Source organism: Methylocystis sp. JR02 (assembly GCF_030063565.1).
GTDB lineage: Bacteria > Pseudomonadota > Alphaproteobacteria > Rhizobiales > Beijerinckiaceae > Methylocystis > Methylocystis iwaonis.
This window is the reverse complement of the sequence record NZ_JASIRC010000001.1, coordinates 3,713,854-3,769,628: the sequence shown is the minus strand read 5'-3', so window position 1 is coordinate 3,769,628 and position 55,775 is coordinate 3,713,854. Positions and strand designations below refer to the sequence as shown.

Here is a 55,775-nt window from a genome sequence, read left to right as displayed (position 1 = left end):
ACGAGCGCCGCCTCGTCGACCGCGTGCTGCAGACGCGACTTCAACATGGAGGCCGAGGCGAGATCCAAGGCGGCGCCGATCGACGCCATGACCGGCACGGCCGCGAGCGCGAAGATCATCGCTACGGAGCCCGAGCGTGAGCGCCGGAAGAGTCCAGCCAAGTGTGAGATGCAGCGTTTCGCGCGATTCATAACCCCCGCTCCCGATAGGCGTAAGCACAGCGACTAGCTTGACTGTGTAAATCCCTTTCCTTTGCAATGGCTTAACTGGATTGGACAGCCGACGGGAAATTGCTCGGGCCGCGCTCGGCCAAGGCGCCGGCTTCCTTGGGCGCCGACAGACGCATGTTCGCCTAACGAAGGGAGGGTGGTGCGGGCGGCCGGAATCATAAATATTCACTAAATAATTGATTCCAGTTGTATTTTATTTCCAACGACAAAGATTCCAACGTTTTCCAACGCGAACCAAAAATCGAACTGGAATTAGATTATTGTTTTTACAGCGAAAGGCGGGAGCCTGTCAGAGGTCCAGCATCCTTTTGAGCGCCTCAGTGCCTATCGCCGTCAGTATCCTGGTCGCTGCGTCGTAGGTGTCCCTCCCGACTTTCGAGAGATAGCCCTTCAACCGATTTGCGGCTTCTGGCGAAGCGTCCTCGGCGACTGCATCCTTGACGATTTCAGGAACTGCCTTGGCGTCCTCTTCGCCTAGATCGCCCTGAAGCAGTCGGATCAATTGCAGCATTTCTTTTTTCTGTGCGTCGCTCGCCTCGCCGATTGGCGGGGTGTCGTGAAACTTCATCACGGACGCCGCCAACCGCATCAATGCTGCTATCGCATCCGGGTTATCAGGCGTTGCGCGCGCCTTCAGGCAGGCTTGGCGAAGCGCGTCGATCTCGACTCCATACTCAATCGGATAATCAGGAGCGGAGAAGTAATGAACCTCTTCAGCGAGGGTCCGCGCCGCTTCCTCAACGGAATGAAGGAATTCAAAGCAAGAGTCGCTGAGAGCCATGGGCTGTCCCCTGTTACGCCTTAGGAGAGATATAGTAGCGCAGGAGGCTTGGCGCTCGTGGTCGTCCGGTCCACAAGCAATAGTTAAGATTTAGGTATAAGACAGCCGATGGCCCCTCCTTTGACGCGGAGGGGTGGCGGGCCTTGGGGCCCCCTCAGCGTTACCGAAAATGGTTTCCGGCAACGAAAGCGTCGGCGTAGAATCTGGTTTGCAGGATTTTGCCTTCTGGAGACGTATGTGGACAAGTTTCTGGTGCGGGCGGCCGGAATCGAACCGGCACAGGCCTTGCGGCCCTACGGATTTTCATACCCGCTACGGCTTTCGCCGCCCCGCATGCGCGGGTTTGGGGTCTGGACTATCCCTTCGCCGTAGCGCGTTTCGCGCCTTAGGCGCCGCCCGTCTAGTCTCTACACCTTCCCGCCCGAGGGGCGGGCTTGGCTCGGGATCGCCACTTTCGAGGGTTCCCCGACTTTGAGCGGTTCTACTCCGTCGGTTTCCCGGGTGGAGCACTCAAATTTCTTCAAGTCCGTTGCGTCTACCAGTTTCGCCACGCCCGCGATCTGGAACGTCAGGCGCGTTATAGGGCGGCTCCGGCGACGGCGCCAAGCCTCATTTTGGTCTCACCGCCCCCGCGCCGGCTTGTGGATCGGCGCCTGGAAGGAGAGCCCCGTGTCCCAGGGGAAATAAATCCAGGTGTCCTGCGAGACTTCGGTGACGAAAGTGTCCACCATCGGCAGGCCCTGCGGCTTGGCGTAGACGGTGGCGAAATGCGCTTTGGGGAGCATTTCGCGCACGGCCTTGGCGGTCGCCCCGGTGTCGACGAGATCGTCGATGACGAGAACCTCCTCACTCGGGCGCGACAGGATGGTTTCCGTGAGCGGCTTCAAGACCTCGAGCGCTTCGCGCTCGGTCTCCTCGTGATAGCTCGCGACGCAAATCGTCTCGATGACGCGAATCCCCAATTCGCGCGCGATGATGCCGGCCGGCACCAGCCCGCCGCGGGTCACCGCGACGATCGCCGAGAAGCCGCCGATCGACGCGAGGCGCCAGGCGAGCGCCCGGACATCCCGGTGGAACATGTCCCAGGAGACGGGAAAGATTTTTTCCGGCCCATCCTGCATCTGAATCATCTTTTCCGGGCTCATGGCGCGAGTTCTACGAGCATGGCGCGGACGGCGCGCGTGGCAAGGTCGAGGCTGGCGGCGTCGCGGCTGCGCAGCACGATCTGGTTTCTGATGCCGGCGCTGGAGAAACGGGGATAGGAGCCGATGCTCACCCCCTCATGCGCCAGCGCGATTGCCTCGAGCTTCAATGCGTAAGTCCCTTCCGGGATCGCGCCCGCTTCGATGGTTTCAACCTGGATGGGCGGGCCGGACCTGAGCAGCGGCCCGACCGTATCCATCATCGATTGCATGATAACCGGCACGCCCGCCATGACGATGACATTGTCGATCCAGAAGCCCGGCGCCTTCGAGGCGGCGTTGCGCACCAGCGCCGCTCCCTTAGGCACCCGCGCCATGCGGCGGCGGGCGGAGTTGAGCTCTTGCTCGGTGAAGCGCTCGCTCAGCAAGGCGATGGCGTCCGGGTCCTCCACAACTTCGACGCCAAAGGCTTTCGCCACGGCGTCGGCGGTGATGTCGTCGTGGGTTGGGCCGATGCCGCCCGTCGTGAAGACGTAACTATAGCGCGCGCGCAGGGCGTTGAGCGCCGCGACGATCTCCGCCTCGTCGTCCGGCACGACGCGCGCTTCGCGCAGATCGACGCCGATCTGCGCCAGATAATTGGCGATGTAGCGCGTGTTCACGTCCTGCGTGCGGCCGGACAGGATCTCGTCGCCAATGATGAGAACCGCCGCCGTCGCGGGCGCCTCGCCTGTTGCGGCTTCTGTCATTTTCTGCCGGCCTCCCTGGAGCCATTATGGCGATCACAGTCTGGAACGCCAAGCCTGGCGCCAGGGAAGCAGGCGTGATCTTCGCCGCTCGCTTCCGCGTCAGCCTTGGCGTGCGGGCGGCGGCGGCGTATCGCCGGCTCTGCGTGGAATGAGATGCAGATGGGCGTGGAAGATTTTCTGCCCCGCCGCCGCTCCGATATTCGAACCGAAATTGAAGCCCCCCACACTGGGATCGGCGCGCATGATGTCGCCACGCAGCGCCTCCGCCAGCCGATGCATGCATTCGCGCTCGTCCAGCGTCGTGTCGAAGACGTCGAAAGCGTGTCGCTTCGGCAGGATCAGACTGTGGAGCGGGCGGACTGGATGTTTGTCGTGCATGGCGAAAGCGAGATCGTTTTCGCAAAGGACAGACAATGAAGCTCGATTGCAGAAAGGGCAGGAAGCGCTCGTCATTTTTAATTCCCATTAGAAACAAAAAAGCGCGGAGCCAGGCGCCGCGCATAGTTTATCAACAAACCTCCGAGGCGGCCTCGTCCTTCGAGACGCGAGCTCCTCAGGATAAGGCCTAAGTGTTTTAAAGCAGATGAAGAAGCCCCTCATGCTGAGGAGCCTGCGCAGCAGGCGTCTCGAAGCACGAGGGGCGTCAACGTCACTCTCTCAGCACTCTGAGCGCGGAGCAACGCCTCGCGCGCTGTAAAGATGCAGCCCAAGTGATACTGGATCCGCTTGATTGGTTCCGTGTCATTCCCGACGCTCGCTTGAGCGAGCGATCGGGAATCCAGAGCAACCAGCGCTTTTGTCGCTCTGGATTCCCGGTCGGGCTTTCAGCCCGCCGGAAATGACATCTCCCGATGCGAGCCATTCAAACGGAAAGGGTATGAGCGTTGTCTCGTTACGCGCGACGCGCCAGCGATCTCAAAAACCCTTGCATATCGTCGCTCAAATCCTGCTCGATCGCCGGCGCCATTTTCAGCAGCATGTTGGCGATAAAGGCCTGATCGTTGCGCGTCTCGGCGAGCGCTTCCTGCAGTACGGGAACGCTGTCTTCGATATGCGCGAGGAAGGAGACGCCCTTCTCCAGCGTCTCGCTCCATTTGGCGCGCGTCCACACGGCGAGCGGGAACATGATTTCCTGGACAAAATTGGATTGCCGCGCCTTTTCGAAAAAGCGCAGACCCGCGTTCCAATTTTCCCGCGCGCGCATCGGCGGCGGCGGAATATCGCCGCCGAGCATCTTATACGCCGCGGCGCCGACGTGATCTTCGAGGCTCATCGGAGAGTCGTTCGCGGAGCGGAAGCCCCAAAACGCCACCGAACCCGGAAAATCCTTGCCCAGGCTTTCAGCCAGCGCGGTCTCGACCTTGTCCACCGCGGCCTTGTCGCCTTTCAGCGCGGCGGTCATGCAAAAGGCGAAGACGGCGTCGTTGCCATAGTTGGCCGCGACGCCGCCCTTCATCTGCTGCGGCGTGAGGGTCGGCGTCACGCCATCGGCCGGGGCTTGAACGTCGCCCGCGCGCACCGCCGTGATGAAGGTCGTGATCTCCAGCCAGGGGACATAATTGGCGATGAAAGCGTCGGGATCGACATAGACGATCGCAAGATTGATGAGCTTCTTGCGCCTTTGCAGCTCGGCCATATCCGTCATGAAAGCGTCCCCTTTCTCATTCGTCTGCAAGCATCACGCCGGTCACGCAGACGTCGCCGTCGTCGATGACGAGCTTGACGGGAGCGAGACGCCGCCCCTGGCAGGGACCGATGAAACATTCGCCCGTGTCGATATCGAATTGCGCGTGATGCCGGCCGCATTCGAGGAAATTGCCTTCCTCGTCCATGAACTGGCCCGGCTGGGAGTCGAGCCGCAGCCCCTCGTGCGGGCACACATTTTCGAAGCCGTAGAAGTTGTTGCCCTTGCGCGTGACGATGATCGGCCAGGGCGAGGTCTCGCCGCTCTCTTCCGCCTTCATCAGCACGAAGCCGTGGGCCTGCGCGTCGTCGATCTCGACTGTTCGACAAATCACAAAAAGCTCGTCCATGGGTCTGCCCCTTTCGAACAATGTCGAGCGCCTCGGGTCGAAAGAGGCGAGTTCGAATTCGGGTAGCAAGCGATGCGCCATCACTCAGGACCGCGCGCCTTTGGGCGCGCATTCTGGCGGCGCGCGCAGACCGCTGACAAAGCGCCGCTGACGCCCCTCGTGCTTCGAGACGCCTGCTGCGCGGCTCCTCAGCATGAGGGGCTTTTGCATCTGCGCCAAACACTTAGGCCTCATCCTGAGGAGCTCGCGTCTCGAAGGACGAGGCCGCCTTGGAGGTTTATCACCGCTGGAGCGCGCCTGAAGGCGCGCGGTCCAATCTGTTGGCCCCAGCCTTGACTATATGGTTAAATCACTATAGTTGAACCACGCTCGCGAGCCGAGCGAAGAACAGGCTCGAACAGGCTTGATAAGATGAGTGAAAGCCAGCCGACGCCGAAACATGCGGAGGATCACATCCTCAAGGCGCAGTTGGTCCGTAAGATCGAGGCGCTGCTGAAGGCGCGCGGTCTCAAACAGGTCGAGGCGGCGCGGCTTTTCGGCGTCAGGCAGCCGGACGTCTCCAAGATGCTGCGCGGCGACTTCCGGCAGTTTTCCCTGGAGCGGCTCCTGCGCTTCCTCGTCGCGCTGGGCCAGGACGTCGAGATCGTCGTCACGCCGCACGGCGAGGGCGGCGCGGCGGAGACCGCCACGCTTCGCATCGCATAGCGCTATGAAATTGAGCAAAAAGGACAAACCATGACCGCAGCCCTTCGCGCCAGTGACGCCTCGACCGCAGATGCGCTCGAAGCGAGCATCCAAAGCGCCAAACACGCGCTTCTGGACCTCGGCATGGCGGACGGCCATTGGTGCTTCGAGCTGGAGGCCGACACCACCATCCCCGCCGAATATGTGCTCATGCGCCATTTCCGCGCCGAGCCGGTCGACGCCGAGCTGGAGCGCAAGATCGCGGTCTATCTGCGCCGCATGCAGGGCGATCACGGCGGCTGGCCGCTGTTCCAGGACGGCGCCTTCAACATCTCGGCGAGCGTGAAGGCTTACTTTGCGCTCAAAATGATCGGCGATGACATCGACGCCCCGCACATGGCGCGCGCCCGCGAGGCGATCCTCGCCCATGGCGGCGCAGCGACCTCCAATGTCTTCACCCGCTCGCTGCTCGCGCTCTATGGCCAGATCCCCTGGCGCGGCGTGCCGGTGATGCCGGTCGAGATCATGTTGCTGCCGAGCTGGTTTCCCTTCCATCTCGACAAGATTTCCTACTGGGGCCGCACCGTTCTCGTGCCGCTCCTCGTGCTGATGACCTATAAGCCCTGCGCGAAGAACCCGAAGGATATTCATATCCAGGAGCTCTTCACGACGCCGCCAGAGGACGTGAAAGTCTGGCCGAAGGGCGAGCATCAGACCTGGCCCTGGGCGCATATTTTCGGCGAGATCGACAAGCTGCTGCGCCTGCTCGAGCCGCATATGCCGAAGCGCTCGCGCGACTACTCGGTTCAGCTCGCCGAACGCTGGACGACCGAGCGCCTGAACGGCGTCGATGGCCTCGGCGCCATCTTCCCGGCGATGGTCAACAGCCTGCTGATGTATGACGTGCTCGGCATCCCGCAGACCGACCAGCGCGTGAAGGACGCGCGCGAGTCGATCGAGCGGCTGCTCGTCGTCAATGAGACGGAAGCCTATTGCCAGCCCTGCGTGTCGCCGGTGTGGGACACCTCGCTCGTCGCGCATGCGCTGCTCGAGACCGGCGACGCCGACGCCCGCGAAAAGGCGCGGGCCGCCTGCGACTGGCTCGCGCCGCTGCAGGTGCTGGATGTGAAGGGCGATTGGGCGGTTCAGCGCCCCGATTTGCGGCCCGGCGGCTGGGCCTTCCAATACGCCAATGCGCATTATCCGGATGTGGACGACACGGCCGTCGTCGCGACCGCCATGGACCGTCTCACCAGCGCCGAAGAGAAAAAGCCCTATGCCGAGCGCATCGCCCGCGCCAAGGAATGGGTGATCGGCATGCAGTCGAAGAACGGCGGCTGGGGCGCCTTCGACGCCGACAACGTCTATCATTATCTGAACCACATCCCCTTTGCGGATCATGGCGCGCTGCTCGATCCGCCGACGGTGGACGTCTCGGCGCGCTGCATCTCGATGCTGGCGCAGCTCGGCGACACGGTTGAATCGAGCGAATGCGTGCGGCGCGGCGTGGAGTATCTCTTGAAGGAGCAGGAGAAGGACGGCTCCTGGTTCGGCCGCTGGGGCGCCAATTACATTTACGGCGCCTGGTCGGCGCTCTGCGCGCTCAACGCCGTCGGCCTGCCGCACGGACATGAATCCTATCGCCGCGCGGTGGACTGGCTCGTCTCGATCCAGAACGCGGACGGCGGCTGGGGCGAGGATCTCGCGAGCTACAAGCTCGACTACAAGGGCTATGAGCCCGCGCCCTCGACCTCTTCGCAGACCGCCTGGGCCCTTCTCGGCCTGATGGCGGCGGGCGAGGTCGACCATCCGGCGGTCGCGCGCGGCGTCGCCTATCTGCAGGCGACGCAGGCGCAGGATGGGCTGTGGAACGAGCCGCGCTTCACGGCGACGGGCTTCCCGCGCGTCTTCTATCTGCGCTACCACGGCTATCGGAGATTCTTCCCGCTCTGGGCGCTGGCGCGCTATCGCAACCTTCTGCAGACCAACAGCAAGCTGGTGCAGGTGGGGCTGTAAGAGCCTTTCCGCCGATCGACGATTTCGGTGCGCCCCATCCCTCCCCTTTACGGGGAGGGTGGCCCCGCGACAGCGGGGTCGGGTGGGGCCCGGCCGGGATCACGCCCAAAATTGTCGACCCCCACCCCTACCCCTCCCCGCAAGGGGGAGGGAGAGACGCAGCCAACACTGTGGATCGCTTTCATCGCCTCTAGCCCCCGCTTTGCGAGGGCACGCTCGTGATCGGCGTTCTTGATGAAGGCCACGCTCAGCCCCCTCTCCCGCGAGAGCGGGGGAGGGTTGGGGTGGGGGCAACCCCCGCCTGCGTCCCTGTTTACCGTTGACTTCGCCTTCCGAAACATCGGAGGTAGGCGCGGTTGCCAAGCAGGGAGACGCCATGACGCTCGTTCAGAGCCGACGCAGGGAGGCGGTCAGGACCGAGGCTCCCGGTCCCGTCCTTGTCGTCACCGGCATGAAGCGCGAAGCCGCCTGCGCGATGGGGGAGGGCGTCGTCGTCCTGTGCAGCGGCGCCAGCGTCACGCGCCTGCGTGTGGAGCTCGACCGGCTGCATGGGCGGCGTTTTTCGGCCATTGTGAGCTTCGGCCTCGCCGGCGGCCTCGATTACGCGCTGCGCCCGGGCGATATCGTCGTCGCGGACGCCGTCATTTCCAATGGCGCGCGCCACGAGACGCATAAGCATCTCTCCGGCGCATTGGCGGAAGCCATCGCCGCCAAGGGCTGCAAGGCCGTTCCGGGCGCGATCGTGGGCGTCGACGAACCCGCCATGGATACGATGAGCAAGGCGTGGCTGCGCGAATCGTCGCGCGCCCATGCGGTCGACATGGAATCCCATCTCGCCGCCGAATACGCCCGTGACTGGAAAATCCCCTTCGTCGCGCTGCGCGCCATCAGCGATCCGGCCTCGCGCGCCCTGCCCCCGCTCGCCGCCAAGGCGCTGACGCCCGAGGGCGACGTGGACGGAAAAATTGTGGCGCGCGAACTGCTCCGCGCACCACGTCAAATCGGCGAATTGATCCTCGCGGGCCTCGATTCCCGCGCGGCCTTCGGCTCCTTAGGCCGCTGTGGACCGCTTCTCGGACCGCTCGCGCGCCTCATGCTCGCGGATCTCTGAGAGCCGGGCGATATTCTCGTCATAGACATATTCGGCCGGGCGCTGGTTCTCGAGCGAGATATCCGCCGCCATCGGGCCCTCGGTGCGCACGCCGAAGAGCGCCACGGCCGCCGCCTTCCACGGGCGCTTCACCGTATCGGCCACGGCGCTCGGCTCGAAGCCGCAATGGACCATGCAGTCGGCGCATTTCTCATAGTTGCCGACGCCATAGGCGTCCCAATTGGTCTCTTCCATCAACTGCTTGAAGGTCGGCACATAGCCTTCGCCGAGAAGATAGCAGGGGCGCTGCCAGCCGAAGACGGTGCGCAGCGGATTGCCCCAGGGCGTGCAGGCGTAGCTCTCGTTGCCCGCAAGGAAGTTCATGAACAGGCCGGATTGCTGAAACGCCCAGGCGCGCCCGCCGCGGCCGCGGCGCAGGATGTCGCGGAACAGCTCCTTGGTCTTCTGGCGGTTCAGGAAGTGGGTCTGGTCCGGCGCGCGCTCATAGGCGTAGCCGGGCGACACCGTCATCCCGTCGATGCCCAGCGCCGTGGCGTCGTCGAGGAATTTGGCGACCTTCGCCGGGTCGGCGTCGGCGAAGAAGGTGCTGTTCGTGGTGACGCGGAAGCCCTTGGACTTGGCGAGTTTGATCGCCTCGACGGCGCGCTCGTAGACGCCCTCCTGGCTCACGGCGCGGTCGTGCATCTCCTTGTCGCCGTCAAGATGAATCGACCAGGTGAAATAGGGCGAGGGCTTGTACTGGTCGATTTTCTTGGCGAGCAGCAGCGCATTGGTGCAGACGATCGCGAATTTGCCGCGCTTCGCAATACCCTCGACGATCTGCGGCAAATCCTTGTGCAGCAGCGGCTCGCCGCCCGCGATGACGACGACCGGCGCGCCGCATTCGTCGACCGAGGCGAGGCATTCGTCGACCGAGAGCCGCTTGTTCAGGATGTGGTCGGGATAGTCGATCTTGCCGCAGCCGGAACAGGCCAGGTTGCAACGAAACAGCGGCTCCAGCATCAAAACGAGCGGATAGCGTTTCCTGCCCATAAGATGCTGCTTGACGAGATAAGAGCCGATCTTTGCAACGTAACGGAAAGGTATGGACACGGCTTGTTCCTGCTATGGTGCGCGAACCGTCAAGGGGCCGCGAGACAAGAGGCGCCGGCGCGCGTCCTGCTGCGACCATCGCGCCGGTTCGGCCGTCTAACACGAAAAAGCTGGGGAGGAAAACCCGCCCAGCCAAGGGCCTGCGAGCTATTCGGACCGCGCGCCTTCAGGCGCGCATTTGGGCGGCGCGCCTGAAGGCGCGCGGTCCCAAAAGCAGACAGCTTGCGAAGCGGCAAAAATAGGTCTCATTTCCATCGCATCAACCGCGACGGTTAGCGAGCTGGCGGCCGCCGACCTCCCCGTAAAGGGGAGGAATGGGGACAGGCTAGCCAGATTGCCGAGGCCCATGATGCGGGGCTGTTTGGAGGAGCGCTATTCAATGACTGCCGCGAGCCCGCCCGCCCGTCCCGCCGTGAGTGCGGCCCCGCGCCGCCTTGCCGCGCTTTTCGCGCCGCTGAAGCGCTTCTGGGCGGGGGACATCGACCTCGGCCGCATCGGCATGGCCGTGACCCTGCCCGTCCTGGCCTGGGTTTTCTACACGACCTCCTCCGGCATGATCGACATCATGCAGAAGGAGCAGGGCGACGTGGTCGGGATCGCCGGCACTTTCGTCGCCACCACGGCGGTGCTCGTGATGCTCGCCTCGACCTCCTGGTCGCTCGGCGCCGACCTCGCGGCGCTGATCGCACGCCGCCGCATGGCCCGCGAGCGCATGGTGGTGAAGACGGCCGTGACGGCGGCGGTGTTTCTATTCGTCTTCTCGATCTCGGCCTTTTTCTCTTTCACTTATTATTACAACAACATCTTCAAGCTCTCCTCGCGCAAGATCGTCGCCGAGCTGCAGCCCATGGAGCTGGCGGCCGACGTCGTCCTGCCGGCGACGAAAGAGATCAACGCCGCCTATGAGGCCGCCTCCGCCAAGATCGTCGCCGACCCCGCCTTCAAGGCCTATCTCGACTCGCTCGACGCGCTGATCGACACGGCGCGGACCGCCGGCCCCGCCTTACGCGAGACCATCCGCAAGAGCCAGGAGGCCCAGCAGGCCGTGCTGGCGAAGGCGGCCCAACAGGCCGCTGCGGAACTCGAAAGCGCCAACGCCGCGCGCCGCCAATTTGACGAAGGCCGCGTCGAGATCGCCGCTCTCGAAAAAAGCGTCGAGAACCTCGACGCCACCATCAAGGCCAAGCAGGACGAGATCGCCGCCCTTAGCCTCACCGCTCGGCAGGAGGAGCAGCTTGCGGTCGACGCCGAGCACGGCCTCGACAATCGCGGCGCGGCCTGCGGGATAAACTGCCGGACCCATCGGCTCAAGGCCGAGGAAGCCAGTCGCCGCATCGCCGCCATCCGCCAGACCCTCGCCGGGCCGACCGCCGAGCGGGCAGCCGCCCTGAAGAAACGCGACGCGCTGGCCGCCCAGTCCATCTCGCTCAAGCAGAAGGCCGAGCTTGCTGGCGACGCCGCCAAGCGGCCGATGCCCAAGGCCGAAGCCAGCCTTGATCTCGACGCCACGCTGCGCGATCTGACAGCGCTGCGCGACCAGCTTCGCGTCGAGCCGACATGGGCGCGCGTCCATGAGGCCAAGCCGCTCTGCGAGCCGATCCTCGCCGCGGCGCGCCAGTCCAATGCGCTGCCCGCGGCGGTCGGCGGCGACTTCGCCTGCGAGCCGCAAGGCGCGGCGCGCGATCTCCTCTCGGCGCGCGAGGAGGCCCTCGCCGCCCGCGCCGCCTTCGACAAGAAATGCGGGCTGGAGACGGGGCTACGAGACGAGCTGACCGCCGTCGTCGCCAAGATCCGCGCCGCCCCGGCCGCCGACCGGACCGCCGCCGCCAATGGTTTCAACGAGGCGAAGGGCCTTGTCGACGCCTGCGTCATGGCCGGCAAGGCGGTGGGCCTCTCCGAAGACGATGTGCGGGAGCTGTTGAAGAAAAGCGACGCTTATCTGCGGGCGCATTCCACCGAGCGCAACAAATTCGAGCTCGCCCGCGAGGCCTTCTGGAGCTTCACGCCCGATTCGACCATGGCGATTGGCGTCGCCATGGCGCAGGACGCCTTTCTCTTCATCATGAAGTTCCTGTCGGAAATCTTCAAACGCGGCTTCGAGCCGCGCGAACGGCGTCAGTTCATGACGCCCATGGATTTGACCGACGACGAGGAGGAGCCCGTCGAAATCCGCGCCATGAAGGCAATCTTGCGCGTCGCCCGGCCCATGCGCGGCGATATGAGCACGATCGACCCCAAGGACCCCGCGCTGCAGCTCCTTGCGCAAAATGTGCAGGACAATCTCGTCGCCATCCTCAACCGGCTGGTGCGCGACGAGATCGCCCATGTCGACCGCAAGGGCGCCTATGTCGTCGACAACATCACGATTTCCCAGGTCGAGTCGCGCCTCTTCGCCGCGAGTAAGCCCAGAACCCGCGGGCGTTACGGTTTTGACGGCTTTGCAGCGAACAGCGGTCCCCGCGCCTATTACAGCGATCCTATCCTCGCGCAGGCCCGCCGACGCCGGCCCGCGGCGCTGGAGCGCTATCTGGCGCGGGAAGACGCGGAGTCGGCCGGTCAGCCGGGCGCCCCGCCGGCCTAATTCGTCCTGTCGTATTGGACGGCAGCGCTCAGCGATGCATATTATATGGGCGGTCGAGCGATTGGCCGCCTTTCGCCCGCCCAGGCGCCCGGAGTTCTCCTATGCGCTACTGGCCCTTGCTCCTTGCGCTGCCCATGGCGCTCGCCATTGGCGGGACGGCGCAGGCCGTCGTGCGCGTGCATATCGATCTGTCGGCCCAGCGGATGTATGTCGTCTCGTCCTCGGGCAGTTACGTCTGGCCGGTGTCGACCGCGCGCCGGGGCTATCGGACGCCGCGCGGAAGTTTTGCTGCGAAATCGCTGCAGCGCCTCCATTACTCCAGCAAATATGACAACGCCCCCATGCCGCATTCGATCTTCTTTTCGGGCGGCTACGCTATCCATGGCACTTATGCGACCCGCTCGCTGGGCCGGCCCGTCTCGCACGGCTGTGTGCGCCTTTCCCCAGGGCACGCGGCGATGCTTTACGACATGGTGCGGCGAGAGGGCGCGCGGATTTCGATCAGCGGGGGACGCTAGCCTCCCAGTCTTCCCAACGCAGCGCCCTTGCTTGCCTTGCTGACAGAACGGCTTTCAAATGGGCCCACAAAAAGAAAGAAGAGGGAGGAGATCATGAACAAATGGGTTCTTGCTACGGCCGCGGCCGTCCTGGCGATCAGCGGGCCCGCATCGGCGGCCGGGACGACATGGCTCGTCACCGAGGAGAATATCGCCGGCGTTCGGGGCGCTCAGGGCTCCTGGACCGTCAAGAAGGACGGAGACAGGCTGAGCGGCGACGCCTCGATGCAGACGGACAATGGCAAGTCGCTGACCTACAAAGTCGACGGCTCGTTCGAGGGCGGCGTCTACACCATCAAGCTGAGCGACCGTAGCGACGGCAAGAAGGACTGCGTCTGGACCGGACACGCCCCGGCCGCCGGCGGCGCGCAGAGCACCGGTCTGCTCGGCTACGCGGAATGTGAAGGGACAAAGCTCATCATTCGCGCGAGCATCGTGCAGTAAAGGCGGGCGGCCTAGAGCTCGAGCTTCCTCACCATATAGCAGGCGCTTGGCCCGTAGCTCTGCAGCTTTTCGGCGAGCCTGTCGCTGGAAGCTGCCGCGAACCCCATCGCGCGCCAGAAGCGGCCCGTTCCATAGACAGACGCCAACGCAATAAAACCGACGCCCTCCCGGCTGGCGAGGACGCCGAGCCGGTCCATCAATTGCGCAGCCGCCCCGCGCCCGCGCGCGGCCGGGATCAACGCGACGTCGTGCAGATAGAGACAGTCGGGCGAGGGCGGCAATCTTTCGAGAAAAGCGTCGAGCGGCGGAATGTCGAAAAGCGTCCAGGGATGGGAAATGGCGTAGCCGACGAGCGATCCGCCCTGCTCCAGAGCAAAGCAACCGGCGGAGAACAGCCTGAATTTTTCTTCGAAAACCTCCTGCCGCTCGGGCAGTCCGGGATGGACGCCCACGGCGATCCGGCAGACCTCTTCGAGATCGCCTGGTCTCATCGCGCGCCATAAGGGCTTCTCGGCGTCTGATTCCATTTCCGTTTGATTGGCTCGCATGGGGAATCTTATTCTTGGCGATCGGGAATCGAAAACCACAAAAGCGCTGGTTGTGCCCAGAGCCCGTCATTGCGAGCGACGCGAAGCAATCCAGGGCCGCATCGCTGCCCTGGATTGCTTCGTCGGCTCCGCCTCCTCGCAATGACGGCCGTGATTTTCCTGTGTGTTCAAACGACGCGAGCGTCTCGTCTGAACTCACACGATCAGCCCTTCCAACACGCGCATCGGCGCCCGCGAGCCCTTCACCCCCGTCACCAAAATCCGCACCGCCGGCGCGCCGGGGCGGGAATAGACCGGCTGCACCGTGACGCCGCCGAGCCGCCCCGCAACGGAAGCGAGGCACTCATATAAAGCGTCGGCGCGGTGGACCATGGCGAAGATTCCGCCCGGCGCCAGCAAGGCAAGGCAGCCGCGCACCCATTCGGCCAGCGGCACGGCGGCGACATGGGCGCGGGCCTTGTCCGGGTCGGGCGTCACCCGCACGCGGCCGGCTTCGTAGAAGGGCGGGTTGGTGAGCACGAGCGCCGCCTTTTCCTCTACGAGCCCCGCCGCGCGGCGGGATTTCGCCGACGTCGCGTCGCAGCAGTAAACCGACGCGCGCCCCGAAAGCGCGTTCAGCGCGACATTCTCCTGCGCCAGCCCGCAGCTCTCCGGGTCGATCTCCACGAGGCCGACCGTGGCGGCGGGCGCGAGCGTGGCCGCCATCAACCCGACGGCCCCCGCCCCCGCGCCAATGTCGAGAATGAGCCCGGTCTGATTCGCGTCCGTGAGCGAGGCCAGCAGCACGGCGTCATGGCCGGCGCGATGGCCGCGCCCCTGCCTCAGGCGCAGCCTGCCGTCGAGAAAACCATCGGCCGCTTCAATGCTCATTGCCCGGACAGTTCCACGCGCGTCCGCTGTCCACAAGCGTGACGTCGACAATATGAAGTATTTTTAACTTTCCCCCGACCGGGCGGGCATCCCGCTGAAATCCATTGGCTTATGTCTTTGGCGCGGCCGCGCCTTCACGCGCTCGGTAAAATTTTAGCCATTCGATTAAGCTTACGCTCGCGCGCCCCGTGGCAAGACGACGCATGTTCTGCCGCTAATCTCGCCAAAACCGGTCTTTGCCATGACGATCCGCCTCTACGGCAATGTTAAGAATCAGGGTCCCGTCCCGCAAGCGGAGCTCGGCGCCCGGCTGAGCCAATTAGCCATATGCTGCCGTGGCTTGGAATGGGCGATCCAGGATTTATGCGCTGGCGCCGAGACCGACTCGGGCCGCCGCCTCTCCGAACTCGCATCGCGCCTTGCCGACCAAAGCGAACGGCTGGCCCAGACGCTGGCCGCCGAGATCGAGGAGCCGCTCGACTAACCGCTTGCGGCGCCCCAAAAAAGCCGGCAAGCAGGCAGGGGAGCCGTCGACTTGCCGGTAAGGACGCAAGGACGTAAATTCCCAAAGCTAGGTTGTTTTGTCCGCAGGGGGGTCCGTGGGTATCGTTATTCCGCTCGAAGAGAAGAAAAGCGCGGGCCTCGAGAGCCTTCTCGAACTCATCCGCCCGGACCTCGAGCGCACCAATCAGCTCATCATCCAGCGCATGGGTTCCGACGTCACGACGATCCCGGAGGTCGCCAACCATTTGATTTCGGCGGGCGGCAAGCGCCTGCGGCCGATGCTGGTGCTCGCGACGGCCAATATGTGCGGCTACAAGGGCGACGGGCATCTCAAATTCGCCGCCGGCATCGAGTTCATGCACACGGCGACGCTGCTGCACGACGACGTCGTCGACGAATCGGACATGCGCCGGGGCAAGATCGCCGCGCGCATGCTCTGGGGCAACCAGACCTGCGTGCTCGTCGGCGACTTCCTGCTCGGCCACGCCTTCAAGATGATGGTCGAGCCCGGCATGATCCCGCCGCTCAGCATCGTCTCCCAGGCCGCCGCCGTCATCGCCGAGGGCGAAATCCTGCAGCTCAACGCCGCCAAGGACACGACGACGACCGAGGACGCCTATATGGGCGTCATCCGCCGCAAGACGGCGGAGCTCTTCGCCGCCGCGGCCGAGGTGGGCGTGATGCTCTCCGGCAAGCCCAAGGCGGATGAGGCCGCCGCGCGCAGCTACGGCATGAATCTCGGCATCGCCTTCCAGCTCATCGACGACGCGCTGGATTACGGCGGCTCCTCGGCCAAGCTCGGCAAGAATGTCGGCGACGATTTCCGCGAGGGCAAGATCACTTTGCCGGTCGTGCTCGCCTTCCGCCGCGGCAGCGAGAAGGAGCGCGAGTTCTGGCGGCGCACGCTGGAGAAGGGCGAAATCAACGACGGCGACGTCGAGACCGCCTGCGGCCTCATGAAGAAGCACAAGGCGCTCGACGACACGATCGAGCGGGCCGCGCATTACGGCGCGATCGCGCGCGACGCGATGGAGATTTTCCCGGCCTCGCCCTGGAAGGACGCGCTGCTCGAAGTGGTCGATTTCTGCATCGAGCGCGTCTACTGAGCCCATTCCAGAAAGCGCGCTGAGCGACGCGCAACGCCATTAAGATGCCGGCCGCGAGCCCCTCGCGGCCGGCCTATTTTTTAGGCCTTGACGCATTCGGCCTTGAACTGGCGCTTCGCCTTGCCCTTGAGGCCCTTGGCGACAGCCTGATCGGCGCAGCTCTTTTCCTTTTCGGCCTTCGACACGGGCGCAGCAGGCGCAGCCGCCGGAGCGGGCGCGGCAGGGGCGGCGGCGGCCGGAGCGGCGCCGGCGTCGCCAGTCTTCTGGGCGATTTCCGCCGGCGGCTTCCAAACGGTCTCGGCATGAGCCGAAACGACGAGCAGCGCGGCGCAGGCGCTGGCGGCGGAAAGAATCTTGATGCTCTTGTACATGACGTCTCTTTTATTGTTATTGAAGCCCGCGCGGCTTCGTGACTCCCTCGACCACACGCTTACGCGAGCGTGGCCGGGTTAAGATTATGACATTTTTGAGAAAATGTCTCGACAACGCCAGCAAGTTGGAAAACAAGGGAAATATGATCGAGATCAAGAAAAGAAGCTCGGCGCAATTCGATCTGACCGCGACGCCGCCGATCGCCGAACGCCGCCCTTTTCAGAAAATCACCCATGACCGCGTTCTGGACGACGCCTATACTTGGCTCGCCGCGCAGAATTGGCGGGATGTGCTACGCGATCCGAAGACTTTGCCAAAAGACATCGCCGCGCTCGTGAAAGCCGAGAACGCTTACTGCGCCAAGGTCGTTGCGCCGTTGAAAGAGCTGCGCAAGACGCTGGTGACGGAAATGCGCGGCCGCATCAAGGAGGACGACGCGGACGTCCCCGACAAGGACGGCCCCTACGCCTATTACGGCCGTTTCCGCGACGGCGCGGAGCATCCGCTCTATTGCCGCACGCCGCGCGACGGCGGGCCGGAGACCGTGCTGCTCGACGGCGAAGCGCTGGCGGAGGACCACGACTTCTTCGACATCGGCGACACGGCCCAATCGCCCGACCATGCGCAGCTCGCCTGGAGCGTCGACGACAAGGGCTCCGAGCTTTACGCCATCCGCACGCGCGCGCTCTGCGACGGCAAGGATCGCGACGACGTCGTTGAAGACACCGATGGCTCCATCGTCTGGAGCGCCGACTCGACGGCGTTTTATTATGTGCGCGTCGACGAGAACCATCGCACGGCGCAGGTCTTTCGCCATATCGTCGGCGCCGATCCGAAGAGCGACCGCCTCATACTCGAAGAGACGGACGGCGCGTGGTTCGTCGGGCTGGAGGAAAGCCGCTGCCGGCGCTTCGGCATCGTCACGATCCACGGCCATGACGCTTCCGAATGCTGGCTCGTCGATCTGCGCGACGCCGATGCGCGCCCGCGACTCGTCGCCAAGCGCGAGCCGAAGTTGCGCTATGGCGTCGAGCCGCACGGCGATCTTCTCTATATCCACAACAACGCCGACGGCGCGGATGACTTCCGCATTTGCGTCGCGCCGCTCGACGCGCCGCAGCGCGCCAATTGGCGCGATGTCGTCCCCCTGCGCGCCGGCGCCATGATTGTGACCTTCACGGTCTTCAAGCGCTATCTGGTGTGGATGCTGCGCGAGAATTCATTGCCGCGCATTGTCGTGCGCGATCTCGAAACCAATGACGAGCACGCCATCGCCTTCGAGGAAGAAGCCTATGCGCTGGAGCTCGACGCCGGGCTCGAGTTCGATACCACGCAATTGCGTTTTGTCTACGCCTCGATGACCACGCCGGAAGAAACCTACGACTACGACATGGGCGCGCGCACGCGCGTGTTTCGCAAGCGGCAGGAAATTCCTTCCGGGCACGATCCGAAGAATTACGTGACGCGCCGCGTCTTCGCGCCGGCGCAGGATGGCGAAAGCATCCCGGTCACGCTCCTGCACCGCGCGGATTTCACGCCCGGCGGCGACGGCGCGCCGCTGCTGCTCTACGGCTATGGCGCCTACGGCCATTCACTCGCGGCGGATTTCGACGAGGATGCGCTCTCGCTCGTCGATCGCGGCTTCGTCTATGCCCTCGCGCATACGCGCGGCGGAACCGATAAGGGCTGGAGCTGGTACGAAGACGGCAAGCTCGACAAGAAGACGAACACTTTCTCGGACTTCATCGCCTGCGCCCGTCATCTCATCGCTTGCGGCTATACGCGCGAGGGCGCCATTGTCGCGCAAGGCGCCTCGGCGGGCGGGATGCTGATGGGCGCCGTCCTCAATGAGGCGCCGCAGCTTTTCGCGGGCGTTATCGCCGGCGTGCCCTTCGTGGACGTGCTCAACACCATGCTGCGTGACGACCTGCCGCTGACGCCGCCGGAATGGCTCGAATGGGGCAATCCGATCGCCGACGCCGAGGTCTATGACCGGATCGCCTCTTACTCCCCTTACGACAATATTCGCGCGCAGAACTATCCGCCGATCCTCTCCATCGCGGGACTGACCGATCCGCGCGTGACCTATTGGGAGCCCTTGAAGTGGGTCGCGAAGCTGCGCGCGACCATGACAGGCGGCGGGCCCGTGCTGCTCCATACGCATATGGGCGCGGGCCACGCCGGCGCGTCAGGCCGTTTCGAGGCGCTGGAGGATACGGCGCTCGAATACGCCTTCGCCATCGCCTGCGCGGCGCGCCTTACATAGAGGGGCGCTTGCGCTGGATTTCCTCCGGCGGCAGCCATTCCCGTCCGCCCTGCGTGCCGCGCTTGGCTTCGATGCCGGGCGACCCCGCCGCCGTTCCGCTCGGGCCGGCGACGCCGGCAGGCGACGCGTGTTTCTGCGCCTCCGGATTATCCTTCTGCACCACGGTCGGCGGCTGCACATTCGTGCCCGCGGCGGGGCCCGAGGTGTCGCCGGCTCCATGCGACCCGGCGGCCGTTGCGGGACCCGAAGCGTCGCCGGTTTCCTGCGAGACGACGGCCGGCCCGGCGCCGCCCGTTTCCTCGTTCATCGCGGGTTTTTTCTGCGGCCCTGGGATGACGGGCGGATTGGGATCTCCCTGATCCTGCGCGAGCGCCGGCGCAAAAGCGCCCGCCGCGAGAAGGGCGGAGATCACGACAAACTTCTTCATGGCGTCCACTCCTGCCGCCGCCCCCCGAGGCGGACCGGGCAAGCCCCAAGAGCCTAGATGGGAGAGCCGCCAAAGCCGGCAAGAAAAGATCGCCTTGCGTCGCGTTTTTCGTTTAATTGAGCTTTGCAGGAGGAAATTGCCATGGCCATCGAATCAAAACATCCTGAAACCCTTGCGCTTCATGCAGGCTGGCGGGCGGATAAGTCTACCGGCGCCGTCGCCGTTCCGATTTACCAAACAACGTCCTATCAATTCCGCGACGCCGAGCACGCCGCCAATCTTTTTGCGTTGAAGGAGCTTGGGCCGATCTACACCCGCATCGGCAATCCCACGACCGACGTTCTGGAAGCGCGCCTCGCCGCGCTCGAAGGCGGCGTCGCCGCGCTGGCGCTTTCCTCCGGCCAGGCGGCCTCGGCCTTCGCCATCCAGAACATCGCGCGCGTCGGCGACAATGTGGTCTCCTCGACCGGTCTTTACGGCGGCACCTGGAATCTCTTCGCCAATACGCTGAAGGACCAGGGGATCGACGTGCGCTTCGTCGATCCCGCCGACCCCGAGAATTTCCGCCGCGCGACGGATGAGCGCACCCGCGCCTATTACGCCGAGACGCTGCCCAATCCGAAGCTCGAAGTATTTCCGGTTGCGGAAGTGGCGGCGATCGGCCGCGAATATGGCGTTCCGCTGATCATGGACAATACGGCGGCGCCGCTTCTTGCGCGCCCCTTCGATCACGGCGCGGCGATCGTCGTCTATTCCACGACGAAATATCTCGGCGGCCATGGCACGTCGATCGGCGGCGCCATCATCGACGGCGGCAATTTCGACTGGGAGAAGTTTCCGGCGCGCCAGCCCGCGCTCAATACGCCTGATCCGAGCTATCACGGCGCCGTGTGGGTCGAGGCGGTCAAGGCGCTCGGTCCCATCGCCTATATCATCAAGGCGCGCACGACCCTGCTACGCGATCTCGGCTCCGCGCCCTCGCCCTTCAACGCGTTTCTTACGCTACAGGGAATCGAAACTCTCACGCTGCGCATGGAGCGCCATGTGAGCAATGCGCAAAAGGTCGCCGATTTCCTCGGCCAGCGCGGCGAAGTCACGAAAGTTATCTACCCCTCGCATCAGAGCGGCGAAACGCGCACCCGCGCCGACAAATATCTCAAGGGCGGCTATGGCGCGCTCATCGGCTTCGAGCTCAAGGGCGGCGCAGACGCCGGGCGGCGTTTTATCGATGCGCTGGAGATGTTCTATCACGTCGCCAATATCGGCGACGCACGCAGCCTCGCGATCCATCCGGCCACGACGACGCATTCGCAGCTCGGCGAGGAAGCGCAGCTCGCAAGCGGCGTGACGCCCGGCTATGTGCGGCTTTCGATCGGCCTCGAGCATATCGACGATATTATCGCGGATTTGGAAAAGGGGCTGAAAGCGGCGGGCGTTTGACCCCCTCGACTTAGCGCCCCCTCCCCAGCCCTCCCCCACTTCGTGGGAGAGGGAGCGGGTTGTCGCCATCATCGAGAATGCGGATCGCGAGCGTCCCCTCTCCCGCTTTAGCGGGGGAGGGACAGGGAGGGGGCTCTCACGACTTCACCTTCATCGGGTACCCAGCCACAACCAGCGCCACATCCTTAGCGATCCTTGCGACCTCCTGATGCAGCAGGCCGGCCGCGTCGCGGAAGGCGCGGGCGAGCGCGTTTTCGGGCACGATCGACAGCCCCACCTCCGGCGACACAACGACCGTCGGCGCCTCGCGCGCAGATAAAGCGGCGACCAGGGCGGCGCGATCCGCAATAAGATCGGCTTCGACAAACATTCTGTTGGAGAGCCAGATGGCGAGGCAATCGATCAGCAGCGGCAAATCCGCGGGCGCGGCGCCGATCGCCTCGGGCAAATGCTGCGGCGCCTCGACGGTGCGCCACTCGCCGCCACGACGCGCCTGATGCGTCGCGATGCGCGCGCGCATCTCATCGTCGAAGGCTTGCGCCGTCGCAATATAAGTCCACGGCCCGGGATGCGCCATCACGAGGCTTTCGGCATAGGCGCTCTTGCCCGAACGCGCCCCGCCGAGAACGAAAGTGAGACGCGGATTCTCAATCATCGCGCACCGTCATTGCGAGCGAAGCAAAGCAATCCAGCAGCCGCGCGGAGACTCTGGATTGCTTCGTCGCCTCCGGCTCCTCGCAAAGACGGGCCCTTGCGGTCATGCCACCCGTCATTCCCGGCGGGCTGAAAGCCCGACCGGGAATCCAGAGCCACAAAAGCGCTGGTTCGGCCCTGGATTCCCGATCGCTCGCTTTGCGAGCGTCGGGAATGACACCGAGCCAATGGAGTGAAATCCGTATTAGACATGCTCGGCTCTCTTGAATCCGGTGCGCGCCAATAGGCCGCCCTCTCGGTCGAAGATGATGACTTCGACCTCCGTTTCGCTGGCGCCCAGCGTCTGCGCCGCTGTCGCACAGGCGAGCCTTGCGATTTCCGCCGCGAGATCGACATGCGCACGCTGCGTGATCTGCAACGCCTCCAACGCGCTGTTTGCTTCTTCGATCTTGCGCGCAATCTCGCCGCTTGCGCCGGCCGCCCGCGCGCTCTGCGCGAGCCGCGCGAAATCCACGCTCGACCTGCCCGAATGCAAATCCAGCCGGCCCTGCGCGAGCTTGGTCGTCTTCGCAAATCCACCGCCGATCGTGACGCGCGCGACCGGATGCGTGCGCAGATATTTTAAGAAACCGCCGACGAAATCGCCCATTTCGACGAGCGCCGCCTCGGGGAGATCATAGAGCGCCTTCACCGCGGCTTCGGACGTCGAGCCAGTCGTTCCCGCAATATGTGTGAGCCCGCTCGCGCGCGCGACGTCGACGCCGCGATGAATGCTGTCGATCCAGGCCGCGCAGGAGAAAGGCGTGACGATGCCCGTCGTGCCGAGAATGGAGAGGCCGCCGATAATGCCCAGGCGTCCGTTGAGCGTATGTTTCGCCATCTCCTCGCCGCCGGGAATGGAAATCTCGATTTCGGCGTCTGCGCCAACGCCGAGCCGCGAAGCAGCCTCCTGGATTGTCTGGCGCATCATCTGACGCGGCACGGGATTGATGGCGGGCTCTCCCGGAGGCAACGGCAGGCCGGGACGCGTGATCACGCCCACGCCCTCCCCCGCCTTGAAAGACACTCCCGCGCCCGGCGCCGCGCGGCGGACAGTGGCGCGGATCAACGCGCCATGGGTGACGTCCGGGTCGTCGCCGGCATCCTTCACGATGCCGGCGCGCGCGAAATCATCGCCGCGCGTAAACTCCGCGAGCGCGAAGGCGACGCGCTTGCCGGAGGGTAGAGCGATCTCGATCGGGTCCGGCGGCGGCGCGCCCGTGACAAGCGCTTGATAAGCCGCGCGCGTCGCCGCCGTGGCGCAGGCGCCGGTGGTCCAGCCCCGGCGCAGCGGGCGATCTTTTGGCGCGTCTGTCATGCGTCTTCTTTAGCAATTCCTCGCAAAACGCGACACCGGCCGAACGATCCGCTAAAAGGAGCGCCGGTTTCATTCGACAGGGAGCTTGGCCCATGAGACGCAGCCTTTCGTCCTTCTTCGCCTTTGCGGCGCTCGCGGCGGCGGACGCCGGCGGCGCGCAGGCCTTCGAGCTGAAAAGCCTGGACATCGCCGAGGGCAAGACCATCGACATGAAGCATGTCTACAATTCCTTCGGCTGCACCGGGGGCAATCTCTCGCCCGCGCTCAACTGGACCGACCCGCCGGCCGGCACGAAGAGCTTCGCCGTGCTCGTCCACGATCCCGACGCGCCGACGGGCGGCGCCGGCTTCTGGCACTGGCTCGTTGTCGATATTCCGCCGGATGTGCGCAGCCTCGAGCAGGGCGCCGGCGACGCCTCCGGCAAGAAGCTGCCGCCCGGCGCGCATCAGCTCGAAACCGACTTCGGCGAAAAGGCCTATGGCGGCCCCTGCCCGCCGCCCGGCAAGCCGCATCGCTACATTTTCACGGTCTATGCGCTGAAGATCGACAAGCTCGGCGACGCCGCCCATGGCCGCACCGCCACCGCCGGCTTCACCATCAATGGCAATGCGCTGGCCAAGGCGTCCATCACTGGGCTGTTCGGGCGGTAAAGGGCGTGGCGCATCCGTCATTGCGAGCAAAGCGAAGCAATCCAGAGCGCCATCACGGCTCCTGGATTGCTTCGTCGCTTCCGCTCCTCGCAATGACGGGGTTGTCATTCCTGGCAGGCCGAAGGCCTGACCGGGAATCCAGGGCGACCGCGCGCGCCTTCGGCTCTGGATTCCCGATCGCCCGCCTCGCGAGCGTCGGGAATGACAGGATCGTCGTCATGGGTCGTTGCTGACGACCGCATGACCAACCCCGCCACCGCGCTCCTCGCGCTCGCCATCGAAGCTCTCTGCGGCTATCCGGACCGGCTCTTCCGCCGCGTCGGCCACCCTGTCACATGGGCGGGCGCGCTCATCCTAGCGCTCGACAAGCGCCTCAATCTTGAAAGCGACCCCTTCACTCTGCGCCGCGCCAAGGGCGCCGCCGCGCTCGTCGCGCTCGCCGCGACCGCGCTCGTCGCCGGTTCGATTATCGAAAGCCTCGCCCTCTCGCTCCCTTACGGCTGGATCGCGCTCGCCGTCCTCGCATCGAGCCTCCTCGCGCAAAGGAGCCTCTACGCCCATGTGGCGGATGTCGCGCGCGGGCTTTCCCGCTCGCTCGACGATGGCCGCCGCGAGGTCGGTAAAATTGTCGGCCGCGACGTCACGCTGCTCGACGAAGCCGGCGTCGCCCGCGCGGCGATCGAAAGTCTTGCCGAAAATTTCTCCGACGGCGTCGTGGCGCCGGCGCTGTTTCTCGCGCTCTTCGGCCTGCCCGGCGCGCTGCTCTACAAGGCCGTCAACACCGCCGACAGCATGATCGGCCACAAATCCGCGCGCTATCTTGCTTTCGGCTGGGCGGCGGCGCGCTGCGACGATCTTTTCAACCTGATGCCCGCCCGCTTGGCGGCAGGGCTAATCGTCGCAGCCGCATGGCCGACCGGCGCGCCGGCGCGGGACGCCTATGAGACCGTCTTGCGCGACGCCTCCAAGCACGCCTCGCCCAATGCCGGCTGGCCGGAGGCGGCGATGGCCGGCGCCTTGGGACTTTCGCTCGGCGGTCCGCGCCGCTATCACGACCTCGAAATCGCCGGCGCCACGCTGGGAAGCGGACGGCGCGAGGCGACGGCTGAGGATATTTTTCGCGCGCTGAGGATTTACAAGGCTGCGCTGGCCATGCTTTGGCTTATTATGGTCGTCGGCGCCCTCGCGGGCGCTAGATAGTCTGTTTTTCAAGGATAAACGCGAGATCCTTTCCCCCGGACAACCGGATGGAGCTCGCCCTTTCATTTTCCCGGAATTCGAATATGTTAAGGGGAGATTGTGCAGCGCAACATAACGGAGGCGTAGAAGCGCCAGGAGACGCGTGATTATGGACCGTATGTCGTACCAGGTTTATGAGATGCTGCATCTGGCCTTCGCGCCTGCGCGCGCGGCGACCGACGCCCTGCTCCATACGATCAAGAGCCCTCTCAACCCATTTTCGCATACGTCCTTCGGGCGCAGCATCGCCGCCTCCGCCGAGCTCTTCGAGCGCATGACGCGCCGCTACGGCAAGCCCCTCTTCGGACTCGATACGACGACCATCGACGGCGTCGAGGTCTCGATCGTCGAGGAGCATGTCTGGATCAAGCCCTTCTGCAGCCTGCTGCATTTCAAGCGGGCCTTCGAGGGCGAGGAGCCGAAGCAATCGAAGTTGCTGATCGTCGCGCCCATGTCCGGCCATTACGCCACGCTGCTGCGCGGCACGGTCGAAGCCTTTCTGCCGACCCACGACGTCTACATCACCGACTGGGCCGACGCGCGCACCGTGCCGCTGATCGACGGCAGTTTCGATCTCGACGATTACATCGACTATCTCGAGGACATGCTGCGCCATCTGGCGCAGGACGGCCAGCCGGTGCATACGCTCGGCGTCTGCCAGGCGTCTGTCCCGCTGATCTGCGCCATCGCCGCGTTGGAATCCGCGAATGACCCCGCCGCGCCGGACTCGATGGTCCTGATGGGCGGCCCGATCGATCCGCGCGTCAATCCCACGGCCGTGAACCAGCTCGCCGAGAAGCGCGGCATCGACTGGTTCCGTCGTCACTGCATCCACACCGTGCCCTTCCCGCACGCCGGCATGGGCCGCGAGGTCTATCCGGGCTTTCTGCAGCTTTCGGGCTTCATGGCGATGAACATCGAGCGCCATGTCTCGGCGCATCTCGAAATGTTCAACCATCTCGTCGAAGGCGACGGCGACTCGGCCGAAAAGCACCGCGATTTCTATGATGAATATCTCGCGGTGATGGACCTCACCGCCGAATTTTATTTGCAGACCGTCGAGCACGTCTTCATCCGGCACGAGGTGCCGCTCGGCCTGTTGCGCCATCGCGGCGAGCTTATCGACCTCGCGGCGATCCGCCGCACGGCGCTGCTGACCGTCGAAGGCGAGAAGGACGATATTTCAGGCGTCGGCCAGACTTTTGCGGCGCAGGCGCTCTGCCCCGGCATCCCCGATGCGCGTAAGGCGCATCATCTGCAACTGGGCGTCGGCCATTACGGCGTCTTCAACGGCTCGCGCTTCCGCCGCGACATCGCGCCGCTCATCTGCGCCTTCACGAGCGAAATCGAGAAAGTCGAAGCCTGAAGGGGACCGCGCGCCTTCAGGCGCGCTAAAGAAAGGGCAGCGAGCCTGAAGGCTCGCCAGCTTTTCGATAAACCTCCGAGGCGGCCTCGTCCTTCGAGACGCGAGCGTCGCTCACTCCTCAGGATGAGGCCTAAGTGTTTGGCGCAGATGCAGAAGCCCCTCATGCTGAGGGGTCTGCGCAGCAGGCGTCTCGAAGCACGAGGGGCGTCAACGGACCCAGTCCGGCGAGCCTGAAGGCTCGCGGTCCCCGCTGCGCCGCTCACAACGTCGGCGTCAGCCCTGCTTTCAGGTTTTCGCGGGCGAGGCCAAGGAGCAGATTTTTCGTCTGCTCATCCGCAATCCACGCATCGACGCGTGAATTGGAGAGTCGCTCCGGGCCCGCCTTTTCATAGGTCTTGAACGACGCCGCGAGATATTGCGGCAGGTTGAGAAAATCGCCGACCGAATTGGCGAGATGGTGGTTCTGCAGCTTGAACAGATAGCCGCCCTGCGCGCCGAACACTTTGGCGATTCCCGGATAGACCGGGAAGATTTCCGCACGCGCGAGGTCGTGGATTTCGTAATAGCTGAAATCCGTCGACGGCGGCTTCAGGCCGACTTTCTCCCACATCCGCCGCGCAATATCGAAGAGCACGAAGCTCTTGGGATGCAAGATGCTGTACATGAAGACGCCGCGGCGCGCCCATTTCATGAGATCTTCCGAGAGATCGACGCCGAAACGCGCTTTCGACGTCTCGAGCAGCTCCCGCGCAGCGTCGTTCCAGACATCGAAATAGCCCAGGGCCTGAAAGACATTCTCATTGAACAGCGCCCGCGCTTCGTCGACCGAAAGCCCCGCGCGGTAGGCGAAAAGGGCGAGCGCCGAATGATAGGGCCCGACCGGCCCGAAGATGAAGCCGTGCAGCGGTTGCGATTTGTCCTCGATATAGATGAGGTCGGGATGAAACGCCGCGAAACTGATCGCGGGCGTCAGCGTCGTCTTCGGCAGACGGTTGCGCAGCTCCTCCGAATCTCCGCCGCCGCGCAAATGGCCGGCGAGAAAATCATGCGTGAAGATGTAATCATACGTATCCAGCGTCTTGACCAGAAGGTCCATCGAGGCCTTGGCGTGGCCGATCGCCGAGAAGTGATCGACCACGGCGCTCGGATTCATGACCTTCATCGCATAGGCGATCCCGAAGGCCTGACAATTGCCGATAACGGCGATTCGCGGCCCCGTGGCGCGGATAACGCGGCCCGTCAGCTTGGCGATGTGCGGCTCGACCGCATATTGGCGCCAGGTGCGGAAAATCTGCTTGTCGATTTGAGATAACATACGGTCATTCACCAGTTTCGCCGGGGCGCGTCCCGTCTTCCGGCCCTGGGCTGGTGACAAGAGGCGGCGCCGCGTCTATGGTCCGCTCACACGCAACGGCGCGCCATATGCGCAACGAAGACGAGCGCTACGAGGTCCGTTTGCGAAGATCGATTCGAATCGACGAGGAGTTTGCCCTTGGCAGACAACCCCTATAGCTCCCTACCCGACCATCGCTTCTGGCGCAAGGCTGTGACCGGACTGCCGCCCTTCGCCATCGACCCGGTGATTTCCATGCCCTTCAAGATCGCCCGCGAAGATCGCGTGGCGACTGCGGGAAGCTGCTTCGCGCAGGAAATCGCCCATCGCCTGCAGACGAGCGGCTACACCTATTATCTCGCCGAAAAACCGCCGCAGGGGATGTCGGCCGAGGAAGCGCTGCGGCGCAACTACTCGATGTATTCCTGCCGCTACGGCAATCTCTACACGACCGCGCAATTGCGGCAGTTGATCGAGCGCGTCTATGGGCGTTTCACGCCGTCGCTCGATTACTGGAATCGCCCGGAGGACGGCCGCTTTGTCGACCCCTTCCGCCCGCGCATCGAGCCGGACGCCTATGAGACGGTCGAGGCGATGCGCGCCGATCGCGAAAGCCATTTCGCCGCCGTGCGTCACATGCTGGAGACGATGGACGTTTTCGTCTTCACCTTCGGCCATACCGAGACCTGGCGCCACAAGGCGGATGGCGCGATCTTGCAGCTCGCGCCCGGCGTCGCCGGCGGGACATGGGACGAAAACGTCTACGAGTTCTACAATATGACGGTGAGCGAAGTCGTGCGCGACTTCCTCGCCGCCGTGGATCGCATTCGCGAGGTCAATCCCAAGGTCCGCATCATCCTGAGCGTGTCGCCGGTCGGGATCATCGCGACCTACGAAGACCGGCACGTCGCCGTCTCCAACGTCGCCGTCAAATCTATTTTGCGGGCGGCGGCGGACGAGGTCGTGCGGGCGCGCCCGAACATCGCCTATTTCCCGTCCTTTGATCTCGTGAACATCTCCCCCAATACGGGACGCTTCTATCGCGACGATACGCGGCGCATCAACGCGCATGGCATCGACCGCACGATGAAGATGTTCTTCGATCACTTCACCGACAAGGCGCGCGAGGAGGAGGCGATTCGTTCGCTGAAATTCGACGTCGCGGCGGAAGCCGAAGCCAGCGCCCGCGTCGTCTGCGACGAGGAGGCGATCGAGTCTGCGTGAGACGGCGATCGGCGGATCGGCGCCAGCGCCGATCCGCTGAATTCTTCATCGACCACCGAGCCGACAGCCGATTTCCAAAGGATCGAACATGATCGTAGCTTCGCTTGCGCTCGCCGCTGCGGGGGCTTTTACCGGCGCCTCTCTTTACGTGAATTACGTCGAGCAGCCGGCGCGTCTCGCCTTGAGCGACGATGCGCTCATCAAGGAATGGGAGCCCTCCGATCATCGCGGCTTCATTGTGCTCGCGGGATTGGCGGCGATTGCCGCATTGTTCGGCTTCATCGCTTTTCGCGAGCTCGACGACATTCGCTGGCTGTTCGGCGCCCTGGTTATTCTGGCGTCATGGCCCTACACCTATTGGGCGATCGTGCCGCTCAACAACCGCATCCTCGGCCTCATCGCCGCCGACGCCGCGCATGAGGCGCGCAAAGTGATCGATCTTTGGGGCAAGCTGGAGATCGGCCAGACAGCGATCGGCGTCCTTGCCCTCGCGATCTTCCTTTGGGCGGCCGGCTAAAACCTTCCGTCTGAACCGCGCCCCACGCAAACAGACTGCGCCTCAGGGCCTTCGGCGCCAATCTTGAAGAGCGGCATTCATGATTTATGATCTTGTCGTGATCGGTTCGGGTCCGGGCGGCTATGTCTGCGCGATCCGGGCCGCGCAATTGGGCCTGAAAACCGCCGTCGTCGAGAAAGATCCGACCTATGGCGGAACCTGCCTCAACGTCGGCTGCATTCCCTCGAAAGCGCTGCTGCACGCTTCCCACATGTTCGAGGAGGCCGGCCACGGCCTTGCGCCGCTCGGCGTGATCGTCGATCCGCCGAAGCTCGATCTCGCGGCGATGATGAAGCACAAGAACGAAACAGTTGGCGCGAATGTCAACGGCGTTGCCTTTTTGTTCAAAAAGAACAAGGTCGACGCCTATCGCGGCGTCGGCCGCCTTGCTGGCGCGGGCAAAGTTGAAGTGACCGGCGCCGATGGCGCGTCGCAGACCCTCGAAACGAAGAATATCGTGATCGCGACGGGTTCGGCGGTCGCGCCTTTGCTGGACGCTTCCGGCGCCGAAATTCAGATCGACGAAAAGCTCGTCGTCTCCTCGACCGGCGCGCTGTCGCTGGAGAAGGTTCCGCAACGGCTCGTCGTCATCGGCGCGGGGGTCATCGGCCTGGAGCTCGGCTCGGTCTGGCGGCGGCTCGGCGCGCAAGTGACGGCGATCGAATATCTCGACCGCGTGCTGCCGGGCTTCGATCTCGAAGTGGCGACGCGTTTTCAGAAGCTCCTCGAAAAGCAGGGCTTCGCCTTCAAGCTTTCCTCCAAGGTCACGGGCGTCAAGCGCGAGGGCGATGGCGTCGTGGTCTCCTATTCCTCCGTCGATGGCGCAACCTCGGATACGGCGGCGGCGGACGTCGTTTTGGTGGCCACCGGCCGCATCCCCTATACGCAGGCCCTCGGGCTCGAAGAGGCGGGCGTCGCTCTGGAGCGCGGGCGCGTCATTATCGACGATCACTTTGCCACCAATGTCCCGGGCGTCTACGCCATCGGCGACGTCGTGCGCGGGCCGATGCTTGCCCATAAGGCCGAGGATGAGGGCGTCGCCGTCGCCGAAATCCTCGCAGGCCAGGCCGGCCATGTGAATTACAACGTCATTCCGAGCGTCGTTTACACGAGCCCTGAAGTCGCCTCTGTGGGCCTCACCGAGGAGGACGCCAAGACCAAGGGCCTCGATGTCGCCATCGGCAAATTCCCCTTCTCCGCCAATGGCCGCGCCCGCTCGATGCGCGAGACCGACGGCTTCGTGAAATTCATCGCCGACGCCGCCACCGACCGGGTGCTGGGCGTCCATATCCTCGGCGCCGGCGCCGGCGAGCTGATCGCGGAAGCGGCTGTGCTCATGGAATTCTCGGGCTCCTCCGAGGACCTCGCGCGCACCTGCCACGCCCATCCCACCATGTCGGAGGCAATGAAGGAGGCGGCGCTCGCCGTGGCCAAGCGGGCGATCCACATCTGACGCCATTTCCGTTTGAGCAGCTCGCATTGGGCCTTGTCATTCCCGGCGGGCTGAAAGCCCGACCGGGAATCCAGAGCCACAAAAGCGCGGGTTTCCCGATCGCTCGCTGCGCGAGTCTCGGGAATGGGCGCCGAACCAAATTGGCGTTCACGATCGGACCCTTACATTCTTGCCGGACTGCTGCTGGAGCGCCCGATGGAACAAGTGAACGCATTTCTCGGCTGGCTGAAGCCGCGGTTGGCGCGGGCCTTTTGGTTCACGCTGGCGCTTCTCTTCCTGATCGAGAGCTGGCTTTGGGACCATCTCAAGGACGGGCTACACGCGCTCGAGCGCTGGCTCGGCGTGGAAAAGCTAGAGCCCTGGCTGAAAGCGCTTGTCGCGCGGCTCTCGCCGCCTATGGCGCTGGTCCTTTTCGTGGGCCCGATCGCCGGCATATTGCCGCTTAAAATAGCCGCCTTGGCGCTGCTGGCGCATGGCCATATTCTGGCGGGCGTCGGCGTCATTCTGCTGGCGAAAATGCTGGCGCTGGGCGTCGAGGCCTTCCTGTTCGACATCTGCCGCGACAAGCTTTTGCAGATGCCATGGTTCGCACGTTTCTATGCGACTGTCCTCGACGTGCGCGCCTGGGCGTCTCAGCTCGTGAAGCCTTACAAAGAGCGCTTGGCGGAAGGACTCGCCAAGCTGCGCGCCAATCTCGCAGCCTACCTGGGCGGGGACGGCGAACTCTTGAGAAAGCAGATCGCCCGCCTGCGCGCCCTGGTGAAATCGCGGGGCGCGGCGTGAGCGCTCATACCGTTTCCGTTTGAGTAGCTCGCATGGGGACGTGTCATTCCCGGCGGGCTGAAAGCCCGGCCGGGAATCCAGAGCCATAAGTGCGCTGGTTTTGCTCGGAGCCCGTCATTGCGAGCGAAACGAAGCAATCCAGGGCAGCGATGCGGCGCGGGATTGCTTCGTCGGCTCCGCCTCCTCGCAATGACGGCGGTAATTCCGATCGCTCGTTTGCAAACATCGGGATCAACACCGAACCGATCGAGCGGATCTCGTATCACTCGCAGATGGCGTAGCCGAAGCAGAAATCGGCTGCCGCCGCGGAGGGCGATTTGAACAAAGCGCCCGCGCTCGCGAAGCTTGCCGCCACCATCAGCGATAGAAGGCCGAAGATAAGTGATTTTTTCATAAGCCCCTCTCCGGAAATGCCTTGCGCCGCAATATCGGGGCAGCCTCGCCTCTCAATTTGCGCGCCTGCGCCCCCTTGGCCGACTAACGCCGATCCTACGGCTCCGGTTCCGAGAAACCGTCCAGGCGCCCTCGAGCGTGCTTAACGACAAAGCGCATAGCCGAAGCAGAAATCGCTCGCATCCGCATGAGCGCTCGAGACGACATAAGCGCCAGCGCCAGCCAATTCGAGCGCGAGAACCAGAAAGACCACGAGCAAAGCGCCCAATCCCGCTGTCTGTCGCATGGAAGCCTCCTTCTATCTCCGCCTCGCCCATCGGCGAATAAGCGCAGATTAGGAAAGCAGGGACGCAGACACAGTGCGCGGGCGCACGGGCCGGAGGGTGTGGCTCGAAATGAAAGAGCCTCCCCGCGGCGGAGGAGGCTCGGTTTGCCGCCAAACTTCCGCGGCGGCCTCGTCCTTCGAGACGCGAGCTTTGCTCGCTCCTCAGGATGAGGCCTAAGTGTTTGACGTAAATGAAAAAAGCCCCTCATGCTGAGGAGCCTGCGCAGCAGGCGTCTCGAAGCACGAGGGCACAAACGAGTATCAGATCACGACGACCTTGGTGCCCACCTTCACGCGGCTGTAGAGGTCGATCGCGTCGATGTCGCGCATGCGGATGCAGCCCGAGGAAACGCCCTGGCCGATCTTCTCCGGCTCATTGGTGCCGTGGATGCGGTAGAGCGTGTCCTTGCCCTCCTGATAGAGATAGAGGGCCCGCGAGCCGAGCGGATTGTCGGGGCCGCCCGGCAGGCCGCCGGCGTCGGCGGTCGGCTGCAGATGCGGCCAGCGCTGGAGCATGTCCTTGGGCGGAATCCAGCGCGGCCATTCCTGCATCGCGCCAACATAGGCGCGGCCGCTCCAACCCATCGCGTCCTGCCCTGTCGCAACGCCATAACGAACGGCCTTGCCGCCGGGCATCACGTAGTAAAGGAAATGCGACCTGGAATCGACGATGATCGAGCCAACCGGCTCATTCGTCTTGTAATCCACGAGATAGCGATCGAATTCGGAGCTGATTTCGGCTTTCGGCGCAAGCGCCAGAAATTCGGCGTCGCGACCCGACAGCTTCGGCTCGGGCAAACGCGTCCCGCTGTAACAGCCGGCAAGCGCGAGCGCGGATAGCGCCGTTGCAACCAAAAGCCTCGAATTCATGCCAACGCTCCTTTCCGCCGCAGGATAGTCACGAAAAATGCTTATCACGAACTCGCCCGGGACAATCCGCCTCACCGCCATATTGGAGCCAATATTCCCTTGGTGTTGCCAGGGCGCCACGTTGCACCGCGAAGAAAGTGCCCCACGCCGCCCCAGATGAGGACTTGACGTCTTTCATTTTTCACAGACATGGGCGAAAAACACAGGAACAGGGCGGGAATCGTCCGCCCCTTTAGCGGCGATCTTGTGAAAACCCTTCTCGTCACGCATGCGAGCGGTCTCGATCACGAAATGGGTCCGGGGCATCCCGAGCGCCCGGATCGGCTGCGCGCCATCGAGCGCGAGCTGGACGCTGAGCGTTTCCAATCCCTTACGCGCGTGAATGCGCCGCGCGCGTCCCTCGAAGCAGTGCTGCGCGTGCATCCGCAAAGCTATCTCGACGCGCTCGAACAGGCCGAGCCGCGCGAAGGCTATGCGGCGCTCGACAGCGACACGCTGATGTGCGCCAAGACGCTCGAGGCGGTCTGGCGTTCGGCGGGCGGCGCCGTCGCTGCGATCGACGCGGTGATGAGCGGCGCGGCCGACACCGCTTTCGTCGCCACGCGCCCGCCGGGCCATCATGCCAGCGTCCAGACGCCCATGGGCTTCTGCTTCATCAACAATATCGCCATCGCCGCGCGCCACGCCCAGGCGGCGCATGGCGTCGAGCGCGTCGCCATCGTGGATTTCGACGTGCACCACGGCAATGGCACGCAGGATATTTTCTGGGCCGACGGCAGCGTTCTTTACTGCTCCCTCCATCAGGCGCCGTTTTACCCCGGCACCGGCGGGCGCAATGAAACCGGCGAGCACGACACCATCGTCAATGCGCCATTGCTGGCCGGCTCGTCTGGTTACGCCTTCCAGGAGGCGTTCGCCGACCGCGTCCTGCCGCGGCTGCGCGACTTTGGCCCGGACATCATCCTCATCTCGGCCGGCTTCGACGCCCATGAACGCGACCCGCTCGGCGGACTTCTCCTCACCGAGCGGGATTTCAGCGAGACGACCAAGCGCCTGATGGATGTCGCCGACAAGAGATCCGGCGGGCGGCTCGTCTCTCTTCTCGAAGGCGGCTACGATCTCGAAGGCTTGAGCCGCAGCGTCGCGGCCCATGTTCAGGCCTTGATGGGCGCCTGAGCGGCGGCCAGAGCCTCCGCCTCGAGATGGGCCCTTTCCGCCCGGGCCAGAATATCGGCGAGGATCAGATCGTCGCGCGACGGCTCTTCCTCGCGGGCCTGCAGCAGCCGCTGCTGCCGCGCCGCCTCCAGGGCGCCCGCCGTCACCTTGCCGGAGGCGCGCTCCCTTTCGAGCTGCTCCACCAGGTCGCGATTGGCCTGTTCGAGATGCGCCTTCTGATCGGCGAAGCGGCTGCGCTCCGCATTCAGCCGATCGCCGGCGAGCGCGGCTTTCTGCTCGGATTTTTCGAGCCGGGCGGAGAGGTCGCGCATCGCCCGGATCAGTGAGCGGGCGCGCCTGCTGAGCCGCGCATGGCCGCGCTCGCGGGCGTCCAGCTTTTCCTTGAGCGCCAGCATGTCGGCGGCCGTGGCTTCGGAATGTTCCGAAAGACGCAGGAGCTTCTGCTCCAGGTCCTGAACCAGACGCTCGCCGACGCGGCACTGGTCGCTCTTCTCCTGCAGCTCGGACCGCGCTTCGACAAGAAGCCGCTCGGCGGCCTGGGCGCGGGAGACCTGCTCGTCGAGCTTGGCTTCCAGCTCGGCGATCTGACGGCGATCTGCTTCGAGCTCCAGGCGCGACGCGGCCTGCGCTCTCTGGTGCTCCATATGGGTCGAGGCGATCAGCTCCTCGAGCTTGACGATCTGGCGCCGCTCGGTTTCGAGGGCGATCTCCAATTCGCGGATGCGCTCGACGAGCCCTCCGGCGTAGACCTTCCCCTCCGCCAGCTCGTTCTGCAGCGCGCCTGCGTGCGTCTGAACTTCGACGAGATTTGCTTGCAGGACGTCGGCATGCTGGCGCGCGAAGGCGGCTTCGTCCCGCGCCGCGGAAAGATCGAGCTGCAACTGCGTGATGAGCCGGTCGTTCTTGGCCACCGCGTCCTGCAATTCGTCGAGGTCGCCCTTGAGATGATAGACTTCGGCGCGCTCGGCTTCGTAAGCCTCCTGATATTGCGCGCCGACGCTCTGGGCCTGGCGCAGATCCGCCTCCAGCGTCTCGATCCGCGCTTCATGGACCTGCGTCGCCTCGCGCAGCCGCGCAGTCTCCAAGGACAGCAGGCTGTTCTCGGTCCGCGCCTCGTCCCGCTCCTCGTAGAGCGCGCGGTTTTCTTCCTTCATGTCGGCAAGTGCGCCCTCGGTCAGCGCGATCATCATGCCGCGCTCGACCAGGGCGGCGTTGGTTTCCTCGCGCGCCGCGAGGATATGGCCGATCCAGTTCGAAATCTCGACGAAATGCGCCTTGACCGCGCAAAGCTCCTCGACCTTCTGGACAAGGTCGATGCAGCGGTTCTTGATCTCCTCGTCCTCCGCGCCAATCTGGTCCAGCGTCCACTCGGGAAAGGACGATGGATTTTGGACGCCGGCGTCGACATGGGCGACGCCCGCGTCCGGAACGACGTATTGCGCGGGGAGATGAAGAAGATCGTTCATATCGAGCCTTCCTGTTGTGCCTTATGCGCCGCCAGGAGGGACGCGGTCGGCAGACCTCTAGGATTTGTCTCGAGCTGAAGATATTCAGGAAAGCATAGCCGACGAAATTCGGCCTTTCGGTCACGACCGATACTGGGGAACTACTTAGACCTTTAGGAATAAGCAAAAGCCGCGAGCCTGTCGGCGTCGCGGCTTTTGAAAAAGCTCAATTGCGGGGAGAGCCCCGGACGCTCAGCCCTGGCGGGCCTTGTAGCGCTTCTGAACCTTGTTGATGACGTAGACGCGGCCCTTGCGGCGCACGATCTGGTTGGCGCGATGGCGCGAACGCAGGGACTTCAGAGAGTTGCGGACTTTCATGGTCTATCCTCGGCAATAGAACACTGGCCGGGATAACGCCCAGCGCCTCGTTACGGCCGGATATGCCAAATTTTCCGCCGCCGATCAAGTCGAAACTGGCAAATTGGCGGAACGACCGGGTGAATAACGATCTGGCGTTATTAGCCCCCATACCTCCCCTTCACGGGGAGGTCGGCGGCCGAAGGCCGACGGGTGGGGCCCGTGCAGCAATGACTGTGGTTGGGTTTTACCCCACCCGTCGCGCTTCGCGCGCCACCCTCCCCGTAAAGGGGAGGGATGAGCTCACGCCCGGCGTTCGCCCGAGTTGCCCCTCACAGCGTCGCCACAAATTTCTCCCAGCCCGCCGCGCGCAGCTTGCAGGCGGGGCACTCGCCGCAGCCATAGCCCCATTCGAAGCGCTTGCCGCGCTCGCCCAGATAGCAGGTGTGCGATTCCTCCACGATAAGCTCGACGAGCCCTTCGCCGCCGAGGTCGTGCGCCATGCGCCAGGTCGCCGCCTTGTCGATCCACATCAAAGGCGTATGGATTTCCACATCGGTCGCCATGCCGAGGGTCAAGGCCCGGTTCACAGCGCGAATCGTATCGTAGCGGCAGTCCGGATAGCCGGAGTAATCGGTCTCGCACATGCCGCCGACGAGGTCGGCGATGGAGCGCCGATAGGCGAGCGCGGCCGCGAAAGTGAGGAAGATGATATTGCGGCCGGGAACGAAGGTATTCGGCAGGCCGCCCTCCCCGAGCGCGATTTCGGCCTCCCGCGTCAGCGCGGTTTCGGAGACGGCGCCGAGCGCCTCGAGCGAGATCGTATGGTCCTCGCCGAGCCGCGACCGCCACAGCGGCGAGAGCGCGCCCAGGCCGTCCCGCAAAGCGGCGCGCTGCGCCAGCTCGATGCGATGGCGCTGACCGTAATCGAAGCCCACGGTCTCGACGCGGGAGAAATGCGCCAGCGCCCAGGCGAGGCAGGTGGTCGAGTCCTGTCCGCCAGAGAAAAGCACGAGTGCGGCGGAGTCCCCAGCGGGATTTGCGTCATGGGTCGTCATGAGACGAAGCTAGCGCGCTTTCCGCTCGCATGGAATTGGCGTTCGCCGCGCGATGCGAGCGAATCACGCCGCCGTGCGGCGGGCGGGGCTCTGGGCCGTCGGCGTCTCGAACTTGGGCAGGGCGTTCATCACGCGCTGGGGCGGGAAGATCACGATCGCCTCGGTGCCCTCGCGCACTTTGGACTTCAGCATGAACTGGCCGCCATGCAGCTCGACGAGCCCCTTGACGATCGGCAGCCCCAGGCCCGTGCCCTCGTCGGCGTTCTTCTGCGCGAGCGTGCCGCGGCCGAAGGACGCCATGACGACGGCGATTTCCTCCTCGGGGATGCCGGGGCCCGTGTCCTTGATGGCGACATACTGGCCGCCGGCGCTGGTCCAGCCGACCTTCAGCGTCACCTGCCCGCCCTGCGGCGTGAATTTGATGGCGTTGGTGAGAAGGTTGAGAATGACCTGACGCACGGCCCGTTCGTCGACCCAAATGCGCGGCATGTTCGGCTCCAGCGCCTCGACCAGATTAATGTCGCGCTTCTGCGCGCGGATCGTCAAAAGATGGCGGCACTCCTGCGCGACATTGACGAGCGAGACGCTCTCCTCCTTCAATTCGTAGCGGCCCGCCTCGACGCGCGAGAGATCGAGGATTTCATTGATGAGCATCAGCAGATGCTGGCCGCTCGAATGAATATCCGAGGAATATTCCTTATAGGCAGGGTTGGAATGCGGGCCGAAAAGCTCGTTTTTCAGCACCTCGGAAAAGCCGAGGATCGCGTTGAGCGGGGTGCGCAGCTCGTGGCTCATGGTCGCGAGGAAACGCGACTTGGCGAGATTGGCCTCTTCCGACCGGCGGCGCGCCTCGTCGGAATTCGCCTTGGCCTGCTCCAGCTCGGCGATGAGCTCGTTCTTCTCGGCGCGGAAGAACAGGCTTTCGGAGGCGAGCTGGTGGAAACGCCTGGCCAGCACATAGAAAAACACCTGGCTCGCCGCCACCATTGCGACGAGGGGGGCGATGGTTTGGGCGCCGCGCGCGGCGACGGCGATATAGGCGACGCTGGCCAGCGATGCCGGCAGAATGGCTGCGTAGACGGCGGCCGGAATCGTCGCCGTCACCATGGTGTTGAACGCCGAGGACATCAGCATCATGCAGATGACCAGCGTGCGGGCGTTGGGGTCGTTGACGCTCAGGAGGGTCGCCGCGACGCCGGCCCAGACGAAGCCATGGATAAGCTCGGTCGCGACGAATTTGGTGCGCCACTCCTTGACCGTGATCTTGGAGTCGTCCCGGCTCAGCAGGCTCTTGGCCGTGCCGTAGCAGAGGATGAGGCTGGAAAAGGCGAGAACGAGCCAGACGATGATCCGTTGGCTCGGGACCCAATACAGGGCCAGAAAGGACATCATCAGAATGAGCGCCACCGCCGATACGGCGGAATTGACGCGGGTCTCGGCATAGGCCCGCAGCAGCTCGAGATCGGCGCCGCGATACCCCGTGTCGGAGGTCGTCAGGCGCTCTCGCGCCTGGCGCACGCGCGCGCCGAGCCGACGCTTTTGCGTCGCAGTCTGAGGATCGAGCCCACGACCACGCTCGATCATTTCCGCGGTGATTTCACTCATTTTACACACGCAAGACGTTACTGCGTCGGAAGCCGACGAATGCGATAATTCCCGGTAAATGTTAACAGCCCCCTCACAAGCAGCCACGCTTTCGACTAAATTCTGAATTGCAAGTAAAGAGAAAGGTCCAAAATGCTTCTTTACGATACGGCGCTCGCCCCCAACGCCAAGAGGGTGCGGATTTTCCTCGCGGAGAAGGGGATCGCCATCCCCACGCGCAGCGTCGATCTGCTCGCGCTCGAACAAAAAGGCGAGGATTTCAGGCGTATCAACCCGATGGGCGCCGTCCCGGCCCTGGTTCTCGACGACGGAGAAGTCCTCACCGAATCCGTCGCCATCTGCCGCTATATCGAATGGCTCCATCCTGAACCGCCGCTCTTCGGGCGCGACGCGCGCGAGCAGGCTTTCGTGGAGATGTGGCAAAGGCGCATGGAGTTTTCCCTTTTCCTGGCGGTCGCCATGATTTTCCGTCATACCCACCCGAAGCTCGCGGCGATGCAGCAGCCCCAGCTCCCGGACTACGCCGAGTCGCTGCGTCCGCGCGCGATCTGGGCCATGCGCTTCCTCGACGGCGAGCTGTCGAAGCGCCCCTATGTCGCGGGAGAGGCGTTCACCATCGCGGACATCACCGCCTTCGTCGCGATGGAGCTGACAGCGCCTGCGGGACTCGCGGTCCCCGACGACCTGCCCCACCTCGCCCGCTGGCGGCGGGAAATCTCGGCGCGTCCGAGCGCGGCGGCCTGATGGCCTCAGGCGCGCGACAGCGGCTGGAGGCGCTTGCGACGCGGATTCGCGCCTGCCGCCATTGCGCCGAGGCGCCCGCGCCGCTGCCGCACGCGCCGCGCCCGGTCTTGCGGGTTTCGCCCACGGCGCGCCTTCTTGTCGCGAGTCAGGCGCCCGGCAATCTCGTCAATCAGACAGGCATTCCCTTCAACGATCCGTCTGGCGAGCGGCTGCGCGATTGGATGGGGGTCGACCGCGACACATTCTACGATGTGTCGCGCGTCGCCATCGTCCCCATGGGCTTCTGCTTTCCGGGCAATGACGCGGCGGGCGGCGATCTGCCGCCGCGCCCGGAGTGCCGAAAGCTCTGGCACGACGCGCTGTTCGAGGCGATGCCGCAGATCGAAACCGTGCTCGCCATCGGCCGCTACGCGCAGACCTACCACTTCGCCCGGCTCGGCCATGCGCTGCCCAAATCGGCGGGCGTCTCACAGACCGTCGCCGGCTGGCGCGCGTTTCAGGGCGGAAAGCCGCTGATCTTCCCCCTGCCCCACCCCTCCTGGCGCAACACCGGCTGGCTCAAGAAAAATCCCTGGTTCGAGGCGGAGGTCCTGCCGGCGCTGCGCGCCGAGGTCGCGCGGCTCGTCGGCAAGCCGGGAAAAGCGCCATGAGCATCGTCTCTGTGGGAGAGGGCGCGCGCCGCGTCTCATTCGACAACAACCGGCCCTTGGCGCTGATCGCCGGACCCTGCGCACTGGAGAGCCGGGAGATGGCGCTCGAAGTCGCGAGCGAATTGGCGCTTCTGTCGGACCGGCTCGGGATCGGCGTCGTCTTCAAGGGCTCCTTCGACAAGGCCAATCGCACCAGCGGCGGCGCGCCGCGTGGTCCGGGGCTGGACGCCGCGCTGCCCATCCTTGCGGAAGTAAAGGAGAAGACTGGTCTGCCGGTCACCACTGACGTGCATGAAAGCTGGCAATGCGCCCGCGTCGCCGCGGTCGTCGATCTCCTGCAAATTCCCGCTTTCCTGTGCCGGCAGACCGATCTTATCGTCGCGGCGGCGCGGACCGGGCGACCGGTGAACGTCAAGAAGGGCCAGTTTCTCGCCCCCTGGGATATGGAATATCCCGCGCAAAAAGCCCGCGCCGCGGGCGCCGCCGGCGTTCTCCTCACCGAGCGCGGGACGACCTTCGGCTATAATGCGCTCGTCGCCGACATGCGCGGCCTCCCCATCATGAAGGAGACCGGCGCGCCGGTGATTTTCGACGCCACGCACTCAGTCCAGCAGCCGGGCGGGCGCGGCGGCGCCTCGGGGGGAGAGCGGCGCTTCGTGGCCGCGCTGGCGCGGGCGGCGGTCGCCGTGGGCGTCGCGGGGCTGTTCTTGGAAACCCATCCTGATCCAGACGCCGCCCTCTCCGACAGCGCCACGCAGCTCCCGCTGCGCGAGCTCGCGGCCTTGGTCGAGACGCTCATGGCGTTCGACCGCCTGGCCAAACCGTTCACCGGAAGTTCATGAGCCAGAGGCGAACATCGCCGCCGGCTCCAAAGAAATCCGCCTCGGGGAAGAACGTCTCCCCGGCGCGCCCGCCCGAAAGGAAATGCAGCATGGACAAGAAGACAGCCGGCCTTGTCGGCGCCATATCGGCGCTGACCCCCTTGGCGGCGAGCGCCGCTCCGGCGGTCAAGACGCTGGCGGAAGTGATGGCGCCGACCTCATACGCCGAGCTTCTGCAGCCCATTCCCAATGCCGCCGAACTGCTGAAGCAAGCCGCAACCGCGGCGCCCGAGCCGGAGGCCAAGGTCGAGCAGGCTCAGTATTACTATCCGAACTACAACTATTACTATCAGCCGCGCCGGCGCTATTATCACCATCACCACCATCATCATAGCAATTATTGGGGCGGCTACGGCGGTTACGGCGGCTACGGCGGCGGCTATGGCGGTTGGGGGCGGCCCTATTACCACCACCATCACCATCACCACCACCATCATCATCACTGGGGCGAAGACTGAAGAACTCGCATCGGGCGCCTGTCACTCCCGGCGGGCTGAAAGCCCGACGGGAATCCAGAGCCACAAGAGCGCTGGTTTTGCTCTGAGCCCGTCATTGCGAGCGACGCGAAGCAATCCAGGGGCGGCGATGCGGCCCTGGATTGCTTCGTCGGCTCCGCCTCCTCGCAATGACGGCGGTGATTTCCTCTGTGTCCAAACTGCGCGAGCGGATGGCGCCGAACCAATCGAGCAGCGCCACGACGAGCGCGCCTTACCCTTCCGATAATTTCCGCGCCGCGCCATGCATGCGGCGATAGGTGCCGTCGAACACCGTGTCGGTCGTCGAAAGCCATTGCGAATCGGCGCCGAGCGTCTCGCGGCTTGCGTAGATGCGCCGCGACTGCAGCTCCCGCTCCGCCGCCTCATCCTCGCTCATCGCAACCAGCTCGACGTCGCACTCGGCGGGGACCATGATGAATTGCGCCATGGGCGCGCCCGGCCGGAAGATATGCGTCTGCCCCTCCGGCGGCGCTTTGAAGACGATGAAATAGAGCATCGGCCACCATTCGCGGATCAGCGCCGGCACGGCGATCGGCGCCGTTCCGGTGGTGTCCGTATAGAAGCTCGGATGCGTTTCGACCTTGATCGCATGGCCCGGCTCGGGCTTGAGATCGAGCAGGATCTGATAGGTGTAAAAAGACTCGCCGAAGTTCCGGAACGGCGGCCAGCTCCGGCCGGGCGAGGGCGGCGGCCCGAAATCGCCCGCCATCGCCAGCTTGCCGCCCCGGGTCGAGACGTGAAGCTCGTTGTCATAGGGGTAGAAGACCTCCACCCCATATTTCGCGGCCTCGGTGAAGGGCACGCAGTGCCAGGCGTATTCATGCGAGCCATCGGTCCGGCGCTCCGGCTCGCCCGCCCAGCCCGGAATTTCGAGCCTGGTGCGGCGCGGGCGCAAATCCTCGCCGCTCATCCGATATTTGATCTTCTGCATCTCGCGCCTCCGAGCGGTCGAACGCGTTCAAGCGCTCTCAAAAAGCGGCAAATTCGGGAAGTGCGCTAACCGCGCCCGCGATAGGGCGGCACGCCCTGATCCGGCAGCCATAGCCCCTCCGGCGGCGCGCCGGTCTGCCAGAAGACGTCGATCGGAATGCCGCCGCGCGGATACCAATAGCCGCCGATCCGCAGCCATTTGGGCGTCATCGCCGCGACGAGATCGCGCGCGATGCGCAGCGTGCAATCCTCGTGAAAGGCGCCGTGATTGCGGAAGCTTCCCAGATAGAGCTTTAAGGATTTCGACTCGACCAGCCACTCGCCCGGAACATAGTCGATCACGACATGGGCGAAGTCGGGCTGGCCGGTCACCGGGCAGAGCGAGGTGAACTCGGGCGCGGTGAAGCGCACGAGATAGGCCGCATCCTTGTGCGGATTGGGCACGAGGTCGAGCTCGGCCTCGTCCGGCGAAGCGGGCAGCGGCGCTTTCTCGCCGAGGAGAAGCGCGCCTTCATGAGTCTTGGTCATGGGCGTAAAGATAACGCCGCGCCGCGCCCGTCAAGCGCGCCATCCGTCATTGCGAGCGAAGCGACGCAATCCAGAGCCGATGGCCGCCCTGGGTTGCGTCGTCGCTCCGCTCCTCGCAATGACGGACGGGCATCAGGGATCGCGGTCATCCGCGCATTCCCCCGTGCGCAGCGTGATCGGATGCGCCGTCATCCAGCCGGAGAGAAAGCGATTGCCGTCGCCCTTGAGCGCCGCCTGCATCTCGGCGCGGATGATCTCCAGCCATTTCTGACGCCGGTCGGGCGTGTTCATCTCGGCGGGCACGCCGAGATCGATGGCCTTGATGGCGAATTGGAACGGCATGGTGTGCCAGAAGGCGACCGCGCCGCCGCCCTGCATGGCGTCCACAGCCGACTCGGGCGTCCTGGCGAGCTTCTCCTGCTCGGCGAGCGGGACGGGGTCGCTCTTGCCGTTGGCGGGCGCGGCGACGACGACGCCATTACGGTAGAACATATTCGTCACGGCGCCCTTGCGCTGGGCGACGAGATTGCCGCCGACGACGAAAGTGGCGTTGGACTTCTCGACCGCGCATTTCGTCATGCGGTCGAAACAAGCCGCCACGCCGGACATATGGGCGGCGCAGCCGGTCTCGACCCATTTCGCCATTTTCTCGGGGCTGACGTCGAGGATATAGGCGACGTTGCCGCCATAGTCGCAGCGCTGCACCAGCGCCGCCGGCCAGCCCTGGAAATCCTCCGAGACCGGAGCGCAAGTTCCCGCGCGAACGGGAGATTTCTCGAAAATGGCCTTGACGGCGGCGACATGCTCCGCCGTCTGCGCCGCCGCGCCTTGCGCGCTAAAGAGCGCCACAGCCGCCGCGAAGGCGATTTTTCCTTTATCGAAAGCCATTCCCAATTCCTCCCAGCCTATTCTTTGCTTTTCAGGCGTTTCGAGGACGCCCTATATTTGCTAAAACGCACGGTAACGGCGGCCCCGCGCCAGTCAACCGGCTCGGGAGCCCAGCGCAAAAACCCCGAATACGTCACCTGCCGCGTGACAGCGGGGCGCTTAATGTACGCTTGCCGCGTTAATCCGCCCAGCTAGGCTTCCCCGCGCCGCTTAATGGGGCTAAAAGGCGGCGGCTCGCTTCGCGGCGCATCGAAAAGAGGCCCATATATGACCGAAATCATCGACATCCACGCCCGTGAAATTCTCGACTCGCGCGGGAATCCGACCGTCGAGGTCGATGTGACGCTGGAGGATGGGTCTTCGGGCCGCGCCGCCGTGCCGTCCGGCGCCTCCACCGGCGCCCATGAGGCCGTGGAGAAGCGCGACGGCGACAAGTCGCGCTACCTCGGCAAGGGCGTGCTGCAGGCGGTCGATAATGTGAATGACGAGATCGCCGGCGCGCTCCTGGGCCTCGAGGCCGAGGATCAGGTCGCCCTCGACCAGACGATGATCAAGCTCGACGGCACGCCGAACAAGAGCCGCCTCGGCGCCAACGCCATTCTCGGCGTCTCGCTCGCCGTCGCCAAGGCCGCCGCGGAAGCCACCGCTTTGCCGCTCTACCGCTATATCGGCGGCACGCAGGCGCGCGTCCTGCCGACGCCCATGATGAACATCGTCAATGGCGGCGTCCACGCCGACAACCCCATCGACTTCCAGGAATTCATGATCATGCCGACGGGCGCGGACAGCGTGCGCGACGGCATCCGCTGGGGCGCCGAGATTTTCCACACGCTGAAGAGCGCGTTGAAGAAGGCCGGCCTCAGCACCTCGGTCGGCGACGAAGGCGGCTTCGCGCCGAACCTTCCCTCCGCCGAAGCGGCGCTCGACTTCATCATGAAGGCGATCGAGGACGCGGGCTTCAAGCCGGGCGTCGACGTGCATCTCGCCTCCGACTGCGCGGCGACCGAGTTCTTCAAGGACGGCAAATATGTCTATGAAGGCGAGGGCGTGACCCGCACCATCGACGAGCAGGTCGCCTATCTCGCCAAGCTCGCCAGCGCCTATCCGATCGTCTCCATCGAGGACGGCATGGCCGAGGACGATTGGGAAGGCTGGAAGAAGCTGACCGACGCGCTCGGCAAGAAAGTGCAGATCGTCGGCGACGATCTGTTCGTGACCAACGTCACCCGCCTGTCGCAGGGCATCAAGAGCGGGACGGCGAATTCGATCCTGGTGAAGGTCAATCAGATTGGCTCGCTCACCGAGACGATCGCCGCCGTCGATATGGCGCATCGCGCCGGCTACACCAGCGTCATGTCGCATCGCTCGGGCGAGACCGAGGATTCGACGATCGCCGACCTCGCCGTCGCGCTGAACTGCGGCCAGATCAAGACCGGCTCGCTCGCCCGTTCGGACCGGATCGCCAAATACAACCAGCTCATCCGCATCGAGGAGGAGCTGGGCGAAGCGGCGATCTACGCCGGCAAGAGCGCGCTCAAGCAGCTCGCCTGATCGCGAGCCGCGATCTCGGGGCTCCCCTCCCTCCCCTTTACGGGGAGGGTGGCGAGCGCAGCGAGCCGGGTGGGGCCCGGCCTTGCTGTCCGCATCGTCATTGCGAGCGAAGCGAAGCAATCCAGAGCCCGCGTGACGCCGCTGGATTGCTTCGGAGCTTCGCTCCTCGCAATGACGGAGGGCCCACGCTTACCCCACCCGACCCGGCTTCGCCGGGCCACCCTCCCCGTAAAGGGGAGGGATTTTTGTAACAAACGCCCGGCTTACCCGATGACCATGGAAAAAACCTTCGATCCCCGCTCCATAGAGAGCCGCATCCGCGCCACTTGGGAAGACGCGCAGGCGTTCCGCGCCGGTCGTCCCGAGCGCGCGGACGCCGCCCCCTATTCCATCGTCATTCCGCCGCCCAACGTCACCGGCAGCCTGCATATGGGCCATGCGCTCAACAATACGCTGCAGGACATTCTCGTGCGCTACCACCGCATGAAGGGCCTCGACGTGCTGTGGCAGCCGGGCACGGATCACGCGGGCATCGCCACACAAATGGTGGTCGAGCGCCAGCTCATGGAGCGCCAGGAGCCCGGCCGCCGCGAGATGGGCCGCGAGAAATTCCTCGAGCGCGTCTGGGAATGGAAGGCGGAATCGGGCGGCAAGATCGTCGAGCAGTTGAAGCGCATCGGCGCCTCCTGCGACTGGTCGCGCGAGCGCTTCACGCTCGATGAGGGCCTGTCGCGCGCCGTCGCCAAAGTCTTCGTGCAGCTCTATCGCGATGGGCTGCTCTACAAGGACAAGCGCCTCGTCAATTGGGACCCGGTGCTGCACACCGCGATCTCTGACCTTGAAGTGCTGCAGCAGGAAGTGAAGGGCCATCTCTGGCGCTTCAAATATCCCGTCGTGGACGACGCCGGCAAAGAGACCGGGGATTACATCGTCGTCGCGACGACGCGCCCCGAGACCATGCTCGGCGACACGGCGGTGGCCGTGCATCCGGAGGACGAACGCTACAAGGCGCTTGTGGGCAAGAGGCTGCGCCTGCCGCTCGTCGGCCGCTTCATTCCCGTCGTCGCCGACGAATATTCCGACCCTGAAAAGGGCACGGGCGCGGTGAAGATCACCCCCGCGCATGACTTCAACGACTTCGAGGTCGGCAAGCGCCACGGGCTGCGGCTCATCAATGTGCTCGATGCGCAAGCGCGCATGACGCTCGCCGCCAACGCCGAATTCCACGAAGGCGTCGCGACCTCCGAGGAGCTTGCGGCGACCGTCGCCGCGCTCGACGGTCATGACCGTTTCGATGCGCGCAAGCGCGTCGTGGAGATGATGGAAGAGCGCGGCCTTCTCGACGGCATCGACGACCACAAGCATATGGTCCCGCATGGCGACCGCTCCAACGCCGTGCTGGAGCCGCGCCTCACCGACCAATGGTATGTGGACGCGAAGACGCTGGCGCAGCCGGCGCTCGCCGCCGTGCGCGATGGCCGCACGAGCTTCGTGCCGAAGAATTGGGAAAAGACCTATTTTGATTGGCTAGAAAACATCCAGCCCTGGTGCGTGTCGCGCCAGCTCTGGTGGGGCCATCGCATTCCGGCGTGGTATGGGCCTTACCTTTGGAACGATCCTGCCGTTCCGCGCGTCTCAGGATATGCGCTTTTCGTCGCCGAGACCGAAATGGAGGCGCTAGAGCACGCAAAGCAATACTACGCTCACGTTGACCACGAAGAAGTGAGGATAGTTTCCACACTCGTCGAACTCCATGAATTCCTGACCCCCGATGCCAATGGTCAAATGAAGGCCACGGGCCCAGTCCCGTTGTGTCGCGACGAGGACGTGCTCGACACCTGGTTCTCCTCCGCGCTCTGGCCCTTCTCGACGCTCGGCTGGCCAGACGAGACGCCGGAGCTTGCCCGCTTCTATCCGACGAATGTGCTCGTCACGGGCTTCGACATCATCTTCTTCTGGGTCGCCCGCATGATGATGATGGGCCTGCACTTCAAAAAGGAGATTCCCTTCCACGACGTCTACATCCACGCCCTCGTCCGCGACGAGAAGGGCGCGAAGATGTCGAAGTCGAAGGGCAATGTCATCGATCCGCTGCAGCTCATCGACGAATATGGCGCGGACGCTTTGCGCTTCACGCTCGCCGCCATGGCGGCGCAGGGCCGGGACATCAAGCTCTCGACGCAGCGCGTCGAAGGCTATCGCAATTTCGCGACCAAGCTCTGGAACGCCTCGCGCTTCGCCGAGATGAACGGCTGCGCGCGCGTTGCGGGCTATGACCCGCGCGCCAATAAGGTGACGCTCAACCGCTGGATCGTCACGGAGGCAACGCGCACGGTTCGCGACGTTTCCGCCGCGATTGACGCCTATCGCTTCAACGACGCGGCGGGCGCGGCCTACCGCTTCGTCTGGAACGTCTTCTGTGACTGGTATGTGGAGCTGACGAAGCCCCTCCTCACCGGCCCCGACGGCGCCGAAAAAGACGAAACGCGGGCGACCACGGCCTTTGTGCTCGACCAGATTTACGCGCTGCTGCATCCCTTCATGCCCTTCATCACCGAGGAGCTGTGGGCGATCAAGGGCGCAGAAGGCCCGGCGCGCGACAGCCTGCTCGTTCTTGCGCAATGGCCGTCGCTCGAAGGCCTGGAGGACGCCGAGGCCGAGAGCGAGATCGGCTGGGTCGTGGACCTCATCTCCGAAATCCGCTCGCTGCGCGCCGAGATGAATTTGAACGTCGAAACGGAGCTTCTGCTGATCGGCGCCGACGCCGGCCTTCAGACGCGCGCGACGCGCTGGGAGGAGACGATCCGCAAGCTCGCGCGCCAGTCGAAAATCGGCTTCGCCGAGGCGGCGCCCAAATCCTCGGCGCAGATCATCGTGCGCGGGGGCGTCGTCGCCATCCCGCTCGAAGGCGTGATCGACCTCGGCGCCGAGAAGGCGCGTCTCGCCAAGGAAATCGGCAAGCTCGAAGGCGAGGTGAAAAAGGTCGACGCCAAGCTCGCCAATCCGGGCTTCCTCGCCAAGGCGGACGAGGATGTCATCGAGGAGCACAAGGAGCGCCGGGAAGAGGCGCAGGCGCGCATCGAGAAGCTGACGGCCGCGATGGGGCGGTTGGGCTGAGAGGCCCCCTCCCCGACCCTCCCCCGCTTCACGACGCTTCACGGGAGGGGGAGTAGATTGTCGCCTTCATCAACCGCGCTGATCGTGAGCCGCCTCCCTCCCCCATGCGGGGAGGGGTTAGGGGTGGGGGTCGACAATCTTCGTCGCCATCTCGGCTACCCCCACCCTGCCCTCCCCGCAAGGGGGAGGGATGGATCGTCGCCTTCATCAAACGCCACAACCATCCTTGCGAGCGCGGCGAAGCAATCGAGGCCCGCAATGACGGAAGACGCCGAGGAAAGTCGGCGCTAAAATGCGCCCATGACACTCACGCACAAGCCCGTCGGCCCCGGCTCTCACGTCTTCCTCGTCGACGGCTCGTCCTTCGTCTTTCGCGCTTATTTCCAGTCGATCCGGCAGGACGCGAAATACAATTACCGCTCCGACCGCCTGCCGACCGGCGCGGTGCGGCTCTTCTGCACCAAGCTCCTGCAATTCGTGCGCGAGGGGGCTGCAGGCGCGACGCCCACCCATCTCGCCATCATTTTCGACAAGAGCGAGAACAGCTTCCGCAAGGAAATCTATCCCGAATACAAGGCGCATCGCAGCGAGCCGCCGGAAGACCTCGTCCCGCAATTTCCGCTGATGCGGGCTGCTGTGCGCGCCTTCGGCCTCACGCCGATCGAGCAGGACGTCTATGAGGCCGACGACCTCATCGCCACTTACGCCGCACAGGCCCGTGAGAAGGGCGCGGATGTGCTCATCGTCTCGGCTGACAAAGACCTCATGCAGCTCATCGGGCCGGGCGTGACCATGTACGACCCGGCCTCTGGAACGGCCGGCGCCAAAGGCTCGCGCGAAGAACGGCTCATCAATGAGGCGGAAGTCGTCGACTATTTCGGCGTCACGCCCGACAAGGTGGTCGACGTGCAGGCGCTCGCCGGCGATTCCACGGATAATGTGCCCGGCGCCAAAGGCATCGGCATCAAGACCGCCGCCCAGCTCATCAATGAATATGGCGATCTCGACACGCTGCTGGAAAGTGCGCCGGGCATCAAGCAACCCAAGCGCCGCGAGGCGCTGACGGACCCGCAAGCGGTCGCGCTCATCCGCCTCTCCAAAAAGCTCGTCGAGCTCGTGCGCGACGCGCCGGTGGAAACCAAGCTCGACGATCTGGGCCTGCATCAACCCGATCCGAAGAAGCTCGTCGCCTTCCTGCAGGCGATGGAGTTCACGACCATCACACGGCGCGTCGGCGATCTCTATGGGGTCGACATTCACGACATCGAACCCGATCCGCATTATGTCGGCGCGGCAGGCTGGCGCGCCCGCAATGGCGAGGTCGATCACGCCGCGTCGCCCGCGGCGCCAAAGCCGAAGGAGCCGCGTGCGCCCGCGGCCGAGAAGGCGACGGAAGGCTTCTCGCCTGCGACGCTGGTGAGCGCCCGCAAAGCGGCGGCGCTCGCCGAGAAAATCGACCGCTCGACCTATGAGACGGTCATGTCCGTCGAACGGCTCGAACAATGGGTCGCCGACGCCTTCGAGGCGGGGATCGTCGCACTCGACACGGAGACGACATCGCTCGATCCGCTGAGCTGCGATCTTGTCGGCGTGTCGCTGGCGCTCGGGCCGGGCCGCGCCTGCTATATTCCGCTTCAGCATCGCGAAGGCGGAAATGGCGATCTCTTTGGCGGCGCCGATCTCGTCGCCGGTCAGATACCGCTCGAGACCGCAATCGAGAAACTCAAGCCGCTCTTTGAGGACGACGCCGTCCTCAAAGTCGCGCAGAATATGAAATATGATCTGCTCGTGCTCTCGCGCTACGGCATCGACGTCGCGCCGATGGACGACACGATGCTGATCTCCTATGCGCTGGATACGGGCCGCAACAATCACGGCCTCGACGAGCTCGCGCAAAAACATCTCGGACACGAGAACATCACTTTCGCGCAGGTTGCGGGCTCGGGCCGCAGTTTCATCGGCTTCGCGCGCGTCGCGCTCGATAAAGCGACGGAATATGCGGCCGAGGACGCAGACGTCTCGCTGCGCCTGTGGCGCGCGCTGAAGCCGCGCCTCGCCGCCGAAGGCAAGACCGCCGTCTATGAGACGCTGGAGCGTCCCATGGTGACGACGCTGGCGCATATGGAGCGACGCGGGATCACCATCGATCGGCACATGCTCTCGCGCCTCTCGGGCGAGTTCGCGCAGGACATGGCGCGGCTGGAGGCGGATATTTTCGATCTCGCCGGCGCGAGCTTCAATCTCGGCTCGCCCAAGCAGTTGGGCGACATTCTCTTCGGCAAAATGGGCCTGCCCGGCGCCAAAAAGACCGCGACCGGCGCCTGGTCGACCTCCGCCAGCGTGCTCGAAGACCTCGCGGCGGAAGGCAATGAATTCTGCCGCCGCATTCTCGACTGGCGCCAGCTTTCGAAGCTCAAAAGCACTTACGCCGACGCGCTGCCGGGCTTCGTGAACAAGGAAACCGGCCGCGTCCATACCTGCTATTCGCTCGCCGCGACGACGACGGGGCGGCTTTCGTCGTCCGAGCCCAATCTGCAGAACATTCCCGTGCGCAACGAGGCCGGCCGCAAGATCCGCAAGGCCTTCGTCGCGCCGCCGGGGCGTGTGCTGATCTCGGCGGATTACTCGCAGATCGAGCTGAGGCTGCTCGCGCATATCGCCGACATTCCGCAACTGAAGAAGGCTTTCGCCGATGGCGTGGATATTCACGCCATGACGGCTTCGGAAATGTTCGGCGTGCCGGTGAAGGATATGCCGCCGGAAGTGCGCCGGCGCGCCAAGGCGATCAACTTCGGCATTATCTACGGCATTTCCGCCTTTGGCCTCGCCAATCAGCTCTCCATTCCGCGCGAGGAGGCGGGGGCCTATATCAAGCGCTATTTCGAGCGCTTTCCCGGCATTCGCGACTATATGGACGCGACCAAAAAGACCGTGCGCGAGAAGATGTGCGTGACGACGATTTTTGGCCGCGCGCTGCATTTCCCGCGCATCGCCTCGGCCAATGCCTCCGACCGCGCCTTTTACGAACGCGCCGCGATCAACGCGCCGATACAGGGCGCCGCCGCCGACATCATCCGCCGCGCCATGGTGCGCATGGACGCCGCGCTGGCGAAGGCGGATTTGTCGGCGCAGATGCTCCTGCAAGTGCACGACGAGCTCGTCTTCGAGGCGCCGGAGGCGGAGGCCGAGGCGACAATCGCCCTCGCCCGCCGCGTGATGGAGGAAGCGCCCCTCCCCGCCGTGGAACTCACAGTGCCGCTACAGGTCGATGCTCGCGCGGCCAAGAACTGGGACGAGGCGCATTAGCGCCCGCCCTTGATTAAAGCGCTCGATCCTTTAAGGGGACCGGGGGGCTTCGTTGTCTTGGGCGGATTTCAATATCTCCGAAATCCGGCTTAGCGATTGCAGGCAGGGGCGTTGAATGCGCGTGCTCATCACCGGCGGAGCCGGCTTCATTGGCTCGGCGGTCGCAAGACGATTCATTTCGCAGACATCCGACGAGATTCTCGTTTTCGACAAATTGACCTATGCAGGCAATCTCGATTCCCTGGCGCCAATTGCGGATGACCCAAGATATTCGTTCCGCCACGCGGATATTTGCAACCGCGCCGCAGTTGCGCAGTCGTTAGCTGAATTTCAGCCAGACGTCGTGATGCATCTCGCGGCCGAGAGCCATGTCGATCGCTCTATCGACGGCCCCGCCGCCTTCATTGAAACGAATGTCGTGGGCACGTTCACAATGCTCGCGGCGGCGCTGGATTACTGGCGCAGTCTCCCGAAGGAGAAATCGGCGGCATTTCGCTTCATGCATATTTCGACCGATGAGGTTTTCGGCGCGCTGGGCAAGGAAGGCTTTTTCCGGGAGGACACGCCCTACGCGCCAAACTCGCCTTATTCGGCGTCGAAAGCCGGCTCCGATCACCTTGTTCGCGCCTGGCGCGAAACCTATGGCCTTCCGACAATCGTCACCAACTGCTCCAACAATTATGGCCCCTATCATTTCCCTGAAAAACTCATTCCACTCACCATCCTGAACGCAATCGAAGGCAAACCGCTTCCTGTCTATGGACGCGGCGAAAATATCCGCGACTGGCTCTTCGTCGAGGACCACGCCGCGGCGCTGATGCTGGTCGCGCGCAAAGGCGCCGTCGGCGAGTCGTACAACGTCGGCGGACGCAATGAGCGAACCAACATCGAGGTGGTCAACGCCATCTGCGACATTCTCGACGAGCTGCGGCCGAGCGGCAATGGCTCCTACCGCAATCTCATCACATTCGTAACGGATCGTCCTGGACACGACCTTCGCTACGCCATTGACTGCTCCAAGATCGAGCGCGAGCTTAGGTGGCGTCCGACCGAGACGTTCGAGACGGGCCTACGCAAAACCGTGCAGTGGTATCTGGACAATCCATCCTGGTGGCAGGCGATACGCTCCGGCAAATATCGGGGCGAGCGGCTCGGCCTCACAGCTTAGCGGAACGCCCATCCTCCGGTCATTAAAACCCATCGAGAGCGTCATGCAATTTCAGGCCACCGACATTCCCGCAGTCTTAATCGTCACACCGAAGAAGCATGGCGACGCGCGCGGTTTTTTCTCGGAGGTTTACAAGGAATCCGAGTGGAAAAAAGCCGGGCTGAACTACACTTTCGTCCAGGACAACCACTCCTTCTCCGCCCCTGTTGGCACGCTGCGCGGCTTGCATTTCCAGACGCACCCTTTCGCGCAAGACAAGCTGATCCGCGTCACGCGCGGCCGCATCCTCGATGTCGCGGTGGACATCCGCCGCTCATCCCCGACCTTCGGCAAGCATGTCGCCGTCGAACTCTCCGCGGAAAATTGGCGACAGCTTTTCGTGCCGGTCGGATTCGCCCATGGCTTCGTCACATTGGAGCCGGACGCCGAGGTGCAATACAAGGTCACGGCGCTCTATTCGGCTGCGAATGATCGCGGTCTCGCCTATGACGATCCGGATCTCGGCATCGATTGGCCATTGCCGCCCGGCGGCGCCCTTCTTTCCGAAAAAGATAAGCAATGGCCGCGTCTGCGCGATCTTACGGACGCTTTCGAGTAAGTGGCTGGTTTTCGGCCGGTTCCAACAATTTTGAGGGGCGCCATGCGCGGAATCATTCTTGCCGGGGGCTCCGGCACCAGGCTCCATCCCATGACGCTGGCGGCGTCGAAGCAATTACTGCCTGTCTACGACAAGCCGATGGTCTATTATCCGCTATCGGTGCTCATGCTCGCAGGCGCGCGCGAGATATTGGTGATTTCGACGCCGGACGATCTTCCCGCGTTCAAGCGCCTGCTCGGCTCGGGCGCGCAATGGGGCGTATCACTATCTTATGCCGAGCAGCCGCGCCCGGAGGGACTCGCCCAAGCCTACACGATAGGCGCGCCCTTCGTCGAAGGACATAATTCCGCGCTCGTCCTCGGCGATAATATTTTTTATGGCCACGGCCTGACGAATACGCTCGCCGCCGCGGCGGCGCGCAAGGACGGCGCGACGGTTTTCGCCTATCATGTGAAGGACCCCGAGCGCTATGGCGTGGTCGAATTCGGGCCGGACAAAAAAGCCGCATCGCTCGAAGAAAAGCCCGCGACGCCGAAATCCAACTGGGCGGTGACCGGGCTTTATTTTTACGACCGTCGCGCGCCGGAATATGCCGCCTCGCTGAAACCCTCGGCGCGCGGAGAACTGGAGATAACCGATCTCAACCGCGTCTATCTCGACGCCGGCGCGCTGAATGTGGAGCGACTGGGCCGCGGCTTCGCCTGGCTGGACACCGGCACGCCCGCCTCCCTGCTCGAAGCGGCGCAATATGTGCAGGCGGTCGAACAACGGCAGGGCCAACGGATCGCCTGCCTGGAGGAGATCGCCTTCCAAAACGGCTGGATCGGCGTGCAGGAGATGCGCGAAGCCGCCGCGCGCCTCTTAAAGAGCGGCTACGGCGCCTATCTTCTTCAGGTTCTCAAGGACGCGGAAGGCTCGCGGGGCTGAGGCCGGCCCCGCCATCGTAATGGCGTAAACGTCGGTTTTTTAGGGGCTACGCTGAAGGCGCCGCCTCGCCGGAGGCGAATCATTCAACGATCCTAAAAAAAGGTCTTCCAATGCAAAACATCGCTCTCCGCCCCCCGGCCAAGAAGGCTTTTCTCGTCGCCGCCGTCCTGATGGGGGCGCTGCCGCTCTATGGCTGCTATACCCCCGGCGAACGCGCGCTCGGCGGCGGTCTCATTGGCGGTCTGGGCGGCGCGGGCATTGGCGCGCTGGCCTCGGGCGGCATGGCTGGTCCGACGCTTGCCGGCGCGGCCATCGGCGCGGCTGGCGGCGCGCTCGTCGGCGCCGCCACGGCGCCGCAGCCGCGGCATTATTACCGCCGTCCGCGCTACTACTACTGAGCCACTTCGCGGCCCGGCTCGAGCGCCGGGCCGCAGCCAAACGATCTTACAGAGCTTTTGGGAGCCTTAAACACAGGCGAAAGGCGCGCGCGGGCCACGGGCGGCGCTGCCCAAACAGTCACATAGCCTCATTCGACAACGATAGACCCATCCCGCCCAACCGCCGGGCGCTGCGCCAAGAGACTGGCGCCCTCATGTCTTATCGCTCTGTCTCATATTGAAATCAGCGCCAGCTTGCTCAGGTACCTTCTGTTGGAACGCGCATCATCCCGCGTCCATGCTCAGGGGGCCCATCTATGGCGAACACCGACGTCTTCGCAGATTTCGTTCACTTCTATAGAGAACGTCAGGCGGCAGAGATGTCGCTCGAGTCCTATCTCCAGCTTTGCCGGGGCAATCCACAGACCTACGCGAGCGCCGCCGAGCGTATCCTGGCCGCCATCGGCGAGCCCGAGCTCGTCGATACGTCGAGAGACCCGCGTCTCGGCCGGATTTTCATGAACCGCACCATTCGGGTCTATCCGGCCTTCGCCGAATTCTACGGCATGGAAGAGACGATCGAACGCATCGTCAGCTTCTTCCGCCACGCGGCGCAGGGGCTGGAGGAGCGCAAGCAAATCCTCTATCTGCTCGGGCCCGTCGGCGGCGGCAAGTCGTCGCTCGCGGAGCGCCTCAAGGCGCTGATGGAAGCCAACCCGATCTATGTGCTGAAGGCGGGCTCCGAGCTCAGCCCGGTCTTCGAAAGCCCGCTGTCGCTCTTCGATCCCGCCGAAGCCGGCCCCCTCCTCGAAGAGC

General features: G+C 64.3%; 55 protein-coding genes (2 of these 55 only partly in view). 30 read left to right on the top strand and 25 right to left on the bottom strand.

Going from position 1 to position 55,775, the window contains the following annotated elements; genetic code table 11:
- From QNA11_RS17860 to QNA11_RS17830, 7 genes are all read right to left on the bottom strand, one after another.
- A protein-coding gene (locus QNA11_RS17860; protein WP_283484048.1) for a TadE/TadG family type IV pilus assembly protein crosses the window boundary here: on the bottom strand, nt 1–191 show its 5' portion. 1,060 nt of this gene lie to the left of the window's left edge; the window shows 191 of its 1,251 coding nt (coding positions 1–191); the start codon lies at nt 189–191; its stop codon lies beyond the left edge, outside the window.
- Between the two features lie 328 nt (nt 192–519).
- On the bottom strand, nt 520–1,011 hold the full coding sequence (locus QNA11_RS17855) for a hypothetical protein (protein WP_283484047.1): 492 nt from the start codon (nt 1,009–1,011) through the stop codon (nt 520–522).
- 620 nt (nt 1,012–1,631) lie between these two features.
- Nucleotides 1,632–2,156 (bottom strand): xanthine phosphoribosyltransferase, encoded by a 525-nt coding sequence (gene gpt / locus QNA11_RS17850; protein ID WP_283484046.1) that lies wholly within the window; start codon nt 2,154–2,156, stop codon nt 1,632–1,634.
- Nucleotides 2,153–2,902, bottom strand: a complete 750-nt coding sequence (locus QNA11_RS17845; RefSeq protein WP_283484045.1) for a competence/damage-inducible protein A — start codon at nt 2,900–2,902, stop codon at nt 2,153–2,155. Before QNA11_RS17845 ends, gpt begins: the two co-directional genes overlap by 4 nt.
- Nucleotides 2,903–3,001: 99 nt before the next feature.
- Nucleotides 3,002–3,316: an HIT family protein gene (locus QNA11_RS17840; protein ID WP_283484044.1), complete on the bottom strand. Its 315-nt coding sequence runs from the start codon at nt 3,314–3,316 to the stop codon at nt 3,002–3,004.
- A gap of 478 nt (nt 3,317–3,794) precedes the next feature.
- A complete protein-coding gene (locus QNA11_RS17835) occupies nt 3,795–4,547 on the bottom strand; it encodes a hypothetical protein (RefSeq protein ID WP_283484043.1) in 753 nt (250 codons plus the stop codon).
- A 16-nt stretch (nt 4,548–4,563) separates the two neighbouring features.
- Complete coding sequence (locus QNA11_RS17830) at nt 4,564–4,935, bottom strand: Rieske (2Fe-2S) protein (RefSeq protein WP_202072162.1); 372 nt, start codon at nt 4,933–4,935, stop codon at nt 4,564–4,566.
- A gap of 411 nt (nt 4,936–5,346) precedes the next feature.
- On the opposite strand from QNA11_RS17830, the gene QNA11_RS17825 reads away from it, so the two are divergent.
- From QNA11_RS17825 to QNA11_RS17815, 3 genes are all read left to right on the top strand, one after another.
- The gene (locus QNA11_RS17825; protein ID WP_283484042.1) at nt 5,347–5,640 is read left to right on the top strand and encodes a helix-turn-helix domain-containing protein; all 294 of its coding nucleotides are present in this window, start codon (nt 5,347–5,349) and stop codon (nt 5,638–5,640) included.
- Nucleotides 5,641–5,670: 30 nt separating this feature from the next.
- A complete protein-coding gene (shc, locus tag QNA11_RS17820; protein ID WP_283484041.1) occupies nt 5,671–7,635 on the top strand; it encodes a squalene--hopene cyclase in 1,965 nt (654 codons plus the stop codon).
- 376 nt (nt 7,636–8,011) lie between these two features.
- Entirely contained in the window at nt 8,012–8,746 is a 735-nt protein-coding gene (locus QNA11_RS17815) for a phosphorylase family protein (protein ID WP_283484040.1), read from the top strand.
- Here QNA11_RS17815 and hpnH read toward each other — a convergent pair.
- Nucleotides 8,687–9,838, bottom strand: coding sequence for an adenosyl-hopene transferase HpnH (gene hpnH / locus QNA11_RS17810; RefSeq protein ID WP_281928886.1), 1,152 nt, complete (start codon nt 9,836–9,838; stop codon nt 8,687–8,689). The genes QNA11_RS17815 and hpnH overlap by 60 nt on opposite strands.
- Nucleotides 9,839–10,217: 379 nt before the next feature.
- Here hpnH and QNA11_RS17805 point away from each other — a divergent pair, with 379 nt between their 5' ends.
- The 3 genes from QNA11_RS17805 to QNA11_RS17795 all read left to right on the top strand — a co-directional run bounded on the left by QNA11_RS17805 (nt 10,218) and on the right by QNA11_RS17795 (nt 13,420).
- A complete protein-coding gene (locus tag QNA11_RS17805) occupies nt 10,218–12,419 on the top strand; it encodes a hypothetical protein (protein ID WP_283484039.1) in 2,202 nt (733 codons plus the stop codon).
- Nucleotides 12,420–12,520: 101 nt separating this feature from the next.
- Nucleotides 12,521–12,937, top strand: a complete 417-nt coding sequence (locus QNA11_RS17800) for a L,D-transpeptidase (RefSeq protein ID WP_246744774.1) — start codon at nt 12,521–12,523, stop codon at nt 12,935–12,937.
- 93 nt (nt 12,938–13,030) lie between these two features.
- Nucleotides 13,031–13,420 (top strand): hypothetical protein, encoded by a 390-nt coding sequence (locus tag QNA11_RS17795; RefSeq protein WP_283484038.1) that lies wholly within the window; start codon nt 13,031–13,033, stop codon nt 13,418–13,420.
- A gap of 11 nt (nt 13,421–13,431) precedes the next feature.
- On the opposite strand, the gene QNA11_RS17790 is transcribed toward QNA11_RS17795, so the two are convergent.
- On the bottom strand, nt 13,432–13,968 hold the full coding sequence (locus QNA11_RS17790) for a GNAT family N-acetyltransferase (RefSeq protein ID WP_283484037.1): 537 nt from the start codon (nt 13,966–13,968) through the stop codon (nt 13,432–13,434).
- 195 nt (nt 13,969–14,163) lie between these two features.
- Nucleotides 14,164–14,838: a tRNA1(Val) (adenine(37)-N6)-methyltransferase gene (locus tag QNA11_RS17785; RefSeq protein WP_283484036.1), complete on the bottom strand. Its 675-nt coding sequence runs from the start codon at nt 14,836–14,838 to the stop codon at nt 14,164–14,166.
- A 241-nt stretch (nt 14,839–15,079) separates the two neighbouring features.
- On the opposite strand from QNA11_RS17785, the gene QNA11_RS17780 reads away from it, so the two are divergent.
- Both QNA11_RS17780 and QNA11_RS17775 read left to right on the top strand, forming a co-directional pair.
- A complete protein-coding gene (locus tag QNA11_RS17780; protein WP_283484035.1) occupies nt 15,080–15,322 on the top strand; it encodes a hypothetical protein in 243 nt (80 codons plus the stop codon).
- Between the two features lie 115 nt (nt 15,323–15,437).
- Nucleotides 15,438–16,448 carry a polyprenyl synthetase family protein gene (locus QNA11_RS17775; protein ID WP_202072152.1) on the top strand — a complete coding sequence of 337 codons (1,011 nt, stop codon included), beginning with the start codon at nt 15,438–15,440 and terminating at the stop codon, nt 16,446–16,448.
- An 80-nt stretch (nt 16,449–16,528) separates the two neighbouring features.
- Here QNA11_RS17775 and QNA11_RS17770 read toward each other — a convergent pair whose 3' ends face one another.
- Nucleotides 16,529–16,819 (bottom strand): PsiF family protein, encoded by a 291-nt coding sequence (locus QNA11_RS17770; RefSeq protein ID WP_283484034.1) that lies wholly within the window; start codon nt 16,817–16,819, stop codon nt 16,529–16,531.
- A 143-nt stretch (nt 16,820–16,962) separates the two neighbouring features.
- On the opposite strand from QNA11_RS17770, the gene QNA11_RS17765 reads away from it, so the two are divergent.
- Nucleotides 16,963–19,086 carry a S9 family peptidase gene (locus tag QNA11_RS17765; RefSeq protein WP_283484033.1) on the top strand — a complete coding sequence of 708 codons (2,124 nt, stop codon included), beginning with the start codon at nt 16,963–16,965 and terminating at the stop codon, nt 19,084–19,086.
- Here the strand turns inward: QNA11_RS17765 and QNA11_RS17760 are convergent.
- Nucleotides 19,079–19,513 (bottom strand): hypothetical protein, encoded by a 435-nt coding sequence (locus QNA11_RS17760; protein WP_283484032.1) that lies wholly within the window; start codon nt 19,511–19,513, stop codon nt 19,079–19,081. The genes QNA11_RS17765 and QNA11_RS17760 overlap by 8 nt on opposite strands.
- A gap of 141 nt (nt 19,514–19,654) precedes the next feature.
- On the opposite strand from QNA11_RS17760, the gene QNA11_RS17755 reads away from it, so the two are divergent.
- The gene (locus QNA11_RS17755; RefSeq protein WP_283484031.1) at nt 19,655–20,953 is read left to right on the top strand and encodes an O-acetylhomoserine aminocarboxypropyltransferase/cysteine synthase family protein; all 1,299 of its coding nucleotides are present in this window, start codon (nt 19,655–19,657) and stop codon (nt 20,951–20,953) included.
- A 136-nt stretch (nt 20,954–21,089) separates the two neighbouring features.
- Here the strand turns inward: QNA11_RS17755 and cobU are convergent, their stop codons facing one another.
- Nucleotides 21,090–21,608: a bifunctional adenosylcobinamide kinase/adenosylcobinamide-phosphate guanylyltransferase gene (gene cobU / locus QNA11_RS17750; protein ID WP_283484030.1), complete on the bottom strand. Its 519-nt coding sequence runs from the start codon at nt 21,606–21,608 to the stop codon at nt 21,090–21,092.
- A 243-nt stretch (nt 21,609–21,851) separates the two neighbouring features.
- The gene (locus QNA11_RS17745) at nt 21,852–22,964 is read right to left on the bottom strand and encodes a cobalt-precorrin-5B (C(1))-methyltransferase (RefSeq protein ID WP_283484029.1); all 1,113 of its coding nucleotides are present in this window, start codon (nt 22,962–22,964) and stop codon (nt 21,852–21,854) included.
- Between the two features lie 92 nt (nt 22,965–23,056).
- On the opposite strand from QNA11_RS17745, the gene QNA11_RS17740 reads away from it, so the two are divergent.
- The 3 genes from QNA11_RS17740 (at nt 23,057) to QNA11_RS17730 (ending at nt 26,219) form a co-directional block, all read left to right on the top strand.
- Nucleotides 23,057–23,614: a YbhB/YbcL family Raf kinase inhibitor-like protein gene (locus QNA11_RS17740; RefSeq protein ID WP_283484028.1), complete on the top strand. Its 558-nt coding sequence runs from the start codon at nt 23,057–23,059 to the stop codon at nt 23,612–23,614.
- A 201-nt stretch (nt 23,615–23,815) separates the two neighbouring features.
- Nucleotides 23,816–24,814, top strand: coding sequence for an adenosylcobinamide-phosphate synthase CbiB (gene cbiB / locus QNA11_RS17735; protein WP_283484027.1), 999 nt, complete (start codon nt 23,816–23,818; stop codon nt 24,812–24,814).
- A 148-nt stretch (nt 24,815–24,962) separates the two neighbouring features.
- Nucleotides 24,963–26,219: a polyhydroxyalkanoate depolymerase gene (locus tag QNA11_RS17730; RefSeq protein WP_283484026.1), complete on the top strand. Its 1,257-nt coding sequence runs from the start codon at nt 24,963–24,965 to the stop codon at nt 26,217–26,219.
- Nucleotides 26,220–26,478: 259 nt separating this feature from the next.
- On the opposite strand, the gene QNA11_RS17725 is transcribed toward QNA11_RS17730, so the two are convergent.
- Nucleotides 26,479–27,534 carry a WcbI family polysaccharide biosynthesis putative acetyltransferase gene (locus QNA11_RS17725; protein WP_283484025.1) on the bottom strand — a complete coding sequence of 352 codons (1,056 nt, stop codon included), beginning with the start codon at nt 27,532–27,534 and terminating at the stop codon, nt 26,479–26,481.
- A gap of 177 nt (nt 27,535–27,711) precedes the next feature.
- Here QNA11_RS17725 and QNA11_RS17720 point away from each other — a divergent pair, with 177 nt between their 5' ends.
- The 4 genes from QNA11_RS17720 (at nt 27,712) to QNA11_RS17705 (ending at nt 31,568) form a co-directional block, all read left to right on the top strand.
- Complete coding sequence (locus tag QNA11_RS17720) at nt 27,712–28,776, top strand: GSCFA domain-containing protein (protein ID WP_202072143.1); 1,065 nt, start codon at nt 27,712–27,714, stop codon at nt 28,774–28,776.
- 88 nt (nt 28,777–28,864) lie between these two features.
- On the top strand, nt 28,865–29,293 hold the full coding sequence (locus QNA11_RS17715; protein ID WP_202072142.1) for an anthrone oxygenase family protein: 429 nt from the start codon (nt 28,865–28,867) through the stop codon (nt 29,291–29,293).
- A gap of 79 nt (nt 29,294–29,372) precedes the next feature.
- The gene (lpdA, locus tag QNA11_RS17710) at nt 29,373–30,785 is read left to right on the top strand and encodes a dihydrolipoyl dehydrogenase (protein WP_283484024.1); all 1,413 of its coding nucleotides are present in this window, start codon (nt 29,373–29,375) and stop codon (nt 30,783–30,785) included.
- A gap of 195 nt (nt 30,786–30,980) precedes the next feature.
- Complete coding sequence (locus tag QNA11_RS17705) at nt 30,981–31,568, top strand: hypothetical protein (RefSeq protein WP_283484023.1); 588 nt, start codon at nt 30,981–30,983, stop codon at nt 31,566–31,568.
- 262 nt (nt 31,569–31,830) lie between these two features.
- Here the strand turns inward: QNA11_RS17705 and QNA11_RS17700 are convergent, their stop codons facing one another.
- The 3 genes from QNA11_RS17700 to QNA11_RS17690 form a co-directional block, all read right to left on the bottom strand.
- Nucleotides 31,831–31,962, bottom strand: coding sequence for a hypothetical protein (locus QNA11_RS17700; protein WP_283484022.1), 132 nt, complete (start codon nt 31,960–31,962; stop codon nt 31,831–31,833).
- A 141-nt stretch (nt 31,963–32,103) separates the two neighbouring features.
- Nucleotides 32,104–32,247 (bottom strand): hypothetical protein, encoded by a 144-nt coding sequence (locus tag QNA11_RS17695; RefSeq protein ID WP_202072139.1) that lies wholly within the window; start codon nt 32,245–32,247, stop codon nt 32,104–32,106.
- Between the two features lie 300 nt (nt 32,248–32,547).
- Complete coding sequence (locus QNA11_RS17690) at nt 32,548–33,156, bottom strand: L,D-transpeptidase (protein ID WP_202072138.1); 609 nt, start codon at nt 33,154–33,156, stop codon at nt 32,548–32,550.
- Between the two features lie 246 nt (nt 33,157–33,402).
- On the opposite strand from QNA11_RS17690, the gene QNA11_RS17685 reads away from it, so the two are divergent.
- On the top strand, nt 33,403–34,332 hold the full coding sequence (locus QNA11_RS17685; protein WP_283484021.1) for a histone deacetylase family protein: 930 nt from the start codon (nt 33,403–33,405) through the stop codon (nt 34,330–34,332).
- Here the strand turns inward: QNA11_RS17685 and QNA11_RS17680 are convergent.
- The 4 genes from QNA11_RS17680 to QNA11_RS17665 form a co-directional block, all read right to left on the bottom strand.
- Complete coding sequence (locus QNA11_RS17680; RefSeq protein WP_283484020.1) at nt 34,311–35,798, bottom strand: hypothetical protein; 1,488 nt, start codon at nt 35,796–35,798, stop codon at nt 34,311–34,313. The genes QNA11_RS17685 and QNA11_RS17680 overlap by 22 nt on opposite strands.
- A gap of 231 nt (nt 35,799–36,029) precedes the next feature.
- Nucleotides 36,030–36,155, bottom strand: a complete 126-nt coding sequence (ykgO, locus tag QNA11_RS17675; protein WP_036283477.1) for a type B 50S ribosomal protein L36 — start codon at nt 36,153–36,155, stop codon at nt 36,030–36,032.
- Between the two features lie 311 nt (nt 36,156–36,466).
- Complete coding sequence (queC, locus tag QNA11_RS17670; RefSeq protein WP_283484019.1) at nt 36,467–37,192, bottom strand: 7-cyano-7-deazaguanine synthase QueC; 726 nt, start codon at nt 37,190–37,192, stop codon at nt 36,467–36,469.
- 63 nt (nt 37,193–37,255) lie between these two features.
- A complete protein-coding gene (locus QNA11_RS17665; protein WP_283484018.1) occupies nt 37,256–38,797 on the bottom strand; it encodes a sensor histidine kinase in 1,542 nt (513 codons plus the stop codon).
- A 132-nt stretch (nt 38,798–38,929) separates the two neighbouring features.
- On the opposite strand from QNA11_RS17665, the gene QNA11_RS17660 reads away from it, so the two are divergent.
- From QNA11_RS17660 to QNA11_RS17645, 4 genes are all read left to right on the top strand, one after another.
- Nucleotides 38,930–39,541: a glutathione S-transferase family protein gene (locus QNA11_RS17660; RefSeq protein ID WP_283484017.1), complete on the top strand. Its 612-nt coding sequence runs from the start codon at nt 38,930–38,932 to the stop codon at nt 39,539–39,541.
- Nucleotides 39,541–40,191 (top strand): uracil-DNA glycosylase family protein, encoded by a 651-nt coding sequence (locus QNA11_RS17655; protein ID WP_283484016.1) that lies wholly within the window; start codon nt 39,541–39,543, stop codon nt 40,189–40,191. The genes QNA11_RS17660 and QNA11_RS17655 overlap by 1 nt, the downstream gene beginning before the upstream one ends.
- Complete coding sequence (gene kdsA, locus QNA11_RS17650; protein ID WP_283484015.1) at nt 40,188–41,033, top strand: 3-deoxy-8-phosphooctulonate synthase; 846 nt, start codon at nt 40,188–40,190, stop codon at nt 41,031–41,033. Before QNA11_RS17655 ends, kdsA begins: the two co-directional genes overlap by 4 nt.
- An 89-nt stretch (nt 41,034–41,122) precedes the next feature.
- Nucleotides 41,123–41,530, top strand: coding sequence for a hypothetical protein (locus QNA11_RS17645; protein ID WP_281928914.1), 408 nt, complete (start codon nt 41,123–41,125; stop codon nt 41,528–41,530).
- Nucleotides 41,531–41,780: 250 nt separating this feature from the next.
- On the opposite strand, the gene QNA11_RS17640 is transcribed toward QNA11_RS17645, so the two are convergent.
- From QNA11_RS17640 to QNA11_RS17630, 3 genes are all read right to left on the bottom strand, one after another.
- Nucleotides 41,781–42,500, bottom strand: coding sequence for a hypothetical protein (locus tag QNA11_RS17640; protein WP_283484014.1), 720 nt, complete (start codon nt 42,498–42,500; stop codon nt 41,781–41,783).
- A gap of 65 nt (nt 42,501–42,565) precedes the next feature.
- On the bottom strand, nt 42,566–43,027 hold the full coding sequence (queF, locus tag QNA11_RS17635) for a preQ(1) synthase (RefSeq protein ID WP_202072129.1): 462 nt from the start codon (nt 43,025–43,027) through the stop codon (nt 42,566–42,568).
- A gap of 132 nt (nt 43,028–43,159) precedes the next feature.
- Complete coding sequence (locus QNA11_RS17630) at nt 43,160–43,915, bottom strand: hypothetical protein (protein ID WP_283484013.1); 756 nt, start codon at nt 43,913–43,915, stop codon at nt 43,160–43,162.
- Between the two features lie 267 nt (nt 43,916–44,182).
- On the opposite strand from QNA11_RS17630, the gene eno reads away from it, so the two are divergent.
- The 8 genes from eno to QNA11_RS17590 form a co-directional block, all read left to right on the top strand.
- Nucleotides 44,183–45,466, top strand: coding sequence for a phosphopyruvate hydratase (gene eno, locus QNA11_RS17625; protein ID WP_202072127.1), 1,284 nt, complete (start codon nt 44,183–44,185; stop codon nt 45,464–45,466).
- 276 nt (nt 45,467–45,742) lie between these two features.
- A complete protein-coding gene (locus QNA11_RS17620) occupies nt 45,743–48,583 on the top strand; it encodes a valine--tRNA ligase (protein WP_283484236.1) in 2,841 nt (946 codons plus the stop codon).
- 300 nt (nt 48,584–48,883) lie between these two features.
- On the top strand, nt 48,884–51,889 hold the full coding sequence (polA, locus tag QNA11_RS17615) for a DNA polymerase I (protein ID WP_283484012.1): 3,006 nt from the start codon (nt 48,884–48,886) through the stop codon (nt 51,887–51,889).
- A gap of 115 nt (nt 51,890–52,004) precedes the next feature.
- Entirely contained in the window at nt 52,005–53,057 is a 1,053-nt protein-coding gene (rfbB, locus tag QNA11_RS17610; RefSeq protein WP_283484011.1) for a dTDP-glucose 4,6-dehydratase, read from the top strand.
- Between the two features lie 43 nt (nt 53,058–53,100).
- Entirely contained in the window at nt 53,101–53,655 is a 555-nt protein-coding gene (rfbC, locus tag QNA11_RS17605) for a dTDP-4-dehydrorhamnose 3,5-epimerase (protein WP_283484010.1), read from the top strand.
- A gap of 42 nt (nt 53,656–53,697) precedes the next feature.
- The gene (gene rfbA / locus QNA11_RS17600) at nt 53,698–54,582 is read left to right on the top strand and encodes a glucose-1-phosphate thymidylyltransferase RfbA (RefSeq protein WP_283484009.1); all 885 of its coding nucleotides are present in this window, start codon (nt 53,698–53,700) and stop codon (nt 54,580–54,582) included.
- Nucleotides 54,583–54,692: 110 nt separating this feature from the next.
- Entirely contained in the window at nt 54,693–54,980 is a 288-nt protein-coding gene (locus QNA11_RS17595) for a YMGG-like glycine zipper-containing protein (RefSeq protein ID WP_283484008.1), read from the top strand.
- 296 nt (nt 54,981–55,276) lie between these two features.
- A protein-coding gene (locus QNA11_RS17590; RefSeq protein WP_283484007.1) for a PrkA family serine protein kinase crosses the window boundary here: on the top strand, nt 55,277–55,775 show its start. Its footprint extends 1,445 nt past the window's final position; only the first 499 of its 1,944 coding nucleotides appear in the window; it begins with the start codon at nt 55,277–55,279; its stop codon lies beyond the right edge, outside the window.

Bases quoted from the DNA above. Each gene is read 5' to 3' on its own strand.
- QNA11_RS17785 (WP_283484036.1), bottom strand. From the start codon at position 14,838: ATGAGCATTGAAGCGGCCGATGGTTTTCTCGACGGCAGGCTGCGCCTG.
- lpdA (WP_283484024.1), top strand. From the start codon at position 29,373: ATGATTTATGATCTTGTCGTGATCGGTTCGGGTCCGGGCGGCTATGTC.
- QNA11_RS17680 (WP_283484020.1), bottom strand. From the start codon at position 35,798: ATGAACGATCTTCTTCATCTCCCCGCGCAATACGTCGTTCCGGACGCG.
- QNA11_RS17595 (WP_283484008.1), top strand. From the start codon at position 54,693: ATGCAAAACATCGCTCTCCGCCCCCCGGCCAAGAAGGCTTTTCTCGTC.
- queC (WP_283484019.1), bottom strand. From the start codon at position 37,192: ATGACGACCCATGACGCAAATCCCGCTGGGGACTCCGCCGCACTCGTG.
- QNA11_RS17805 (WP_283484039.1), top strand. From the start codon at position 10,218: ATGACTGCCGCGAGCCCGCCCGCCCGTCCCGCCGTGAGTGCGGCCCCG.
- QNA11_RS17765 (WP_283484033.1), top strand. From the start codon at position 16,963: ATGATCGAGATCAAGAAAAGAAGCTCGGCGCAATTCGATCTGACCGCG.
- gpt (WP_283484046.1), bottom strand. From the start codon at position 2,156: ATGAGCCCGGAAAAGATGATTCAGATGCAGGATGGGCCGGAAAAAATC.
- QNA11_RS17755 (WP_283484031.1), top strand. From the start codon at position 19,655: ATGGCCATCGAATCAAAACATCCTGAAACCCTTGCGCTTCATGCAGGC.
- QNA11_RS17760 (WP_283484032.1), bottom strand. From the start codon at position 19,513: ATGAAGAAGTTTGTCGTGATCTCCGCCCTTCTCGCGGCGGGCGCTTTT.
- QNA11_RS17690 (WP_202072138.1), bottom strand. From the start codon at position 33,156: ATGAATTCGAGGCTTTTGGTTGCAACGGCGCTATCCGCGCTCGCGCTT.
- QNA11_RS17715 (WP_202072142.1), top strand. From the start codon at position 28,865: ATGATCGTAGCTTCGCTTGCGCTCGCCGCTGCGGGGGCTTTTACCGGC.
- QNA11_RS17835 (WP_283484043.1), bottom strand. From the start codon at position 4,547: ATGACGGATATGGCCGAGCTGCAAAGGCGCAAGAAGCTCATCAATCTT.
- QNA11_RS17665 (WP_283484018.1), bottom strand. From the start codon at position 38,797: ATGAGTGAAATCACCGCGGAAATGATCGAGCGTGGTCGTGGGCTCGAT.
- QNA11_RS17800 (WP_246744774.1), top strand. From the start codon at position 12,521: ATGCGCTACTGGCCCTTGCTCCTTGCGCTGCCCATGGCGCTCGCCATT.
- ykgO (WP_036283477.1), bottom strand. From the start codon at position 36,155: ATGAAAGTCCGCAACTCTCTGAAGTCCCTGCGTTCGCGCCATCGCGCC.
- QNA11_RS17780 (WP_283484035.1), top strand. From the start codon at position 15,080: ATGACGATCCGCCTCTACGGCAATGTTAAGAATCAGGGTCCCGTCCCG.
- cobU (WP_283484030.1), bottom strand. From the start codon at position 21,608: ATGATTGAGAATCCGCGTCTCACTTTCGTTCTCGGCGGGGCGCGTTCG.
- QNA11_RS17695 (WP_202072139.1), bottom strand. From the start codon at position 32,247: ATGCGACAGACAGCGGGATTGGGCGCTTTGCTCGTGGTCTTTCTGGTT.
- shc (WP_283484041.1), top strand. From the start codon at position 5,671: ATGACCGCAGCCCTTCGCGCCAGTGACGCCTCGACCGCAGATGCGCTC.
- QNA11_RS17630 (WP_283484013.1), bottom strand. From the start codon at position 43,915: ATGGCTTTCGATAAAGGAAAAATCGCCTTCGCGGCGGCTGTGGCGCTC.
- QNA11_RS17845 (WP_283484045.1), bottom strand. From the start codon at position 2,902: ATGACAGAAGCCGCAACAGGCGAGGCGCCCGCGACGGCGGCGGTTCTC.
- QNA11_RS17830 (WP_202072162.1), bottom strand. From the start codon at position 4,935: ATGGACGAGCTTTTTGTGATTTGTCGAACAGTCGAGATCGACGACGCG.
- rfbC (WP_283484010.1), top strand. From the start codon at position 53,101: ATGCAATTTCAGGCCACCGACATTCCCGCAGTCTTAATCGTCACACCG.
- QNA11_RS17655 (WP_283484016.1), top strand. From the start codon at position 39,541: ATGGCCTCAGGCGCGCGACAGCGGCTGGAGGCGCTTGCGACGCGGATT.
- cbiB (WP_283484027.1), top strand. From the start codon at position 23,816: ATGACAGGATCGTCGTCATGGGTCGTTGCTGACGACCGCATGACCAAC.
- eno (WP_202072127.1), top strand. From the start codon at position 44,183: ATGACCGAAATCATCGACATCCACGCCCGTGAAATTCTCGACTCGCGC.
- QNA11_RS17705 (WP_283484023.1), top strand. From the start codon at position 30,981: ATGGAACAAGTGAACGCATTTCTCGGCTGGCTGAAGCCGCGGTTGGCG.
- QNA11_RS17700 (WP_283484022.1), bottom strand. From the start codon at position 31,962: ATGAAAAAATCACTTATCTTCGGCCTTCTATCGCTGATGGTGGCGGCA.
- QNA11_RS17660 (WP_283484017.1), top strand. From the start codon at position 38,930: ATGCTTCTTTACGATACGGCGCTCGCCCCCAACGCCAAGAGGGTGCGG.
- QNA11_RS17645 (WP_281928914.1), top strand. From the start codon at position 41,123: ATGGACAAGAAGACAGCCGGCCTTGTCGGCGCCATATCGGCGCTGACC.
- QNA11_RS17770 (WP_283484034.1), bottom strand. From the start codon at position 16,819: ATGTACAAGAGCATCAAGATTCTTTCCGCCGCCAGCGCCTGCGCCGCG.
- rfbB (WP_283484011.1), top strand. From the start codon at position 52,005: ATGCGCGTGCTCATCACCGGCGGAGCCGGCTTCATTGGCTCGGCGGTC.
- QNA11_RS17825 (WP_283484042.1), top strand. From the start codon at position 5,347: ATGAGTGAAAGCCAGCCGACGCCGAAACATGCGGAGGATCACATCCTC.
- QNA11_RS17620 (WP_283484236.1), top strand. From the start codon at position 45,743: ATGGAAAAAACCTTCGATCCCCGCTCCATAGAGAGCCGCATCCGCGCC.
- rfbA (WP_283484009.1), top strand. From the start codon at position 53,698: ATGCGCGGAATCATTCTTGCCGGGGGCTCCGGCACCAGGCTCCATCCC.
- QNA11_RS17725 (WP_283484025.1), bottom strand. From the start codon at position 27,534: ATGTTATCTCAAATCGACAAGCAGATTTTCCGCACCTGGCGCCAATAT.
- QNA11_RS17740 (WP_283484028.1), top strand. From the start codon at position 23,057: ATGAGACGCAGCCTTTCGTCCTTCTTCGCCTTTGCGGCGCTCGCGGCG.
- QNA11_RS17795 (WP_283484038.1), top strand. From the start codon at position 13,031: ATGAACAAATGGGTTCTTGCTACGGCCGCGGCCGTCCTGGCGATCAGC.
- polA (WP_283484012.1), top strand. From the start codon at position 48,884: ATGACACTCACGCACAAGCCCGTCGGCCCCGGCTCTCACGTCTTCCTC.
- QNA11_RS17815 (WP_283484040.1), top strand. From the start codon at position 8,012: ATGACGCTCGTTCAGAGCCGACGCAGGGAGGCGGTCAGGACCGAGGCT.
- QNA11_RS17640 (WP_283484014.1), bottom strand. From the start codon at position 42,500: ATGCAGAAGATCAAATATCGGATGAGCGGCGAGGATTTGCGCCCGCGC.
- QNA11_RS17790 (WP_283484037.1), bottom strand. From the start codon at position 13,968: ATGCGAGCCAATCAAACGGAAATGGAATCAGACGCCGAGAAGCCCTTA.
- QNA11_RS17745 (WP_283484029.1), bottom strand. From the start codon at position 22,964: ATGACAGACGCGCCAAAAGATCGCCCGCTGCGCCGGGGCTGGACCACC.
- QNA11_RS17730 (WP_283484026.1), top strand. From the start codon at position 24,963: ATGGACCGTATGTCGTACCAGGTTTATGAGATGCTGCATCTGGCCTTC.
- QNA11_RS17855 (WP_283484047.1), bottom strand. From the start codon at position 1,011: ATGGCTCTCAGCGACTCTTGCTTTGAATTCCTTCATTCCGTTGAGGAA.
- kdsA (WP_283484015.1), top strand. From the start codon at position 40,188: ATGAGCATCGTCTCTGTGGGAGAGGGCGCGCGCCGCGTCTCATTCGAC.
- queF (WP_202072129.1), bottom strand. From the start codon at position 43,027: ATGACCAAGACTCATGAAGGCGCGCTTCTCCTCGGCGAGAAAGCGCCG.